The sequence below is a fragment of the Variovorax sp. PDC80 genome (genome assembly GCF_900115375.1).
In the GTDB taxonomy this organism is placed as follows: Bacteria; Pseudomonadota; Gammaproteobacteria; order Burkholderiales; family Burkholderiaceae_C; genus Variovorax.
In genome coordinates this window covers 335,190-391,921 of the sequence record NZ_FOWG01000008.1, presented here as the reverse complement: position 1 = coordinate 391,921, position 56,732 = coordinate 335,190, and the positions used below count along the sequence as shown (strand labels likewise).

Sequence of the window (56,732 nt, the reverse complement as noted above, 5' to 3'; positions counted from 1 at the left end):
CTGGACGACTACTTCGACACGCTGCGCACGCTGCCCTGCTTCGCCAAGCTCGACGGGCACGAGGTGACGGTGTGGAACGACCATGTGGACGAGCCCGACGCGCTGGTGCAGCGGCTGTCGCAGGCCGAAGCCGTGGTGCTGATCCGCGAGCGCACCGCGCTGCGCGCACCGGTGCTCGAGCGGCTGCCGCGGCTGCGGCTGATCAGCCAGCGCAGCGTCTATCCGCACATCGACGTCGAGGCCTGCACGCGGCTGGGCATCGTGCTGTCGTCGGACCAGCATGCGGGCACGCCTTCCTACGCCGCGGCCGAACTCACATGGGCGCTGCTGCTGTGCGCGGCGCGGCGGATTCCGCAGCAGATGGCGTCGCTGCAGCGCGGCGGCTGGCAGACCGGCGTGGGCAGCACGCTGCGCGGCAAGACGCTCGGGATCTATGGCTATGGCCGCATCGGGCAGGCGGTGGCGGGCTACGCCGAGGCCTTCGGCATGAAGGTGCGCGTGTGGGCGCGGCCCGAGTCGATGGCCCGGGCGCGCGCGGACGGCCGCGAATGCGCGCCGGACCGAGAGCGCTTCTTCGGCGACTGCGATGCGATCTCGCTCCACATGCGGCTGGTGCCGGCCACGCGCGGCATCGTGCGGCGCGAGGACCTCGCGCGCATGAAACCCGACGCGATCCTCGTGAACACCAGCCGCGCCGGCCTGATCGAGCCCGGTGCGCTGGTGGCCGCGCTGCAGGTCGGCCGGCCCGGCATGGGCGCGGTCGACGTCTACGAGACCGAGCCGATGGTCGATCCCGCCGATCCGCTGCTGCGGTTGCCGAACCTGGTCTGCACGCCGCACATCGGCTACGTGACGCGCGAGGAGTACGAGCTGCAGTTCTCCGATGTGTTCGACCAGATCGTGGCCTTCGCGCGCGGGCAGCCGAGCAACGTCGTCAATCCCGAGGTGCTCGGCCGCCTGCGCGCCGCGCCCACCCCAACATGAACGAGGCGCTGCAGCGCCTCGCCGCCGCGGCCCGGCTCGAGGACGCGGCGCAGGAGCCGCTGCGGTTGCGCTTCGGCTTCGCCTGCGTGCAGCGCGTGCGGCATCTGCTGGAAGCGCCCGAGGCGCTGCAGTGCCTCGACGGGCTCGGTGCGTACCTCGAAGGCCGCGGCAGCCGCGCCGAACTCGCGCAGGCGGCGCAGCGCATGGCGCGCATCGCCGCCAGCCATCCGGGCTCGGCCTCGATCGATGCGTCGGCCCATGCGGCGGTGTCCGCGACTTATGCGGTGTTCCAGGCCGTGGCCGGGCGCGCCTTGCAGGCCGCCGAGTACGCGGCCTACGCCACGGTCTATGCCTATGGCGCCTACGCGATCGCGGACCCCGAGGCCTTCGCCGAGGAGTTCGCGTGGCAGGCCCGGACCTTCGCCGCGTTGAGCCGGGGCCACGCGGCGGCCGCCTGAAGCCCGGCGCGGGTTAATCCCGAGCGCCAGGCATTCCGCGCCGCGCCGACGGCCGCCACAATTCCGGCATGCAGCCGACGCCGCCGCAATCCACCTGGCAGGTCTCCGATGCCGCCCTCGGCCGGCCGTCGTCGGCCGTGCTCGACCTGCGCGCGGTCTCGCTGCTGCTCGATGCACCGCGCGACGCGGCGCCGGCGCGCGCGATGCTGCATTTCCTCAATGCGCTGCTGCCGGTGGAGTTCATCTCGCTGGTGTCGCACGGCGACGAGGCGCCGGCGCAGATCGAGGGGCATGCGTTCCACGCGGCCACGCCCAACGTCACGCGCGACTGCTTCGCGCAGTACCGGCGCCACTTCTACCGCTTCGACGACGCCACGCGCATCGCGCGGCAGATGCGCGTGCAGACCCGCGAGTCGGCCGCGATGACGGTGCTGCACATGCGCTCGCCCGACATCCCCGATGCCGGCTGGCGCCAGCAGATCTACGAGCGCGAGCATCTCTCGGAGCGGCTGGCGCTGCTCTACATGCCGGCGCCGCGCACCGCGTTCTCGATCAACCTCTACCGCAGCGAGGCCATGGGCCGCTTCGCGCCGCAGGAGATCGAGCGCGTGCTCGCGGTGTCGCCGCTACTGCGGCAGGTGCACCGCAACCTGGTGGGCGCGGGCGGGGTCGGGCCCGACATGGACACCCGCATCGCGCTGGCCCGCGCGCGTATCGCGGCGCTGGCAATCGCGCTGAGCGCGCGCGAGCTCGACGTGGCGGCGCGCATCGCCTGCGGGCTCACGGCCGACGGCATCGCGGCCGACCTCGACATCGCGCCCTCGAGCGTGGTCACGCTGCGCAAGCGCGCCTACCTCAAGCTCGGCATCCACGACCGCGCCGCGCTGGTGCGGCTCGCGGCCTGACCCTCCCTCGCTGATCGAAGTCCTTGCCGTCCCCTTCGCGGGGGACGCGCCGCCCGGCCGTTCGCCCCACGATCGCGGCAGCGGCGGGCACACGATCCCGCCGCACACGATGGAGACGAGAACGCGCATGTTCATCCGCAACTGCTGGTACGTGGTCGCCTGGGACCACGAGATTCCCGCCGAGGGCCTGTTCCACCGCACCGTCATCGGCGAGCCGCTGCTGCTGTACCGCACCGCGCAGGGCGAGGTGGTGGCGCTCGAGGACCGCTGCTGCCATCGCCACGCGCCGCTGTCCAAGGGCCGGCGCGAGGGCGACTGCGTGCGCTGCGGCTACCACGGGCTCAAGTTCGATGCGCGCGGCCTCTGCGTCGAGGTGCCGGGCATGGCGACGGTGCCGCCGCGCGCACGGGTGCGCAGCTATCCGGTGGCGGTGCGCAACCGCTGGGTGTTCGTGTGGATGGGCGAGGCCGAGCGCGCCGACACGGCGCTGCTGCCCGACAACTTCTCGTGCGACCACCCCGAGTGGCGCCACATCCCGGGCTACCTGCACTACGACACGCCCTATCTGCTGATCTGCGACAACCTGCTGGACTTTTCGCACCTGAGCTACGTGCACGAGAAGACGCTCGGCGGTTCGACCGCGATTGCGCAGGCGCGGCCCGAGATCGAGAAGATCGAGCGCGGCCTGCGCGTGACGCGCCGGGTGGAGAACGTGCCGCCGCCCGCGCACTGGGCCGGCGCGCGGCCCTTCGCGCCCGAGGCGCGCTTCGACCGCTGGTTCGTCTACGACTTCGTGCTGCCGGGCACGCTGCTGATGCAGTCGGGCGGGCGCCCCGTGGAGGACGCCGAAGGCGACATGCGCCATGCCGTCGAGTTGCACAGCTGCCAGACCCTGACGCCCGAGACCGAGACCAGCACCCACTACTTCTTCCAGCAGGCGCACCGGCCCTCGCTCGGCGGCGAGCAGCTCACGCGCACGCTCTACGACAGCCTGATCGTGGCCTTCAACGAGGACCGCGACATGATCACCGCGCAGGCCCGCAACATCGAGCACGCGCCCTTGCTGCCGATGCTGCCGCTGGCCATGGATTCGGCGCTGGTGCAGTTCCGCCGGCTGGTGGCGCAGGCGCTCGAGGACGAGCGGCACAACGAGGTGCCCTCGCAGCCCGAGCGCGCCGCGAGCTGCTGACGCGCGGCGCCAGACAACACGAGAACCCACGAGGAGACAAGACCCATGCTCAAGCTGCTTTCGATCGCCTGCGCCGCGCTGGCCTTCGCCGTTCCCGCCGCCGCCCAGGAGGCCTATCCGTCGCGGCCGATCCGCATCGTCGTGCCCTATCCGGCCGGCGGTGCGACCGACTACGTGGCGCGTACCGTCGGCGAACGCCTGTCGAAGGCGCTGGGCCAGCCGGTGGTGATCGACAACAAGGCGGGCGCGGCCGGTGCCATCGGCGCCGCCGAGGTGGCGCGCGCCAAGGCCGACGGCTACACGCTGCTGATGACGATCACCGACTCGCAGATCAACAACACCGCGCTCTACCGCACGCTGGCCTACGACCCGCGCAAGGACTTCGCGCCGATCACGCAGATCGTGCGCAGCCCGGCGCTGATCTCGACCCATCCGGGCTCTGGCCTGCGCAGCCTCGCCGACCTCAAGGCCAAGGCCGGCTCCGGCGGCGCCAAGCTCAGCTATGCCTCCTGGGGCATCGGCGGCCTCGGCCACCTGGCCGGCGAGAGCCTCAACCGCAGCCTGGGCGGCGGCATGGTGCACGTGCCGCAGCGCGGCGAGGGCCTGGTGGTCACCGACCTGCTGTCGGGCACGGTCGACATCGGCCTGTCGTCGGTGGCGAGCGCGATGCAGCACGTGCCGGGCGGCAAGATCGTGCCGCTGGCCGTGCTCGGGCGCCAGCGCTCGAGCACCTTGCCGCAGGTGCCGACGATGCACGAGCTGGGCTTCGACGACCCGCTGTACGACAGCAACGTCTGGATCGGCCTGCTGGCGCCCGCGGCCACGCCGAAGCCCGTCGTGGAACGGCTCGCGAAGGAGGTGCGCGAGGTGGTGGGCGCGCCCGAGGTCGGCCAGCAGTTCGTGGCCCGCGGCTTCGAGATCATGAACAGCACGCCCGAGCAGTTCGCCAGCGCCTACCGCGCCGAGTTCGACGTCATCACGCGGCGCATGCGCGAACTGAGCATCGAGGCGCAGTGAGCGCCGCGGTTCAGCGCTTGCCGGAGCGGCGCGCGGCCTGCGCCTTGTGGCGCCGCTCGGCCAGCGCGATCGGGATCAGTGCCCAGGCCTTGGCGCCGTCGAGCGGCGCCACCGGCACCAGGTTGAGCAGCGCGAACACGAGGTTGAAGTAGCCGAGGAAGGCGACCACCGGCCCGAGCCCGCGCACGCTCGCCAGCGGCGTGGTGGCGGCCAGCGCGATCAGCGGCAGCGCCACCATCATCTGGGCCGCGACGCCGCCCCAGGCCACGATGGCCTCGTCCTTGTGGCTGTAGGGCTCCTCGTAGTCGCACACGCCGTGGATCACGCCGAGGTAGATCGCGAACGGCCGGTAGCCCATGCGGCGGGCGAAGCCCGCGTGGCCGGCCTCGTGCAGGAAGATGATGCCGAAGTAGGAGACGATGGTGATGACCGCGAGCAGCGGCGTGCGGATGCACAAAAGGAACAGGCCGGCCCCGACCAGGAGGGCGGACCAGTGGATGTAGACCCGGGCGCCGAAGACCCGGAGCTTGCGAATCCGCGCGTAACCGTTCATGGAGGGAGGTCTCGGGTGCGTGACGTCCCGGGCGCTGGCGTGGCGGCCTGCTGCCGGAAGTCCCTGGGTGCGAGTCCCGTCCATTGTAGAAAGGCGCGCGAGAAGCTCTTCTCGTTGCGAAAGCCCGCCGCCAGCGCGACCTGCTTGATCGGCCGGTGGGTGCGCCGCAGCAGGTCGACCGCGAGCTCGTGCCGCACCTCGTTCTTGAGCGCCTGCAGCGAGCTGCCTTCCTCCTGCAGCTGGCGGTGCAGGGTACGGCTCGACACGTTGAGCAGCGTGGCCAGCGCCTCGGCGGTGGTGGTCTCGGCGGCGCGCGAGCGCAGCAGCTCGCGCACGCGCTGGCCCAGCAGCCGGTCGCGCCGGTACTGCAGGATCGTGAGCGGCAGCGCGCGCTTGAGCATGGTGCGCAGCGCGCGCTCGTCGCGCTGCAGCGGCAGCGCGAGGTAGCGCTCGTCGAAGGCGATGCTCGCGCGCGCCGCGTCGAAGCGCACCTCGGGCGTGAACATCGCCGCGTAGGCGTCGCGGTGCGCCGGCGCGGGAAAGGGAAAGCCGGCCTGCCGCAGCGAGATGCGCGAATCGATGGCCCAGCACATGTAGCCGTGCATGAAGCGCAGGCTGGTCACGAGGCAGAACTCGCGGAAGGCCGGATCGAGCGGCCGGTTCTCGCCGATGCGCAGCGTGGCCACGCCGCCCGCCACCTCGAGCGCGAGGCCGATGTCCTCGGTCAGCAGCCGGTGGTGGCGGCACCAGCGCTTGATCGCCACGCCGAGGTCGGGCGAGGTCAGCGAGGCGCGGCACAGCATGCCGTAGCTGCCCCAGGGCAGGCGGCGCGAGAACCAGCCCAGCGCCTCGTCGTCGAGCTCCTGCATCGCGTGGCCCGACAGCGCCTCGAACTGCGCCGCCGTCACGCGCGCGCCGGGCCGCGCGAGCTCGCGCGGCGTGATCTGTGCCGCCTTCAGCGCCTCGGACGGGTCCTGGTCGTAGCGCTCGTAGCCCTTGACGATGGCTCGCACGAAGGCCATCGGCGTGACCGCGCGGGCGGGGCGGAGGAAGGAGGGGGAGGACATGGCGAGGCGGAGCCGGCGTGGCGCAAATTGCAACCATTGTGGCGCCAATTGCGGCGCGACGAGGCGTAAGCTGGCGCCTTTCCAGCGCGTCGTGGCGCGGGCAGCCCCACGCGCCGGCCCCCTTCAGAGGAGACAACACCCATGCACGATCCCGGCCTGAACTTCGACCTGGGCGAGACCATCGACTCGCTGCGCAGCGCGATCCAGGACTTCGCCGCGAATGAAATCGCGCCCCGCGCCGCCGACATCGACCGCGAGAACCTGTTCCCGCACGACCTCTGGAAGAAGCTCGGCGACCTCGGCCTGCACGGCATGACCGTGAAGGAGGAGTACGGCGGCACCGAGCTCGGCTACCTGGCCCACATCGTGGCGATGGAAGAGGTGTCGCGCGCCTCGGCCTCGGTCGGCCTGTCGTACGGCGCGCACTCGAACCTGTGCGTGAACCAGATCCACCGCAACGGCAGCGAGGCGCAGAAGAAGAAGTACCTGCCCAAGCTGGTGAGCGGCGAGCACGTGGGCGCGCTGGCCATGAGCGAGCCCAATGCCGGCTCCGACGTGGTCAGCATGAAGCTCAAGGCCGAGAAGAAGGACGGCTACTACGTGCTCAACGGCGGCAAGATGTGGATCACCAACGGCGGCGACGCCGACACGCTGGTGATCTACGGCAAGACCGAGCCCGAGATGGGCGCGCGCGGCATGACCGCCTTCATCGTCGAGAAGGGCTTCAAGGGCTTCTCGGCCGGCACCAAGCTCGACAAGCTCGGCATGCGCGGCTCCAACACCTTCCCGCTGTTCTTCGACAACTGCGAGGTGCCCGAGGAGAACGTGCTCGGCGGCGAGGGCCAGGGCGCGAAGGTGCTGATGAGCGGCCTCGACTACGAGCGCGCCGTGCTCTCGGGCGGCCCGCTGGGCATCATGGCCGCCTGCATGGATGCGGTGCTGCCCTTCATCCACGAGCGCAAGCAGTTCGGCCAGAGCATCGGCGAGTTCCAGCTCATGCAGGGCAAGATCGCCGACATGTACTCGACCTGGCAGGCCACGCGCGCCTACGTCTACGCCGTGGGCAAGGCCTGCGACCGCAACGACCATGCGCGCACCTTCCGCAAGGACGCGGCCGGCGCGATCCTCTACTCGGCCGAGAAGGCGACCTGGATGGCCGGCGAGGCGATCCAGGCGCTCGGCGGCGTGGGCTACACCAAGGAATTCCCGGTCGAGCGGCTGTGGCGCGACGCCAAGCTCTACGAGATCGGCGCGGGCACCAGCGAGATCCGGCGCATGCTGATCGGGCGCGAGCTGTTCGCCGAGACCGCATAAGCCGTCGTTCCCCCTCCCCGCGGGAGGGCGCAGACCAGGAGACAAGGACATCAACATGACTGCAGCACTGACCGAGAGCTACGGCAAGGGCGCCACCGACGTCCCCCTCATCGAACAGACCATCGGCGACTTCTTCGACGACATGGTCGAGCGGCAACCCGATCGCGAGGCACTCGTGAGCCGCCACGAAGGCCTGCGCTTCAGCTACCGCGAACTGCAGGCCGAGTCGGACCGGCTCGCCAGCGCGCTGCTGAAGCTGGGGCTCGCGCCGGGCGACCGCGTGGGCATCTGGTCGCACAACAACGCGCCATGGGTGCTGATGCAGATCGCCACCGCCAAGGTCGGCCTGATCCTCGTCAACATCAATCCCGCCTACCGCACCGCCGAGCTCGAGTACGCGCTCAACAAGGTCGGCTGCAAGGCGCTGGTGACGATGGCGCAGTTCAAGACCAGCGACTACCTCGGCATGCTGCAGGAGCTCGGCCCGAAGCGGCTGCCGCAACTGGCCCACACCTTCTGGATCGACAAGGCCGGCGAGGGCGCCGAGGTGCCCGGCATGCGGCGCTTCTCGGCGCTGCTGGCCAGCGGCGACGCGGCCGACCCGAAGGTGGCCGCGGTGCAGAAGACGCTGAAGGCCACCGACCCGATCAACATCCAGTTCACCAGCGGCACCACGGGCTTTCCCAAGGGCGCGACGCTGACGCACCGCAACATCCTCAACAACGGCTTCTTCATCGGCGAGTGCATGAAGCTCGGGCCGGACGACCGGCTGTGCATCCCGGTGCCGCTCTACCACTGCTTCGGCATGGTGCTCGGCAACCTGGCCTGCCTCACGCACGGCTCGGCCATCGTCTATCCGAACGACGGTTTCGATCCGCTGACCGTGCTCGAGACGGTGCAGGCCGAGAAGTGCACCGGCCTGCATGGCGTGCCCACGATGTTCATCGCCGAGCTCGACCATCCGCGCTTCAAGGAGTTCGACCTCTCGACCCTGCGCACCGGCATCATGGCCGGCTCGCCATGCCCGATCGAGGTGATGAAGCGCGTGGTCAGCGAGATGCACCTCGAGCAGATCACCATCGCCTACGGCATGACCGAGACCAGCCCCGTGAGCTGCCAGAGCAGCACCGACACGCCGCTCGACCGCCGCGTGTCGACCGTGGGCACGGTGCAGCCGCACCTCGAGGTGAAGATCGTCGACCCCGAGACCGGCAGGACCATGCCGCCGGGCCAGTCGGGCGAGCTCTGCACGCGCGGCTATTCGGTGATGCACGGCTACTGGGACGACGAGCCCAAGACGCGCGAGGCCATCGATGCCGAGCACTGGATGCACACCGGCGACCTCGCGACCATGGACGCCGAGGGCTACGTCAACATCGTGGGCCGCATCAAGGACATGGTGATCCGCGGCGGCGAGAACATCTACCCGCGCGAGATCGAGGAGTTCCTCTACCGTCACCCCAAGGTGCAGGACGTGCAGGTGGTGGGCCTGCCCGACCGCAAGTACGGCGAGGAGCTCTGCGCCTGGATCATCGCCAAGCCCGGCCAGAGCGTCACCGAGGAAGAGGTGCGCGAGTTCTGCAAGGGCCAGATCGCGCACTACAAGGTGCCGAAGTACATCCGCTTCGTGCCGGCCTTCCCGATGACCGTGACCGGCAAGATCCAGAAGTTCAAGATCCGCGACGAGATGAAGGCCGAGCTCGGCCTCGACGAAGCGCGCACCGCCTGAACACGGGGGCCGCGCGCCCCGTTCCCGACATTGACTGCACCATGACCCAACTCGAAACCAAACTCAACGCCCGCTCGGCCGACTTCCAGGCCAATGCCGCCGCCATGCGCGCGCTGGTCGACGACCTGCAGTCGCAGTTCGCCGCGGTTGCGCAAGGCGGCGGCGAGGCCGCGCGCGCCAAGCACACGGCGCGCGGCAAGCTGCTGCCGCGCGAGCGCGTGGCCGAGCTGCTCGATCCGGGCACGCCCTTCCTCGAGCTGTCGCCGCTGGCCGCGCACGGCATGTACAAGGGCGACGCGCCCGGCGCCGGCATCATCGCGGGCATCGGCCGGGTCAACGGCGTCGACTGCATGGTGGTGTGCAACGACGCCACCGTGAAGGGCGGCACCTACTACCCGATGACGGTGAAGAAGCACCTGCGCGCGCAGGAGATCGCCGAGCAGAACCGGCTGCCGTGCATCTACCTGGTCGACTCGGGCGGCGCCAACCTGCCGAACCAGGACGAGGTGTTCCCCGACCGCGAGCACTTCGGCCGCATCTTCTACAACCAGGCCAACATGAGCGCCCAGGGCATCGGCCAGATCGCCGTGGTCATGGGCTCGTGCACCGCGGGCGGCGCCTACGTGCCGGCGATGAGCGACGAATCGATCATCGTGAAGAACCAGGGCACCATCTTCCTGGGCGGCCCGCCGCTGGTGAAGGCGGCCACCGGCGAGGTGGTGACGGCCGAGGACCTGGGCGGTGGCGACGTGCACACGCGGCTGTCGGGCGTGGCCGACCACCTGGCGCAGAACGACCTGCATGCGCTGGCGCTCGCGCGCTCGGCGGTGGCCAACCTCAACGCGAAGGCGGCCGAGGGCCCGGCCAAGGCCGCGGTGCGCGAGCCCGCGTTCCCGCGCGAGGAGCTCTACGGCGTGATCCCCACCGACACGCGCAAGCCCTTCGACGTGCGCGAGATCATCGCGCGCGTGGTCGACGGCAGCGAGTTCCACGAGTTCAAGGCCCGCTTCGGCGCCACCCTGGTCTGCGGCTTCGCCGAGATCGAGGGCATGCCGGTGGGCATCGTCGCCAACAACGGCATCCTGTTCTCCGAATCGGCGCAGAAGGGCGCGCACTTCATCGAGCTGTGCTGCCAGCGCAAGACGCCGCTGGTGTTCCTGCAGAACATCACCGGCTTCATGGTGGGCCGCAAGTACGAGAACGAAGGCATCGCGCGCCACGGCGCCAAGATGGTGACGGCCGTGGCCACCGCCAACGTGCCGAAGTTCACCATCATCATCGGCGGCAGCTTCGGCGCCGGCAACTACGGCATGTGCGGCCGGGCCTACAGCCCGCGCTTCCTCTGGATGTGGCCCAACGCGCGCATCAGCGTGATGGGCGGCGAGCAGGCCGCGAGCGTGCTCGCGACCGTGCGGCGCGACGGCATCGAGGCCAAGGGCGGCCAGTGGAGCGCCGACGAGGAGGAGGCGTTCAAGGCGCCGATCCGCCAGCAGTACGAGGACCAGGGCCATCCCTACTACGCCACCGCGCGGCTGTGGGACGACGGCATCATCGATCCGGCCGACACGCGCCGCGTGCTCGCGCTGGGCCTGGCGGCCGCGCGCAACGCGCCGATCCCCGAGCCGAAGTTCGGCATCTTCCGCATGTGAGGAGGAACGCGGCATGAGCGACTTCACCAAGCTGCAACTCACGATCGACGGTGCCGTCGCGCGCATCTGGCTCGACCAGCCCGAGGCACGCAACGCCTTCGACGACGTGGTCATCGCCGAGCTGACGCGGGCCTTCACCGAGGCCGGCGCGGCACCGCAGGTCAAGGCCATCGTGCTGGGCGCCAACGGCCCGGCCTTCTGCGCCGGCGCCAACCTCAACTGGATGCGCCGCATGGCCGACTACAACCGCGACGAGAACATCGCCGACGCCGGCAAGCTCGCCGCCATGCTGCGCACCATCGCCGAGTGCCCGAAGCCGACCATCGCGCGCGTGCAGGGCGACGTCTACGCGGGCGGCATGGGGCTGGTCGCGGCCTGCGACATGGCCGTGAGCGTGGACAGCGCCTGGTACTGCCTCAGCGAGGTCAGGATCGGCCTGGTGCCCGCCACCATCAGCCCCTACGTGCTGCGCGCCATGGGCACGCGCGCCTCGCAGCGCTACTTCCTCACGGCCGAGCGCTTCGGCGCCGCCGAGGCGCACCGCATCGGCTTCGTGCACGAGGTGGTGGCGGCCGATGCGCTCGATGCCAAGGTCGACGAACTGCTCAAGGCGCTGACCGGCGCGAGCCCGGCCGCCGTGCGCGCCTGCAAGCAGCTGGTGGCCGACGTGGCGGGCCGCGAGATCGACGACGCGCTGATCGCGAAGACGGTCGAGGGCATCGCTGACATCCGCGCCAGCGAGGAGGGCCGCGAGGGCGTGCAGGCCTTCCTGCAGAAGCGCAAGCCGTCCTGGCTCGCGGGCGCGTCGTCCTGACCGGCTCCTTCATCCCATGACCGCGCTCGACATGCCCCAGCTGCTCGCCCTGGCCGCCGCCATCGGCTGGGCCAGCGGCGTGCGGCTGTACCTGGTGGTGCTGCTCACGGGCCTGGTCGGCTACCTCGGCTGGGTGCCGCTGCCGGGCGGGCTGCAACTGCTCGCGCATCCGGTGGTGATCGCGGCCAGCGGCTTCATGGTGTTCGTCGAGTTCTTCGCCGACAAGATCCCGGGGCTCGATTCGCTCTGGGACGTGGTCCACACAGCGATCCGCATTCCGGCCGGCGCGGCGCTTGCGGCCAGCGTGTTCGGCGTCGACCATGGCGCGATGGCGCTGGTGGCGGCGCTGCTCGGCGGCGGCTTCGCGGCCACCGCGCATGCGGCCAAGGCCACCACGCGCGCGGCCATCAACACCTCGCCCGAGCCGTTCTCGAACGTGGGCGCCTCGCTGGTGGAAGACACCATGGTGCCCGCGGGCCTGTGGCTGGCCGTGGCGCATCCCTTCGTCTTCCTCGTGCTGTTCGTGCTCGTGCTGGTCGCGAGCGTGTGGCTGATCCGCAAGAGCTGGCGCTTCCTCAGGGCGCTGTTCGCCCGCGTCGCCCGCATCTTCAGCGGCCGGCCCGATCCGGGCGTCGTGCCCGCGTTTCAACTGAAAAAGAATCCTCCGGGAGACTCGTCCAATGTTTAAGAAGATCCTGATCGCCAATCGCGGTGAAATCGCCTGCCGCGTGGCTGCCACCGCGCGCCGCATGGCGATCCGCACGGTCGCCGTGTACTCCGATGCCGACGCGCATGCCAACCACGTGCGCGCCTGCGACGAGTCGGTGCACCTGGGCGGCAGCGCGCCGAAGGACAGCTACCTGCGCTGGGAGAAGATCCTCGAGGCTGCCAAGGCCACGGGCGCCGAGGCGGTGCACCCGGGCTACGGCTTCCTCAGCGAGAACGAGGAGTTCGCGCAGGCCTGCGCCGACGCCGGCCTGGTCTTCATCGGCCCGCCGCCCTCGGCGATCAAGGCCATGGGCCTGAAGGCCGAGTCGAAGCAGCTGATGGAGAAGGCCGGCGTGCCGCTGGTGCCCGGCTACCACGGCCATGACCAGGACCCGGCGCTGCTGCAGCGCGAGGCCGACCGCATCGGCTACCCGGTGCTGATCAAGGCCAGCGCGGGCGGCGGCGGCAAGGGCATGCGCGCGGTCGACAAGGCGGCCGACTTCGAGGCCGCGCTGGCCTCGTGCAAGCGCGAGGCCATCAACAGCTTCGGCGACGACGCGGTGCTGATCGAGAAGTACGTGCAGCGCCCGCGCCACATCGAGATCCAGGTCTTCGGCGACAGCCACGGCAACTACGTCTACCTGTTCGAGCGCGACTGCTCGGTGCAGCGGCGCCACCAGAAGGTGCTCGAGGAAGCGCCCGCGCCCGGCATGACCGAGGCGATGCGCCAGCAGATGGGCGAGGCCGCGGTGGCCGCGGCGCGTGCCGTGGACTACGTGGGCGCGGGCACGGTGGAGTTCATCGTGGAGCAGCGCGACGGCGGGGAGATGAACTTCTTCTTCATGGAGATGAACACCCGCCTGCAGGTGGAGCATCCCGTGACGGAAGCCATCACCGGCCTCGACCTCGTCGAATGGCAACTGCGCGTCGCGGCGGGCGGCACGCTGCCCGTGCAGCAGTCCGAACTGCGGATCCACGGCCATGCGATCGAGGCGCGCATCTGCGCCGAGAACCCCGACAACAACTTCCTGCCCGCCACCGGCACCCTGCGCATCTACCGCAAGCCGCAGGCCACGGCCTTCCAGCGCAGCCGCGTGCGCATCGACGACGGCGTGCGCGAGGGCGGCGAGATCTCGCCCTTCTACGACTCGATGATCGCCAAGCTGATCGTGCATGGCGCCACGCGCGACGAGGCGCTCGCGCGGCTCGACGCGGCACTGGCGCAGACCCATATCGTGGGCGTGGCGACCAACGTGCAGTTCCTGCGCGGCGTGCTGGCGACCGAGTCGTTCTCGAAGGCCAACCTCGACACCGCGCTGATCGAGCGCGAGCGCGCCGTGCTGTTCGACCGCGAGACCCTGGGCCTGCCGCTGGCGGCGGCCGCGGCCGTGGCGCGCACCGCGCTCGCCGCGGCGCCCACCGGCAGCATCGATCCCTTCGCGCGCCGCGACGGCTGGCGCGCGCTCGGCGAGTACACGCGGCGCTTCGACTTCGAATTCCGCGGCGCAGAACAGAGCGCGCTGCTGACCTACAAGCGCGACGGCAGCCTGTGGCTCGAGGCCGGCGGCGTGGCCGGTCCGCTGGTCGTCGGCCGCCTGCCCGCGGGCGAGATCGAGCTCGAGTTCGCGGGCCAGCGCCAGACGCTCGACGTCTACCTCGACGACGCCACCGCGCACGTGTTCGCCGCGGGCGGCGCGACCCGCATCACCGCCATCGACCGCCTCGCCCATGCGGGCGAGACGCAGGCCGAGGGCGGTCGCCTCACGGCACCGATGCCGGGCAAGGTCGTGTCCTTCGCGGTCAAGGCCGGCGACAAGGTCAGCCGCGGCCAGCCGCTGGCGGTGATGGAGGCGATGAAGATGGAGCACACCATCGCTGCGCCGGCCGACGGCACGGTCGAGGAGCTGCTGTTTGCGCCCGGCGAGCAGGTGGCCGAGGGCGACGAGCTGCTACGCATGGCCGCAGCGGCCTGAATCCGCGGCCCCGGTCACGGGGCTTGCAAGCTGTTACCAGATGGCGGCGCCGTTTTAACCCCGGCGCCGCCAACAGGCCGTATCACCGCGATGCCCACTTCCCTTGAAGGATTCTTCATGACGCATCGCCAGCCGCAGCCTTCCTCGTTCTCTCCCTTCCAGCGCCTCGGCGCCCGTCCGCGCATGCTGCTGCTCGCGCTGGCCGCGGCCCTGACGCTCAGCGCCTGCGAGCGGCGCGACGCGGCCGCGGAAGTCGATGCCGCCGCGGCCCGGCCCTCGGGCAACTACGCGGCCGGCGGCGCGATGGAGTCCAGGCGCATGCGCCTGGCCGAGCCCGCGCCGCCCGCGCCCGCCGCGATGTCGCTCGACCAGCAGGCCGAGAAGCAGGCGGGCGAGGGTGCGCCGCTGCAGCGCTACCTCGCGATCCGCCAGGACCTCAACGTCGAGGTCGCGCCCGACCAGCTCGCCGAATCCTGGGGCAAGGTGCGCGACCTCTGCGGCACCCTGCGCTGCGAGCTGCTGTCGTCCTCGCTGCTGCGCGAGACGCCGCAGCAGGCCGGCAATGCCACGCTCGAGATGCGCGTGGAGCCGGCCGACGTCGAGAAGCTGCTGGCCGGCCTCGCGGGCGTGGCGAAGGTGGTGGCGCACAACACCACCAGCGAGGACAAGACCGCCGAGGTGATCGACGTCGAGGCGCGCATCAAGAACCGCACCGAGTTCCGCGACAGCCTGCGCGTCATGCTGCGCGACACCACCACCAAGCGCACCATGGCCGACCTGCTGCAGATCCAGCGCACGCTGGCCGACACCCAGGCCGAGCTCGATGCCTCGGCGACGCAGCGCAAGGTGCTGCAGCAGCAGACCAGCAAGCAGCACATCCAGATCCAGTTCACCACCGTGCGCGCGCTGGTCGGCGGCGGCGAGAGCTACAACCCGATGACGCAGGCCCTGCGCAACGCGGGCCGCGTGCTGGCCGAGAGCGTGGGCAGCCTGATCACCTTCGTGGCGGCGGTGCTGCCGTGGCTGCTGTTGCTGGTGCCCGTGCTGTGGGGCGTGCGCCGGCTGTGGCTGCGCCGGCGCCAGGCCAGGGCCGCCTGAGGCGGCGGCACCGGCGCGAGGGAAGCGAGCGTGGGCGGGCGGCCGCTCAGCCGACCACCACTTCGCTGATCTGCATCACCGGCGCGATGTCGGTGTAGTTCCTCACATCGCCGAGGATCTCCTTGGCATGCGGGCCGAAGGCGCCCTGGAAGGCCTCGACGGAATCGCAGAACACGTGGCACATGCCGATGTAGGTGGGCTTGGCGCCCGGCGCGCCGCCGGCCAGGCCCTTGTCGATGGTGTAGGACTTGCAGGCATCGCCCATGCGCGCCTTCAGCAGGGGCATGTGCTTGTCGCGGTAGTAGTCGTGGTCGAAGCGGGCGCCTTCGGTGTAGGGATACATCACACTGACTTTGATCATGGGTAGGGTCTCCGGATTGAACGATCGAGCATAGGAGATGGCGCAAGAGCACACAAGGCGTGCGCTGTCGCCCCCGGCGCTCGTGCGGCGATCTCTTAGACGAACGGAGCGACAGACCGATGACACCCGAACTGCAGGCCCTGAAGGACAAGACCCTCGCGAGCATGGTCGACTACATGCGCAACGACGAGGAAGACGCGGACCACGATCCCGAATTCGACCCCGGCTACACGCAGGCCGAGGTCGACCGCTGCGCCGAGATCGTCGACGAGTACCTCGCGACGCTGGCGGCGATCGACGAGGCCTCGGAGGCGAAGCGCGATGCCGCGATCCTCGCGGCCGTCGAGCGCGTGGTGCTGCAGCTCAACCGCCTCAACGAGGACAGCGAGGGCAGCCTGATCGAGACCGACCAGCGCGAGGACCTGTGCGAGCTGATCATCGCGGCCGCGAGCCATGCGGGCCTGGAAACCGAGGGCGAGGACATCACCGAGGAATGGCGCGAGTGGTGACGCGGGCCGCCTCGGCGACGGCGACGTTCGCCGTGCGCGCCTAAGATTCGCTCCATGCGAATCACCGTCTACCTCACCGACAACCGTCCCGACCCCTGGATCGAAGGCCTGAAGGCCGAACTGCCCGACGCAGAGATCGAAGCCTGGCAACCCGGCGCGCCGCAGGCCGACCATGCGGTCGTGTGGGCGCCGCCGCAGCAGTTCATCGACGAGCAGCCCGCGCTGCGCGGCATCTTCAACATCGGCGCCGGCGTCGACGCGCTGCTCAAGCTCCGGATTCCGGCCGGCACGCGCATCGTGCGGCTCGACGATGCGGGCATGTCGGTGCAGATGGCCGAGTACGTGTGCCACACGCTGATCCGCCACTTCCGCGAGTTCGATGCCTACGAGGCCGATGCGCGCGAAGGCAAGTGGAGCTATCGCCGCCCGAAGGCGCGCAGCGACTTCCCGGTCGGCATCATGGGCCTGGGCGTGCTCGGCGAGCGGGTCGCGAAGGCGGTCGCGCAGTTCGAGTTCCCGGTGCTGGGCTGGAGCCGCTCGCCCAAGCAGATCGAGGGCGTGCGCGTGTTCAGCGGCGAGGCGCAGTTCGACGAGTTCCTGTCGTCCACGCGCGTGCTGGTCAACCTGCTGCCGCTGACCGAGGCAACGCGCGGCATCCTCAACCGCGAGACGCTCGGCAAGCTGCGGCCCGAGGGCTACCTGATCAGCATCGCGCGCGGCGCGCACCTGGTCGAGGACGACCTCATCCCGTTGATCGACGGCGGCCGGCTCGCGGGCGCCACGCTCGACGTGTTCCAGGTCGAGCCGTTGCCGGCCGAGCATGCCTTCTGGCGCCATCCAAGAATCGTCGTGACGCCGCACGGCTCGGCGCGCACGCTGCGCGAGGAGTCGATCGCGCAGATCGCCGGGAAGATCCGCGCGATGGAGCAGGGGCTGCCGATCGCGGGCGTGGTCGATCCGGTGCGCGGCTACTGAGCCAGCGCCCCCTTCCGTCGCCCGCCGGAAAGCGCCGCGGGCAGGGGAAACCCTGAGGCATTAGTTTTTCACAAGCATGAAAATCTTTTTATGACTGTGAAAACTGCCTTCCGGGTGATCGAGATCGTCGAGCTCTTCGCCCGCGAGAAGCAGCCGCTCGCGCTCTCGGAGATGGCGCGCCTGCTCGACATGCCGGTGTCGAGCTGCCTGGGCCTGATCCGCACGCTCGAGGAGCAGGGCTACATGTACGAGACCGGCCGGCGCCAGGGCTACTACCCGACCGGCCGGCTGCTCGCGATGGCGCAGGTCATCGCGGCGCACGACCCGGTGCTCGACCGCGTGAAGGCCACGCTCGAGGAGCTGCGCGACGCGGCGCGCGAGACGGTGGTGTTCGGCAAGTTCCGCGACGCGGGCCAGGTGGTCTACCTCGAGGTGCTGAGCGCGCCGCAGAGCATCCGCTACACGGCCGAGTCGGGCGAGACGCGCCCGGCCTACGCCAACTCCATCGGCCGCGCGCTGCTGTCCACGCTGGCGCCCGACGCGCGCCGCCTGCTGCTCGAGGGCATGGCGCTGGCGCCGCTGACCGAGGCCACGCTGACCACGGTCGAGGCGATCGAGGCCGAGCTGCAGCGCTCGGCCACGCGCGGCTGGTACGGCAACCTCGGCGAAAGCATTCCCGACCTGATCGGCCTGGCCTGGCCGCTGCGCATCGGCGGCGAGGCCTATGCGATCTCGGTCGCCGGCCCGCGCTACCGCATGGAGGCACGCATCGAGGAGATCGCCGCGATGCTGCGCTCGGCCTGCCTCGCGATCGAACCCAAGACGGAGAACCCCCGATGACGACCCCCACCGCCCCCCGCTATTTCGTGCGCGAAGCCGAGATCGAGGGCTACCACCCCGCCAACCACACGGGCACGCTCAACAAGCGGCTGATCGGCCCCGAGACCGTGGGCGCGAAGCAGCTCGAGGTGCTGGTGGGCCACATCCAGAAAGGCAAGGGCGCGCTGCCGCATGCGCACCCGGGCATCGAGCAGGTCTGCTACCTGCTCGAGGGCCGCGCGGTGGCCGAGGTTGGCGGTCAGCGGCAGGAGCTGCACCCGGGCGACAGCTGTTTCTTTCCGGCCGACGCGATGCACACCTTCACGGTGGTGAGCGACGAGCCGGTGCGCGTGCTGGTGATCTACAGCCCGCCCTACGAGGAATCGCCGGAGCGCGTGATCCGGCCCTGACCACAACCACCCGGAGACAACCACCATGCAGACGAAGAACGCGACAGAAACAGTCGCGGTGGCGCAGCGCCGCCGTTTCATTGCCATCGGCGCCGCCGCCGGCCTCGTGGGCGCCGCGCCCTGGGCCTTCGCGCAGGACGGCTATCCGAAGCAGCCGATCAGGCTGATCGTGCCCTTCGCGGCCGGCAGCGGCACCGATGCGGTGGCGCGCATCACGGCGCAGATGCTCGGCGAGGCGCTCAAGGGCTCGGTGATCGTCGACAACCGCGCGGGCGCCAACGGCGTGATCGCGGCCGAACTCGTGGCCAAGGCGCCGCCCGACGGCTACACGCTGTTCATGACCACCAACACCACGCACTCGGCCAACCCGAGCCTGATGAAGTCGCTGCCCTACGACCCGGTGAAGGACTTCGCGCCCGTGAGTCGCATGGGCAACCTGCCGTTCATGCTGGTGGTCAACAACGAGCTGCCCGTGAAGAACGTGGCCGAGCTGCTGGCCTGGGGCCGCGCGCATCCGGGCAAGCTCAGCTACGCGAGCGGCAACAGCACCGGCATCGTGAGCGGCGCCACGCTCTCGCGCATGAGCGGCGTGCCGATGCTGCACGTGCCCTACAAGAGCACGCCGCCGGCCATCGCCGACCTGATCGGCGGGCAGGTGTCGATGATGGTGGTCGACCTCGCGGCCGGCCTGGCGACGGTGAAGGCCGGCAAGATGCGCGCGATCGCGGTCACCACGCAGGAGCGCACCCAGCTCTTTCCCGAGCTGCCGCCGCTGGCCGACACGCCCGAGCTCAAGGGCTTCGACATCACCTCCTGGAACGGTGTGTTCGCGCCGGCCGGCACGCCGCGCGACGTGGTGCTGAAGCTCAACAAGGTGCTCGCGGCGATGGCCAACGGCGCGGCCTTCCGCGAGCGCGTGAGCAAGCTGGGCTTCGATGCCTTCGGCAGCACGCCCGAGGAACTGGGCGCGTTCACGGTGGCGGAACTCGCGAAGTGGAAGAAGCTGATCCAGGCCGCGGGGATCCAGCCCGAATGAGCGAGTCGCCCGCCGCCACCGGCCCACTGCAGGGCATCCGCATCCTCGACCTCACGGCGGTGGTGATGGGGCCCTATGCCACGCAGACCCTCGGCGACCTCGGCGCCGATGTGATCAAGGTCGAGCCGCCCGGCGGCGACAACCTGCGCGCCGTCGGCCCGATGCGCCATGCGGGCATGGGCGCGATGGCGCTGCACCTCAACCGCAACAAGCGCTCGATCGTGCTCGATCTCAAGCAGCCCGAGGGCCGCGAAGCCTGCCTGCGGCTCGCGGCCGGCTGCGATGCGCTGATCTACAACACGCGGCCGCAGGCGATGGCGCGGCTCGGCCTGGGCTACGAGGCGGTGGCCGCGGCCAACCCGAAGATCGTCTACCTCGGTGCCTTCGGCTATGGAGAAGACGGCCCCTATGCCGGCAAGCCCGCCTACGACGACCTGATCCAGGGCGCGGCCGGCGTGGCCTCGCTGTTCGCGCAGCAAAGCGGCGGCGAGCCGCGCTACGCGCCCGTGACCCTGGCCGACCGCGCGGTGGGCCTGCAGGCCGCGATCGCGCTGCTCGCGGCGGTGCTGCATGCGCAGCGCACGGGGCGTGGCCAGGCGGTCGAGGTGCCGATGTTCGAGGCGCTGTCGCAGTTCGTGATGGGCGACCACCTCGGCGGCCACAGCTTCGAGCCGCCGCTGGGTCCCACCGGCTACGCGCGCCTGCTGGCCGCGCACCGCAAGCCCTACGCCACGGCCGACGGCCACCTCGGTGTGCTGATCTACAACGACAAGCACTGGCAGGCCTTCTTCGCGCTGATCGGCCGGCCCGAGCTGCGCGACTCGCCGATGTTCGGCTCCCACACCGCGCGCGCCGCGAACATCGGCGCGGTCTATGCGTTCGTGGCCGAGGTGATGGCCACGCGCGGCAGCGAGGAATGGATCGCGCTGCTCGAGGCGGCCGACATCCCGGTCGCGCGGCTGCACAGCACCGAGAGCCTGCTCGACGATCCGCACCTGCGCGCCGTCGGCTTCTTCCCCGAGCTCGACCATCCGAGCGAGGGCCGCATCCGCACGCTCGCGCCGGTCGGTCGCTACGGCGCCACGCCGGCCTCGATCCGTCGCCCGGCGCCGCGCATCGGCGAGCAGAGCGTGGAGCTGCTGCGCGAGGCCGGCTATGCCGAGGACGCGATCGCCGGGCTGCTCGCGCGCGGCGTCACCCTGCAACCGGATCCTGCGAAGGACAGCGAATGAATTTCTCCCTCAATGAAGACCAGCGCTCGCTGGTCGCGGCCATCGAACGGCTGTGCGAAGACTTCCCCGCCGAGTACTGGCGCGAGCACGACGACCGCGCCGAGTTCCCGCACGAATTCCACCGCGCCGTGGCCGACAGCGGTTGGCTCGGCATCGCCATGCCCGAGGCGCAGGGCGGCGCGGGCCTGGGCATCACCGAGGCGGCGCTGATGATGCGCGCCATCAGCGCCTCGGGCGCGGGCATGTCGGGCGCGTCGTCGGTGCACATGAACATCTTCGGCCTCAACCCGGTGGTGGTGTTCGGCAGCGAGGCGCAGCGCCAGCGCTTCCTGCCGCCGCTGATCGCGGGCCGCGAGAAGGCCTGCTTCGCCGTGACCGAGCCCGACGCGGGGCTCGACACCACGCGGCTGAAGACGCAGGCGCTGCGCCAGGCCGACGGCGGCTATCGGCTGCACGGCCGCAAGATCTGGATATCGACCGCGCAGGTGGCCGACCGCATGCTGATCCTCGCGCGCACCACGCCGCTCGAGCAGGTGAAGAAGCCCACGCAGGGCCTCACGCTGTTCTATACCGCGCTCGACCGCAGCAAGGTCGAGGTGCGCGAGATCCACAAGCTGGGCCGCGCGGCGGTCGACTCGAACATGCTGTTCATCGACGGGCTCGAGGTGCCGGAGGAGGACCGCATCGGCGAGGAGGGCCGCGGCTTCGAGTACATCCTGCACGGGCTCAACCCCGAGCGCATCCTGATCGCGGCGGAAGCCATCGGCATCGGCCGCGCGGCATTGCGCATCGCCTCGCAGTACGCGCAGGAGCGCGTGGTGTTCGGCCGGCCGATCGGCCAGAACCAGGGCGTGGCGCATCCGCTCGCGCGCGCCTGGGCCAACCTCGAGGCGGCCGACCTGATGATGCTCAAGGCCGCCACGCTCTACGACGCGGGCGAGCCCTGCGGCATCGAGGCCAATGCCGCCAAGTACCTCGCGGCCGAGGCCGCGCACGACGCCTGCCAGAACGCGGTGCTCACGCTCGGCGGCATGGGCTACGCGAAGGAATACCACGTCGAGCGGCTGCTGCGCGAGAGCTACATCCCGCGCATCGCGCCCGTGAGCCCGCAGATGATCCTGAACTTCATCGCCGAGAAGGCGCTCGGGCTGCCGAAGTCCTACTGAGCTCAGTCGACGCGGATGTTCTTCGCCTTCACGATGCGGCTGTAGATCTCCGCGTCGCGCCGCAGCGCCGCGGCCATCTCGGCCTGCGTGAGGCCCAGCGGCTCGCTGTTGAGTTCGCGGATGCGCTTCGCGAGATCGGGGTCCTTGCTGGCCTCGATCATCACGGCGTTGAAGCGCTGCTGGATCGCCGCCGGCGTCGCGGCCGGCGCCCACAGGCCGTGCCACGAGGTCATCGTGAGGCCCGGCACCACCTCGGCGAGCGTGGGCACCTCGGGCATGGCCGGATGCCGGCTCGGGCCCGAATAGGCCAGCGCCTGCACGCGGCCGCTGCTGATCAGCGGATAGCCGGTGGCGATCGGCTCCATCACCGTGTCGACCTGGCCGCCGATCACGTCGGCCACCGGGCTCGCGCGGTAGGGCACGTGCAGCATGTCGGTGCCGGTCTCGTCCTTGAGCCATTCCACGATCAGGTGCGAGGGGCTGCCCGCGCCGTAGGAGGCATGCGAGATCGAGCCGGGCTTCGCCTTCGCGGCGGCCAGCAGTTCCTTGATCGACTTCGCGGGCAGCTTCGGGCTCGCGATCAGCACCAGTCCCTGCCGCATCGTGGTGGCGACCGGCACCAGGTCCTTCTGCGGATCGAAGGGCAGCTTGGCGTAGATGTAGGGGTTGATCGTGAACGCGGTCGAGAGGTTGTAGAGGAAGGTGTAGCCGTCGGGCGGCGCCTTGGCCACGGTGTCGGAGGCGAGGTTGCCGGCCGTGCCCGGCTTGTTGTCGATCACCACCGGCACGCCGAGCTGCTTGCCCATGTAGTCGCCGTAGAGCCGCGCGAAGATGTCCGGCGGCGTGCCGGGCGCGAAGCCCACCACGATGCGGATCGGCTTGTTGGGCCAGGCCGTGCCCTGGGCCAGGGCGAGACTGCAGGCCAGGGCAAGGAAAAGGCCGGCCAGCCATTGGAATCGGGTACGCATGTCTGTCTCCTGTCGCGGGAGGTCCCGCTTTTTTTATCGAACCGATCAATCGACCTGCGCGCCCGAGCGCTGCACCGCCTCGCCCCACTTGGCGATCTCGGTGCGCGCGAAGGCGTCGAGCTGGTCGGCATTCATCTCGGCCTGCTCGATGCCCTGCTGCGCGAGCTTCTCGCGCACCTCGGGCTGGGCCAGCACCTGGCGCGTGGCCTCGCGCAGCCGGTCGCGCTGCGCGGCGGGCATGCCGGCGGGCGCGTACAACATGAACCAGGCGACGAGGTCGAAGTCCTTCACGCCCTGTTCCATCAGCGTGGGCACCTCGGGCGCGGCGGCGCTGCGCTTCGCGCCCGAGGCGCCGATCGCGCGCAGCTTGCCCGCGCGCACCTGCGGCAGCACCGCGGCCGGGTGATAGAACATGAACTGCACGTTGCCGGCCATCAGCTCGGTCATGGCCTGCGCGCCGTCGCGGTAGGGCACGTGCATGAAGCTCTTGCCGAGCCGCACGTTGAGCAGCTCGCCGGCCAGATGGCCCGAGGTGCCGTTGCCGGCCGAGGCGAAGTTCACGTTGCCGCTCGCGTTGCCCAGGTCGGCCACGCGCTTCCACGGCGAGCCGGCGGGTACCACCAGCAGCGTGGGCGTGGCGCCGATGAAGCCCAGCGGCACGAAGTCGCGCAGCGGCTGGTAGCTCAGCCGCTTGTAGAGCGAGGGGTTGATGGCGTGCGTGCCGACCGTGCCCAGCAGCAGCGTCTGGCCGTCGGTGCCGGCGCGCGCGACCTGCTCGCTGCCGATGGCGCCGCCCGCGCCGGGCTTGTTCTCGACGATCGCGCCGGTGCCGAGCTGGCGGCCCAGCGCATCGGCCAGGATGCGGCCGACGATGTCGGTCGAGGTGCCGGCGCCGAAGGGCACGACGATCTTCAGTGGCCGCGCGGCGCCCGGCGCCTGCGCGAACGCCGCGCCCGTGGCCAGCAGCGCGCCGGCCAGCAGCAGGCGGCGCTTCATGCCGCGCTCCCGAAGCCGGCGGGCAGCTCGCCCTCGTACTGCAGCTCGCGCGTGGCCTGGTAGGACAGCGCGAAGCCGCTCGGCGTCTCGGCCTCCTCGGCCAGGTGCGCGATCAGCCCCGCGGTGCGCGCGAGGATCGGCACGCCGCGCAGCGAGGCCACCGGGAAGCCCACGCCCAGCAGCACGGCCGGGATCGCGGCCGAGACGTTCATGCGCAGCTCGCGGCCCACGATGGCGGGGATGGCGCGTTCGAGCGCCTGCGCGATGTGCACGTAGCGCAGGTCGGCGCCGGCCTCGGTCGCGACCTCGATCAGCCGGTCCACGCGCGGATCGTTGGCCTTGTGCAGCGGATGGCCGTAGCCGGGGATGGCCTGGCGGCCTTCCTTCAGCGCGCGGATGGTGTCGGCCGCCACATCGTCGAGCGACTCGCCCGCGTCGACGCGCGCCGCCACGCCGGCGAACAGCCGGCCCGCGGTTTCGGAGGCGCCGAGGATCACCGAGCCGCAGCCCAGGATGCCCGCGGCCACCGCGCCCTGCAGCGCATCGGGCGCGGCCGCGAAGGTCATGCGGCTGGCCTGCACGCTGGGCACCAGGCCGTGCTCGGCGATCGCCACCAGCGTGGCGTCGAGCACCGCGCTGCAGGCGGCGTCGGGACGGCGGCCGGTGAGCAGCAGGAAGAAGTAGTCCGAGAACGAGACGCGGCCGATCAGGTCGCGACAGAGGTCCTGGCCGCGCACGACGATGGTGTGTTCGTCCGAGGTGCAGATGGCGGTGCGCGGGACGGTGGATTTGCCGATTTTCATGAGAGGGCGTTCGAGGTGGCGGGTTGCAGATGGAAGTCGTAGTGCGCGGACCAGTACGGCTGCTCGAGCGCGCGGCCGTCGGGCGCGCGGCCCGGCGCATGGGCCTCGAAGTCGACGAGCAGGCTGGGCCGCACGCCGAACACCGCGTCGGAGTCGATGTAGGGGCTGCCCGCGACGAACAGGTGCGTGGTCACCGGCACGTGGCCCTCGGCCGCCACCTTCATGTGGATGTGGCCGGGCCGGTTCGGATGGCGGCCCATGCCGTCGAGCATGCGGCCCACCGGGCCGTCGACCGGCACCGGGTAGTACGAGGGCTTGATCGACCAGAACCAGTAGCGGCCCTCGGCGTCGGTGCGGATGCGCGCGCGCGCCGCCATGCCCGCGCCCTCGACCTGCATGTCGTAGACGCCCTCGCCGTCGCCCGACCAGACGTCGAGCAGCGCGTTCGCGAGCGGCTCGCCGCGCGTGTCGCTGACGCGGCCGCTGTAGAAGGCCGGTTCGCCGCGCACGCCCGGCGCGATGTCGGCGCCCAGCGGCAGCTCGGGCGCGCCGTCCCAGTAGTAGGGGCCCTGCACGGTGGCCTCGGTGGTCTCGGTCGCGGGCAGCGCCTCGCCGTTCTTGCCGGCGCGCGCGGCGGCGCGCAGCTGGTCGAGCATCACCACCATCATCGAGGCGCCCAGCGTGTCCGACAGCAGGATGAACTCCTGGCGCTTGTCGTCGCAGGCCTGGCCGACGGCGGTGAGGAACTCGATGCCGGCCATCCATTCGTCGGGCTGCAGGTCGACCTCGCGGATGAAGGCATGCAGGTGCTCGATCAGCGACTGCATGATGCGCGCGAAGCGCGGGTCGGCCGCGCCGTCCAGGCGCTGCAGCGCGGCCCGGGTCAGTTCGTCGGCGTTCGATGGGGTCATGGGGCTGGTCTCCGTTCTTTTCTTCTGGGGGTGGGAATGCGTCAGCGCTGCTGCAGGCGTCGGCGTATGGGTTCGACGATCGCCGCGTTGTCGGCGCCCAGCACCGGCGGCGCCGTGACCTCGAGCGCGCGCTCGCCGTCGAAGCTCACGGGCGAGCGGATGGTGCGCCAGTCGCCGCCCTCGGGATGGGGCGCGCTGACCTCGAGCTGCAGGTGGCGCGCCTGCGGATCCTCCATGGCCTCGCGCGTGTCGTACATGGGCGCATGCGGCACGTCCTCGGCCTCGAGCCGCGCGCACCAGTCGGCGCGCGTGCGTGCGCGGAACAGGCCGTCGAGCAGCGCGATCAGGTCGTTCTGGTGCGCGATGCGGCCCTCGCGCGTGGCGAAGCGCGCGTCCTGGAACAGGTCGGGCCGCTCGATCGCGTTGGCCAGGCCCTGCCAGAACTTCTCGGGCGAGGACATGTGCAGCGCGATCCACAGGCCGTCGGCGCACTCGAGCACGTACGACTGCGAGACGCTGGGCCGGCTGAACGGACCCATGATCTCGTTCTCGGAGAAGTAGTGCGTGAAGGCGTCGAGGTTGAAGTGGCACATGGCCTCGAGCATCGAGACCTCGACCTTGCGGCCCTGGCCGGTGCGCCCGCGCTCGACCAGCGCGCCGAGCACGCCGTAGGCCGCGTAGAAGCCGGTCATCGCGTCGGCCACGGCCGGGCCCACCACGCGCGGATTGGCCGGGTTCACCAGCAGCTTGAGGAAGGCGCTGGCCGCCTGCGCCACCGTGTCGTAGGCCGGGCGCGCCGCGGCCGGGCCGGTCTGGCCGAAGCCGCTGATGGCGCAGTAGATCAGCCGTGGATTGAGTTCGCGCAGCCGCGTCTCGCCCGCGCCCAGCCGCTCGGCCGCGCCGGGGCGGAAGTTCTGGATGTAGACGTCCGAATCCTTCACCAGCTCGTCGAACACCGCCGCGTCCTCGGCCAGCTTGGGGTTGAGCGTGACGCTGCGCTTGTTGCGGTTGTAGGTCTGGAAGTGCGGGCTGTAGAGCCCGCCGCGGAACGAACGGAACGGATCGCCGCTGCCGGGCTGCTCCACCTTGACCACCTCGGCGCCGAGGTCGGCCAGGAACATGCCGGCCGCCGGTCCGGTGATGAACGTGCCTTGCTCCAGCACCTTGATGCCGCTGAGGACCTTGTGCACTCGTGTGTCTCCTGCTGTCGTGTCGTGTCATGCCCTCGCGGGATGGGAGCGAACTCTATGCAGGCGGCCCGATTTTTAACAATGATGGTTTTGCATGGATACCATCGACGCCATCGATCGTTCGACGCAACGGAAGGCCTCCATGGAACTGCGGCACCTGCGCTACTTCAGCGCCCTGGCCGGCTCGCTCAACTTCACGCGCGCGGCCGAGCGGCTGCACGTCACGCAGTCGACGCTGTCGCACCAGATCAAGCAGCTCGAGGAGGAGCTGGGCCGGCCGCTGTTCGACCGCATCGGCAAGCGCGTGGCGCTGACCGAGGCCGGCGAGGCCTTCCTGCACCACGCCACGCGCGCGCTGCAGGAGATCGACCGCGGCCTCGGCGCGCTGCGCGAGGACCCGCAGGAGGCGGCCGGCGAGCTGCGCATCGGCTCCACCCACACCTTCAACCTCGGCTTCATTCCCGACTGCATCGCGGGCTTCCAGCAGCGCTATCCGCGGGTGCGCGTGAGGGTCGACGAGCTCGCGGCCGACCTGATCGGCCAGCGGCTGCAGCAGGGCACGCTCGACCTCGGCATCGCCTACCGTCCGGCCCAGCCCGGGCCGCTGCAGTTCGAGCCGCTCTACAACGAGGAGATGGTGCTGGTGGTGGCGCACGACCATCCGCTGGCGCGGCGCAAGCGGCTGCGCATGGTCGAGCTGCATCGCCTGCCGATGGCGCTGCTGCCCGCGAGCTTCGCCACCCGCCAGATGCTCGACGAGTGCTTCCGCTCCTGCGGCGCCGAGCCGCAGGTGGTGGCAGAGATCAACACGCTGGCGCCGATCATGGGACTGGTGGCGAAGACGCGGCTCGCGGCCATCGTCTCGGCCAACGCGGTGCTGCCGAACTCGGGGCTCGCGACCGTGCGGCTCGAGAGCCCGACGCCGGTGCGCACGCCCGGCATGCTGTGGGCACCGAAGGCGCGCGAGGCGGCGCCCACGCGCGCCTTCGCGGCCATCGTGCGCAAGATGGCGTTCCGCACCAGCATGCTCGAGCGCAGCGACGGCTAGCCAACGACTGGCACCATTTGCAACCGCTGTGGCGCGCATTGCTACCTTCCGCGCCTTGTGTACCAGGCAGGCCGGGCCCATCTGCCGGACAATGGATTTTGCTTTTCCATCCTCCCGCGACACCAGAGACAAGCCATGAAACTCCCCACCCGCGTCCAGATCGTCGACGTCGGCCCGCGCGACGGGCTGCAGAACGAGAAGCAGCCGGTTTCGGCCGAAACCAAGATCGGCCTGGTGCACCGGCTGCAGGACGCCGGCCTCGAGGAGATCGAGGTCACCAGCTTCGTGAGCCCGAAGTGGGTGCCGCAGATGGCCGACAACGCCGAGGTGATGCACGGCATCAAGCGCAAGCCCGGCGTGCGCTACTCGGTGCTCACGCCCAACCTCAAGGGCTTCGAGGCCGCCATCGCCGCGCCGCGCGCGGAATGGCCCGACGAGATCGTGGTGTTCGGCGCCGCCAGCGAGGCCTTCAGCCAGAAGAACATCAACTGCTCGATCGCCGAGAGCATCGAGCGCTTCGCGCCCGTGGTGGCCGCGGCGCTCGACAAGGGCATCCGCGTGCGTGGCGCGATGTCGTGCACGGTCGGCTGCCCCTACGAAGGCGAGATCGCCCCGGCCAAGGTCGGCTACCTCGCGCAGCTGATGAAGGGCATCGGCGTGCAGCGCGTCGACGTGGCCGACACCATCGGCGTGGGCACGCCGCGCAAGGTGCAGGCGGCGATGGAGGCCACGCTGGCCCACTTCGGCGTCGACGCCATCTCCGGCCACTTCCACGATACCTACGGGCAGGCGCTGGTCAACACGCTGGCGGCGCTCGAGCTGGGCGTGTGGAACTTCCAGTCGTCCTCGGCCGGCCTCGGCGGCTGCCCCTATGCCAAGGGCGCGACCGGCAACGTGGCGACCGAGGACGTGGTCTACATGCTGCACGGCATGGGCATCGAGACCGGCATCGATCTCGACAAGCTGATCGACGCCGGCGTCTACATCAGCGAAGCGCTGGGCCGCGAGCCGAACTCGCGCGCCTCGAAGGCGATCCGGACCAAGCGCGCGGGCTGAGCGTCTTCAGCGCCCGAAGGCGCGCAGGCCCAGCAGCACCACCACCGCCACGGCCAGCAGCACTGTGGTGCATTGCCAGAACAGCACCGGCCGGCGCTCGATCAGCGCCGGCGCTCGCGCGCGCAGGAACTCGGCACCCGGTGACTGCAGGTCGTGCGCGAACTCCGACACCGCCTGCTGCCGCTTCGCGGGCTGCGGATGCAGCGCCTTGTGCAGCACCGCGTCGACCCAGGCCGGCAGTTCGGGCCGGAACTGGCGCAGCGGCACATAACGCAGGCGATGGGCATCGGCCGCGCTGCGGATGCGCGACGCCTGCAGCCCGTAGGGCAGTTGGCCGCTCAGCATGCGGTAGGCGATCACGGCCAGCGAGAACAGGTCGGAGCGCGCCGTGCCGCCCTGGCCCGTGAAGTACTCGGGCGCGGTGTACTGCGGCGTGCCCTCGATCGCGAGCGCGCGCGGCTCGTCGCCGCCGTCGTCGAGCCCGGCCACGTGGGTGGCGCCCAGGTCGATCAGCTTGACCGTGCCCGCGCGGTCGATCATCGCGTTCTCGGGCCGCAGGTCCTGGTGCAGCATCTCCTTGCCGTGCATGGCCTGCAGGCCGCGCGCGAGCTGCGCGACGATGGCGCGCACGCTGTCGAGCGAGGGCCGCGGGTGGTCGACCATCCACTGGGCGAGCGTCTGGCCCTCCACGTATTCCATCGCCACGAACAGGTGGCCGCGCGCGCGCTCCAGCGGCCAGGCCTTGAGCACGTGCGGGCTGTCGATGCGTCGCGCCACCCATTCCTCGAGCACGAAGCGGTCGAGGTAGGCGGCGTCCTCGCGCAGGTCCACCGAGGGCAGCTTCAGCACTGCGGGGCGGCCGCTGGCGTCGTCGGTGGCGAGGTAGACGTGGCTGCGCGAACTCAGGTGGATATCGCGCACCAGCGTGAAGCCCTCGAAGCGGTCGCGCGGCGCCAGCGGCGGCGGCAGCGCGAGCCCTTCGCGATCGAGCGGCAGCGCCGACGCGTCGGGCGCGGGCAGTTCGTCGATGCGCAGCAGCTGCACGGTGGCATCGTCCTCGCCGCCGCGCGCGCGGGCGATCTGCACCAGGCGCAGCGCGGCCGCGTCGAGGTCGCCGGCGCAGCGCACCAGCGCGTCGTTCACGGCGGCGGCATCGAGGTGCGCATGCGCGCCGTCGGTGGCCAGCAGGTAGACCTCGCCGGCCTCGGCCTCCCAGCAGCGGTAGTCGATCTCGACGTTCGGGCCCGCGCCCAGCGCGCGGCCCAGGTACGACTCCACCGACGAGACATGCACGCGGTGGTCGTCGGTGAGTTGCTCGAGCGCGCTCGCATGCACGCGGTAGATGCGCGCATCGCCCACGTGCAGCAGGTGCAGCTCGCGGCCCTTGAGGATCAGCGCGCTGAAGGTGCAGACATAGCCGCTGTCCTTGTCGAAGCGCGCGTCGCTGCGCATGGTCTGTGCATGCAGCCAGGAGTTGGTGGCGCCCAGCACGCGCTGCGCCGCGCGGCGCACCGACCAGGCATCGGAGGTGGCGTAGTAGTCCTCGAGGAAGCCGCGCACGGCGGCCGCGCTCGCGACCTGGCTCACGCGGCTCGAGCCGATGCCGTCGGCCAGCGCCAGCGCGATGCCCTTGGCGGCGCGCTGCGCGCCTTCGGGCAGCATCGCGCCATGGAAGTCCTGGTTGACCGCCGACCCGACGCCGGCCAGCGAGTGCTGGCCCAGCGTGACGCGCGGCGCCTGGCGCCTGGCGGCCATGGGAGCGCGATCAGCCCGCGACGCGCTTGGGCGCCGTCTTGTAGTGCGTGGCGTAGAGCGTGAGGCCGACGAAGCTCAGGCCGCCGACCAGGTTGCCGATCACCGTGGGCAGCTCGTTCCAGATCAGGTAGTCCATCAGCGTGAACTTGCCGCCGAGCATCAGGCCGGTGGGGAACAGGAACATGTTGACGATCGAATGTTCGAAGCCCATGTAGAAGAAGATCATCACGGGCATCCACATGCCGATCGCCTTGCCCGAGACGGTGGTCGACATCATGGCCGCGACCACGCCGGTCGACACCATCCAGTTGCACATCACGCCGCGGATGAACAGCGTCAGCATGCCGGCCGCGCCGTGCGCGGAGTAGCCGACCGTGCGGCCCTCGCCGATGTGGCCGAGCCGCTCGCCGATGGCGTTGGGCGCCTCGCTGAAGCCGAAGGTGAAGATGATCGCCATGAACACCGCGACCGTGAGCGCGCCCGCGAAGTTGCCGACGAACACCAGGCCCCAGTTGCGCATCACGCCGCCCCAGGTGGCGCCGGGGCGCTTGTCGAGCACCGCGAGCGGCGCCAGGGTGAAGACGCCGGTCAGCAGGTCGAAGCCCAGCAGGTACAGCATGATGAAACCGACCGGGAACAGCATCGCGCCGACCAGCGCATTGCCGGTGTTGACCGTGATGCTGACCGCGAAGGCCGCCGCCAGCGCGAGGATGGCGCCCGCCATGTACGAGCGGATCAGCGTGTCGCGCGTGGACATCAGCAGCTTGGATTCGCCGGCATCGACCATCTTGGTGACGAACTCGGCGGGGGCTAGATAGGCCATGGGGATCCTTGGGAAGAAATGGAATGCAGGGGGAAGGGGCGCGCGCCTCAGGCCAGCGCGACGAGCACGCGGCCCTCGTGCTCGCGCACCGCATGCGCGCGCACCGAATGCTCGGGCGCCTCGAGGCATTCGCCGCTGCGCAGGTCGAAGTGGTTCTTGTAGAGCGGCGAGGCGACCACGACGCGGTCGCCGAGGCTGCCGACCAGCCCGCGCGAGAGCACGCTGGCGCCGGCCTTCGGGTCGACGTTGTCGATGGCGTAGAGCGTGGCCTCGCGGCCGACGCGGAAGATCGCCACGTGCACGCCCTCGACCAGCGCGCACACGCCGGTATCGGGCAGGATGTCGGTGGCCGCGCACACGGCGGTCCAGTGCAGGTCTTGCGGGGTCATGGGGCTTCCTCTTTCGTTGTCGTTCTTCAGGCCATCGAGACGTCGGCGGCCTCGGTGCGCTCCTCGGCGCGCGCCGGCCGCTTCTGGCCGCGCTCGCTCACGAACACGATGTGCTCGTCGGGCTTGTCGCTGTTGACGAAGGAGCGGAAGCGCTGGCGCGTGGCCGGGTCGTTGACGGCGGTCTTCCACTCGCACTGGTAGGTGTCGACCACGGCCTGCATCTGGGTCTCGAGCTCGGCGTGGAGGCCCAGCGTGTCCCGCAGCAGCACGCCCTTGAGGTAGTCGAGGCCGCCCTCGAGACTCTCGCGCCAGGTGCTGGTGCGCTGCAGCCGGTCGGCGGTTCGCACGTAGAACATCAGGAAGCGGTCGATCAGCCGGATCAGCTCGGCCTTCGACAGGTCGCTCGCGAGCAGCTCGGCATGGCGCGGCTTCATGCCGCCGTTGCCGCAGACGTAGAGGTTCCAGCCCTTGTCGGTGGCGATCACGCCCACGTCCTTGCCCTGCGCCTCGGCGCATTCGCGCGTGCAGCCCGAGACGCCGAACTTGATCTTGTGCGGCGCGCGCAGGCCCTTGTAGCGGTTCTCGAGCTCGACCGCGAGGCCCACGCTGTCGTCCACGCCGTAGCGGCACCAGGTCGAGCCGACGCAGCTCTTCACCGTGCGCAGCGACTTGCCGTAGGCATGGCCCGACTCGAAGCCGGCCGCGATCAGTTCCTCCCAGATCGCGGGCAGCTGCTCGACGCGCGCGCCGAACATGTCCACGCGCGCGCCGCCGGTGATCTTGGTGTAGAGGCCGTACTTCTTCGCCACCTGGCCGACCGCGATGAGACCGTCGGGCGTGACCTCGCCGCCCGGCATGCGCGGCACCACCGAATAGGTGCCGTCCTTCTGGATGTTGCCGAGGAAGTAGTCGTTGCTGTCCTGCAGCGCGGCCAGGTCCTTCTTGAGCACGAACTCGTTCCAGCACGAGGCGAAGATGCTCGCGGCCACGGGCTTGCAGATGTCGCAGCCCAGGCCCTTGCCGTGCCTGGCGAGCAGGTCGGCGAAGCTGCGGATCTCGCCCACGCGGATCAGGTGGTAGAGCTCCTGGCGCGAATAGGGGAAGTGCTCGCAGAGGTGGTTGTCGACGGCCATGCCGCGCCTGGCCATCTCCATCTTCATGACCTGCGTGACCAGCGGCACGCAGCCGCCGCAGGTGGCGCCGGCCTTGGTGCAGGCCTTCATCGCGGCCGGGGTGCAGGCGCCCTGGCCCACGGCCTCGCAGATCTGTCCCTTGCTGACGTCGTTGCACGAGCAGATCTGCGCGCTGTCGGGCAGGGCCTCGACGCCCAGGCCCGGCTTCGCCTTGCCGTCGCTCGAGGGCAGGATCAGGAACTCGGGATCCTCGGGCAGCGCGATGCCGTTGAGCGCCATCTGCAGCAGGGTGCCGTATTCGGCGGCGTCGCCCACGAGCACCGCGCCGAGCAGCAGCTTGCCGTCCTCGCTGACGACGATCTTCTTGTAGACCTTCTTGCGCTCGTCGATGAACTGGTAGGCGCGCGACTTCGGCGTCCTGCCGTGCGCGTCGCCGATGCTCGCCACGTCCACGCCCATCAGCTTGAGCTTGGTGCTCATGTCGGCGCCGGTGAAGGCGGCCTCGTGCTCGCCCGCGATGTGGCGCGCCGCCACGCGCGCCATGTCGTAGCCGGGCGCGACCAGGCCGAAGGTCTGCTCGTTCCACGAGGCGCATTCGCCGATGGCGTAGACGTTGCGGTCGCTGGTGCGGCAGTGGTCGTCGACCGCCACGCCGCCGCGCGGGCCCACGGCCAGCAGGCACTGGCGCGCGAGTTCGTCGCGCGGGCGGATGCCGGCCGAGAACACGATCATGTCGGTCTCGAGGTAGCTGCCGTCGGCGAACACCATGCGATGTCGCGCGGCGGCGCCGTCGACGATCTCCACCGTGTTGCGGCCGGTGTGCACGTGCAGGCCCAGCGCCTCGATGCTCTCGCGCAGCGCGCGGCCGCCGCCCTCGTCGACCTGCACCGCCATCAGCCGCGGCGCGAACTCCACCACGTGGGTCTCGAGGCCCATGTCGCGCAGTGCCTTCGCGCATTCGAGGCCGAGCAGGCCGCCGCCCACCACCACGCCGCTGCGCGAGCGCGCGCCGCATTCCTTCATCGCCTCGAGGTCCTCGATGGTGCGGTAGACGAAGCAGTGGGGCCGGTCGCGCCCGGGCACCGCGGGCACGAAGGGGAAGGAGCCGGTGGCCAGCACGAGCTTGTCGTAGGCCACGACTTCGCCGTCGGCCGTGGTGACGGTGTTGTTGCGCCGCTCGACGGCCACCGCGCGCGCCGCGAGGCGCAGCGTGAAGCCGCTGCGCTCGAAGAAGCCGGGCTCGACCAGCGAGAGGTCTTCGGCCGTCTTGCCCGCGAAGAATTCGGACAGGTGCACCCGGTCGTAGGCCGGCCGGGGCTCCTCGCACAGGACGGTGACTTCCGCGCCGGGAATGCCGAGCGCGTGGAGCTGCTCGAGGAACTTGTGGCCGACCATGCCGTGGCCGATGACTGCGATTTTCATGCTGAGGTCCTGCGGGGGCAGCCGGTCCTCGGATGCAGGCCACCGGGGCTGTCGGGGCGACAGCGGCAGGAGGCCTCCGCGACGGAACGGATGCGAATAATCGGATGGACAAACGAATCCGGCGGCTCATCGCCATCGGCTCGCTCGAACCCCGCCGTCGTTAGCGGAGGCACTGCGAACCCACCCAGGCCGGGAGGTCCGCGATGGGGTCGAGCAATATCCATGCCGCCGAAAAAGACCGGTGGCGGCTCGTGCGCGCACCGCAATCGCACCCAAAGTGGCGCGGCCGCGGTGCGGCGCTGTCCGCATTGGTGCGGTGCTCGAAAGGGTGGCCGCGCGGCGGCGGCGCCGGGGCCCGGGGCTTTTTCGTATGCTCGGGTGCCTGCAACGCGGGGCGCACGCCCCCACGAACCTCCGAAGACCCAAGCCATGTGCGGCTCCGAACTCCATTCCCTTCCCGACGGTGTCCAGCGCGTCGCGCGCGTGCTCCAGGACGCCGGCCATCCGCATGCGCCGCGCATGCTCGACGACGCCTGCCGCACCGCGCAGCAGGCGGCCGACGCGCTCGGCATCGCGGTCGGCCAGATCGCCAAGAGCATCATCTTCCGGCGCAAGAGCGACGAGGTCGCGGTGCTGGTCATCACCTCGGGCGACAAGCGCGTCGACGAGAAGAAGGTCGACGCGATCGTCGGCAAGACCGGCCGCGCCGACGCCGACTTCGTGAAGGCGCGCACCGGCTTCACCATCGGCGGCGTGTCGCCCGTGGGCCATGTCACGAAGCCGGTGGTGCTGATCGACCGCGAGCTGTTCCGCTTCGAGGAGATCTGGGCCGCCGCGGGCCATCCGCATGCGGTGTTCCAGCTGCGTCCGCACGACCTCGAGACGCTCACGGGCGCGCCGGTGGCCGACGTGGTGGTGGCCGCGGCGTGAACGTCGCCGAAGCGCAGGCCCTGGCCGACCGCGCCGCCGAACTGCGGGGGCTGGCCGAGCCGGTGCCCTCGCCCTGCAGCTCGGTGTGCCGCATGGACCGGCTCAGCGGCTTCTGCGAGGGCTGCCTGCGCACCATCCCCGAGATCGCGGGCTGGAGCCGCATGGAGGACGACGAGCGGCGGCAGGTCTGGCGCGCGATAGAGTGGCGGGCCCGGGCCGGCATCTGGCGGGCGCCGGCCATCGGAGACATCGACGCATGAAGCACATCGACTTCTACCTGGACTTCATCTCGCCCTATGCCTACCTCGCGTTCGAGCAGCTGCCGCAAACGCTCGAGGGCCTGAGCTACAGCGTGGACTACCGCCCGGTGCTGCTGGGCGCGGTGCTCAAGGCGCACGGCCAGCTCGGGCCGGCCGAGATTCCCGCCAAGCGCGGCTGGACCTACCGCCACGTGCTGTGGCTGGGCCACCAGCACGGCATCGAGATCGCGATGCCGGCCTCGCACCCCTACAACCCGCTCGCGCACCTGCGGCTCGCGCTCTCCACCTGCGACGACGGCCGCGTGAGCCGGCTGGTGGCCGAGACCGTCTTTCGCCACGTCTGGCGCGGCGGCCTCGAGGCGGCCGATCCCGCGCGGCTGGCCGCGCTCACCGCGCAATTGCAACCGCGTCGCGATGCCGGCAGCGACGAGAGCAAGGCCCTGCTCCAGCGCAACACCGCGGACGCGATCGCGCTCGGCGTGTTCGGCACGCCGGCCTATGCGGTCGACGGCCGGCTGTTCTGGGGCTTCGACGGCCTCGCGATGCTGCGCGCCTACCTCGCGGGCGATGCCTGGTTCGACGGGCCGCAATGGGCCGAGGCCGACCAGCGTCCGGCCCTGCTGCGCAGCAGCAAAAACTGAGCATCCGCAGCACCGACGCTGCATTTCTTACAGGCTGAAACGTGCGTCGAGGGTTTCACCTTAATCCGTAAGCGCCCGTTCAGTTTCGCGAAAGGCTCGGGTCAGTCGCGCCTCCAAGAATGCCCCACGGTCCCGAATTCGGGCGCCGCATGAACGCATACACAGGAGACGATCAATGGCAGCCACACTAGATTCACGGGGAGTGCCGCATCCGGCCCCCCGGCCCATGTCGGCGGAGGAGAAGAAGGTCATCTTCGCTTCTTCGCTGGGAACCGTGTTCGAGTGGTACGACTTCTACCTCTACGGTTCGCTCGCGGCGATCATCGCGAAGCAGTTCTTCAGCGGCCTCGATGCGGGCGCGGCCTTCATCTTCGCGCTGCTGGCCTTCGCGGCCGGTTTCCTGGTGCGTCCGTTCGGCGCCATCGTGTTCGGCCGGCTCGGCGACATGATCGGGCGCAAGTACACCTTCCTGGTCACGATCCTGATCATGGGCCTGTCGACCTTCATCGTCGGCCTGCTGCCCAGCTACGCGACCATCGGCGTCGCGGCGCCGGTGATCCTGATCGCGCTGCGCATGCTGCAGGGCCTCGCGCTCGGCGGCGAGTACGGCGGTGCCGCCACCTACGTGGCCGAGCACGCGCCGCACGGCAAGCGCGGTGCCTACACCTCGTGGATCCAGACCACGGCCACGCTCGGCCTGTTTCTGAGCCTGATCGTGATCCTGGGCGTGCGCGAAGGCCTGGGCGAAGCGGTGTTCAACGACTGGGGCTGGCGCATTCCGTTCCTGGTCTCGATCCTGCTGCTGGGCATCTCGGTGTGGATCCGCCTGTCGCTGTCGGAATCGCCCGCGTTCCAGCGCATGAAGGCCGAGGGCAAGACCTCGAAGGCGCCGCTGGCCGAATCCTTCGGCGAGTGGAAGAACCTGAAGATCGTGATCCTGGCGCTGGTGGGCCTGACCGCCGGCCAGGCCGTGGTCTGGTATTCGGGCCAGTTCTACGCGCTCTTCTTCCTGACCGCGCAGCTCAAGGTCGATGCGACCACCGCCAACCTGATGATCGCCGCCGCGCTGCTGCTCGGCACCCCGTTCTTCGTGATCTTCGGCACCCTGTCGGACAAGATCGGCCGCAAGCCGATCATCATGGCCGGCTGCCTGCTGGCCGTGGTGACCTACTTCCCGGTCTTCAAGATGCTGACCGAGGCCGCCAACCCCGACCTCGCCAAGGCCCAGGCCACCGCCGGCGTGACCGTGACCGCCGACCCCGCGACCTGCTCGTTCCAGGGCAACCCCGTGGCCCGCGAGATCGACTTCCGCAGCTCCTGCGACATCGCCAAGCGCTATCTGGTGCAGAACTCGGTGAGCTATGAGAACGTGGCCGGCGCGCCGGGTTCGAAGGCCGTCGTGAAGATCGGCGACAAGACGGTGGAAGCACCGATCGGCAACGTCGTGAACCTCAAGTTCGACGAGACCTCCGCCAAGGAGATCGCCGCCTTCAAGAAGGGCGTGGCCGAGGACCTGAAGATCGCGGGCTACCCGGCCAAGGCCGACCCCGCGAAGATGAACAAGCTGCTGACGGTGCTGCTGCTGTTCTGGCTGGTGCTGCTGGTGACCATGGTCTACGGGCCGATCGCCGCGATGCTGGTCGAGCTGTTCCCCACGCGCATCCGCTACACCTCGATGAGCCTGCCGTACCACATCGGCAACGGCTGGTTCGGCGGCCTGCTGCCGACCACCGCCTTCGCGATCGTGGCCTCCACCGGCAACATGTACAACGGCCTCTGGTACCCGATCATCATCGCGGGCATCACGCTGGTGATCGGCACGCTGTTCATCCGCGAAACGAAGGACGTGGACATCTACGCCCACGACTGAGCGCCACGGCGCCGATGAAAGGAGGGCGCCGCGCGTCCTCCGTTCAACAAAGAGGCTTCATGCCGACCCTCGGCATGAGGCCTTTTTCTTGAACCCAGCAATCACCCCTCTCAGGAGACAGAACCCATGTGGAAAATCGCAGTCGGCTTCGCCATCTTCGCGGCCATCGCGCTGTACGTGATCTCGAAGGCCGGCGACAAGGTCGACATGTCGGGCGAGAAGCACGGCGTGGAAGTGCACGAGCCGGCGCCTGCTGCGCCGGCTGCCGCTGCGAGCGCGCCGAAGTAAATCTCCGAAGCGCTGCCTAGCGCTTGAAGCGGCCGTCGCTCACGATCGACAGGTCGACGTATTCGATGCCCGTGTGATCGGTCGGCGAAAACGAGATATCGAGCCCGCCACCCGGGTCGTACTGGAAGGCATTGAGCGTGGCCAGCAGCCGCGCGCGCGTGGGCTTCGGCCCGGTGCGGCGCAGTGCCTCCACCAGCACCTTGGTCGCCACGAAGCCTTCGAGCAGCGCGGGCGACAGGTCTTCCTGGCCCTTGGCCTTGGCGAGCGCCAGGGCCTCCTTGATCAGCGGATTGCCGAACGAGCGCTCGTAGGGGAACACCTGCGTGATGATCACGCCGCGGCTCGCGCTGCCGAGGTCCTTGATGAAGCCCGAGGCCGCGTTGTTCGACAGCGTGACCACCTGCGCGGCCGAGCCCGCGGCGCGCAGCGCCTTCACGCCGTCGGACACCGAGGTGCCCGAGCCGATCCACAGCACGGCCTGCGCATTCGCCTCGACGAGCTTCGGCACGATGGCCGCGAAGTCGGGCTTGTTGCGGTCGGCCAGCGCGATCACCACCGGCTTGAGATTGGCCTTCTCGAAGCCGCGGTTCGCGCCCTCGAGGCCGTCCTTGCCGAAGGAGTCGTCGGCCTGCACCACCGCGATGCGCTGGATGCCCGTGGTCTGCAGGTGCACCACCGCCTTCTCGGCCTCGCGCTGGTAGGTGGAGCGCACGTTGAAGATGTTCTTCTGCACCGGCTTGTGCAGCGCCATCGCGCCGGTCGACGGGCCGACCAGCGGCACGCCATGCTTGTCGAGCAGCGGGATCACCGCGAGCGTGTTGGGCGTGCCGCGGTTGAGCAGCAGCGCGACCACCTTCTTGTCCTCGATCAGGATGCGCGAGTTCTCGAGCGAGCGCTTGGCATCGAGGCCGTCGTCCATGCGGATGACCTCGATCTGCTCGCCGTTGATGCCGCCCTGGGCGTTGACCTGGTCGATGACCAGCTGCGAGCCCATGATCGTCTCCTTCACGCTGGCCGCCACCGGTCCCGACAGATCGGCCGACTGGCCGATCACGATCTGGGCCGAGGCGCCGGTCGCCGCGAGTGCGAGCACCAATGCGGCGGCGCGCAGGCGCGGGATCCTTTTCTTCTTCTTCATCGACAAAACCTTTCCCGTCAGGATTCGTGTCCATGTCAGCAAATGCAATTATGTGTAGCTAGACGTGACATACGATTCCTCGTGCAAACCCTGTCAAACCGTTGTTTGCAAAAGCAAAAAGCCGGGCACTGGGCCCGGCTTGGTCGAGAGGGAAAGGCGCCGCTTCAGCGCTTGAAGCGGCCCTCGCTGATGATCGAGAGATCGGCGAAATCGATGCCGCTGTGGTCCTGCGGCGTGTAGCTGATCTCGAGGCCGCCGAGGTCGTAGTCGCGCAGGCCATCGAGCGCGGCCACCACGCGGGCGCGCGTGGGTTTGGGGCCGGCGCGGCGCAGCGCCTCCACCAGCACCTTGGCCGAGGCGAAGCCCTCGAGCGCCGCGGGCGAGAGCTCGTTCTGGCCCTTGGCCTTCGCGAGCGCGATCGCCTCCTTCACCATCGGGTAGCTGATCGAGCGCTCGCTCGGGAACACCTGCGTGACCACCACGCCGCGGCTGGCCTCGCCGAGCTGCTTGATGAAGCCCGAGGAGGCGTTGTTCGACAGCGTGACCACCTGCGCCGCCGAGCCGGCCGCGCGCAGCGCCTTGATGCCCTCGACCACCGCGCTGCCCGAGCCGATCCACAGCACCGCCTGCGCCTTGGCCTGGACGATGGCGGGCACGATGGCCGCGTAGTCGGGCTTGTCGCGGTCGGCCGGCACGGTGGCCGCGGGCTGGGCCTTGGCCTTGCCGAAGCCGGTCATCGCGCCCTCGAGCGCATCGGCGCCGAAGGAGTCGGTCACGTGCACGACCGCGATGCGCACCATGCCGATGGTCAGCAGGTGCTGCACCGCCTTCTCGGCCTCGCGCTGGTAGGTGGCGCGCACGTTGAACACGTTCTTCTGCACCGGCTTGTGCAGCACCATCGCGCCGGTGGAGGGCCCGATCAGCGCCACGCCGTGCTTGTCGAGCCAGGGAATGATGGCCTGCGAATGCGGCGTGCCACGGCTCATGAAGAGCGCGAGCACCTTCCTGTCCTCGATCAGCGCGCGGCCGTTCTCGCCCGCGCGCTTGACGTCGAAGCCGTCGTCGAGCCGGATCACCTCGATCTTCTCTCCATGTACGCCGCCCTGCGCATTGGCGGCATCGATCACCAGCTGCGCGCCGCCGATGGTCTCGTTGACGCTGGCGGCCACCGGGCCCGTCATGCCGGCGGTCTGGCCGATCAGGATCTGCGCCTGCGCGGGCAGCCAGACCAGCGCGCCGAGCGCGATCAGGGCCGCGCGCAGGCGGCCGTGCTTCTTCGTCATGTGTGGTCGTCCCTTCTTTTGCGATGGCGCTGCCACCGTTGCAAACCAACGCCTTATTTGTTTCTAAAAGTATTAAGTCCACCATTCGGACAAACCCCTGCGCGGCCACCGTCCTTACAGCGGGGTGCACCGGCGCGTCATGGACCACTCCCTAGAATGTTTGCCCCACCCCCAAGGCACTCATGACACAGGGCTCCATCCGCATCCGTGGCGCACGCCAGCACAACCTCCAGAATCTCGACCTCGACATCCGCACCGGCGAGATGACCGTGGTCACCGGGCCCAGCGGCTCGGGCAAGTCGAGCCTCGTGTTCGACACCCTGTACGCCGAGGGCCAGCGGCGCTACGTCGAAACCTTCTCCGCCTACGCCCGCCAGTTCCTCGATCGCATGGACAAGCCGGCGGTCGACAAGGTCGAGGGCGTGCCGCCCGCGATCGCCATCGACCAGACCAACCCGGTGCGCTCCTCGCGCTCCACGGTCGGCACGATGACCGAGCTCAACGACCACCTGAAGCTGCTCTATGCGCGCGCGGCCGACCTGTTCGACCGCGAGACGGCGCTGCCGGTGCGCCACGACTCGCCCGACAGCATCTATGCGCAGATCGTCGAGCGCGCAGCGGCCGCGGGCGATCCGCGGCTGGTCGTGACCTTCCCGGTCGAGCTGCCCGCGAGCACCACGGCCGACGAGGTCACGCAGTGGCTGTCAGCCAGCGGCTTCACGCGCGTGCAGGCCGAGCGCGAGGTGGCCACGCCCACCGGTCCGCGCAAGGTGCTCGACGTGGTGGCCGACCGCTTCCGCGCCTCGAGCGCCGAGCGCTCGCGCGTGGTGGAGGCGATCGAGGTCGCGCTCAAGCGCGGCAGCGGGCGCGTGACGGTGCATGCGACGGGCGCCGAGGAGAACGCCGTGGCCGACGTGTGGAAGTTCTCGACCGGCCTGCACTGCCCCGAGAGCGACATCCGCTACGGCGATCCGATCCCCTCGATGTTCTCGTTCAACTCGGCCGTCGGCGCCTGCGACACCTGCCGCGGCTTCGGCCGCGTGATCGGCGTCGACCTCGGCCTCGTGATCCCGAACGACAAGCTCACCCTGCGCGCGGGCGCGATCAAGACCATCCAGACCCCGGCCTGGAAAGAGGCGCAGGACGACCTCATGCGCCACGCCGAGGCCGCCGGCATTCCGCGCGACACGCCATGGAACAAGCTGACCGCCGAGCAGAAGCACTGGGTGATCGAGGGCACGCCCAACTACAAGGAGGGCAACTGGAACAAGCAGTGGTACGGCATCCGCCGCTTCTTCGGCTACCTCGAGAGCAAGGCCTACAAGATGCACATCCGCGTGCTCTTGTCGAAGTACCGCAGCTACACGCCGTGCCCCACCTGCGCGGGCGCGCGGCTCAAGCTCGAAAGCCTGCTGTGGCGCATCGGCAGCAAGGAAGACGCCGACGCGGTGCTGCCGCCCGAGAAGCGCTTCATGCCCATCGGCGTGAAGTGGACGCGCGCGCAGCTCGAGGCGCTGCCGGGCCTGTGCCTGCATGACCTGATGCTGCTGCCGATCGAGCGGCTGCGCCAGCTGTTCGACCGCATGACGGCCGGCGGCACCGCCACGGCCGGCGAGGCGCAGCGTTCGAGCGCGGCCGGCGAGGCCCAGGCGCTGAAGCTGCTGTTCGAGGAGATCACGACCCGGCTGCGCTACCTGCACGACGTCGGCATCGGCTACCTCACGCTCGACCGCCAGAGCCGCACGCTCAGCGGCGGCGAGGTGCAGCGCATCAACCTCACGACCGCGCTCGGCACCTCGCTGGTCAACACGCTGTTCGTGCTCGACGAGCCCAGCATCGGGCTGCATCCGCGCGACATGAACCGCATCACCGAGGCCATGCTGCGGCTGCGCGACGCGGGCAACACGCTGGTGGTGGTCGAGCACGACCCCGCCGTGATGCTCGCGGCCGACCGCGTGATCGACATGGGCCCGGGCCCCGGCGCGCGCGGCGGCCAGATCGTGTTCGACGGCAGCACCGACGCGCTGCGCGACGCCGACACGCTGACCGGCCAGTACCTGGGCGGGCGCAAGAAGATCGGCATGGGCTTCAAGCGGCTGGTCAGCGAGAACACGCACCGGCTCATCCTCGAGGGCGTGCGCGAGCACAACCTCAAGGACATCAGCGTGGAGTTCCCGCTCGCGCGCCTGGTCTGCGTGACCGGCGTCAGCGGCTCGGGCAAGTCGACGCTGGTGCAGGACGTGCTCGCGCCCGCGCTGATGCGCCACTTCGGCAAGGCCACCGAGACGCCCGGCGCGCACGACCGCCTGCTCGGCGCCGACCACCTCGGCGACGTGGTGTTCGTCGACCAGTCGCCGATCGGCAAGACCGCGCGCTCCAACCCCGCGAGCTACGTCGGCGCCTGGGACGCGATCCGCGAGATCTTCGCCACCGCGCCGATCTCGCGCCAGCGCGGCTACACCGCGAGCAAGTTCAGCTTCAACTCGGGCGACGGCCGCTGCCCCACCTGCGGCGGCTCGGGCTTCGAGCACGTCGAGATGCAGTTCCTCTCGGACGTCTACCTGCGCTGCCCCGACTGCGACGGCAAGCGCTACCGGCCCGAGATCCTCGAGGTGCGCATCGAGCGCCACGGCAAGAGCTACAACGTGGCCGACATCCTCGAGCTGACCGTGGCCGAGGCCGCGGCGCTGTTCGATGCCGACCGCGACGTGCTGCGCGTCCTGCAGCCGATCTCCGACGTGGGCCTCGACTACGTGAAGCTGGGCCAGCCCGTGCCCACGCTGTCGGGCGGCGAGGCGCAGCGCCTCAAGCTCGCGGGCTTCCTGGCCGAGGCCGCCAAGGGCGCGACCTCGAGCAAGCAGGCGGTGGCGCGCAAGGGCACGCTGTTCCTGTTCGACGAGCCCACCACCGGCCTGCACTTCGACGACATCGCGCGGCTCATGCGCGCGCTGCGCAAGCTGCTCGACGCCGGCCATTCGCTGATCGTGATCGAGCACAACCTCGACGTGATCCGCGCCAGCGACTGGTGCATCGACCTCGGCCCCGAAGGCGGCGAGGGCGGTGGGCAGGTGGTGGCCGAGGGCACGCCCGAGCAGCTGCGCGAGAACCGCGCCTCGCTCACGGGCGCCGCGCTGGCCGACTACGAGCTCGCGATCGGCCCCGGCGCCTACAAGGTGGCCGAGCGCGCGGCGCGCCGCTACATCGCGCAGGCCAAGAAGGCGCCGGGCGCCGACGCGGTCGAGATCGTCAACGCGCGCGAGCACAACCTCAAGAACCTCAGCGTCAACATCCCGCGCGGCAAGTTCAGCGTGGTCACGGGCGTGAGCGGCTCGGGCAAGTCCACGCTGGCCTTCGACATCCTGTTCAACGAAGGCCAGCGCCGCTATCTCGAATCGCTCAACGCCTATGCGCGCAGCATCGTGCAGCCCGCGGGCCGGCCCGAGGTCGATGCCGTCTACGGCATTCCGCCCACGGTGGCGATCGAGCAGCGCCTGTCGCGCGGCGGCCGCAAGAGCACGGTGGGTACTACCACCGAGGTCTGGCACTTCCTGCGCCTCTTGTTCGTGAAGCTCGGCGTGCAGCACTGCGTGAAGGACGGCGCGGCCGTGCAGCCGCAGACGCCCGACAGCATCGCGGCGCAGCTGATGCGCAACTTCAAGGGCCAGCACATCGGCCTGCTCGCGCCGCTGGTGAGCAACCGCAAGGGCGTCTACACCGAGCTGGCCGACTGGGCGCGGCCGCGCGGCTTCACGCACCTGCGCGTCGATGGCGACTTCCTGCCGACCGCGGGCTTCCCGCGCATCGACCGCTTCAAGGAGCACAGCATCGAGCTGCCGGTGGCCAGCCTCGACGTCTTGCCCACGAACGAGAACCAGCTGCGCGAGGCGCTCACGAAGGCGCTCGAGCACGGCAAGGGCGTGGTGCACGTGCTCAGCGAGATGGACGGCCTGCGCGCCGCCATGATGGCCGGCGTGACGGCCGCGGGCATCGGCCGCGTCAGCGTGTTCTCGACCCTGCGTGCCTGCCCGGTCTGCAGCACCAGCTATGCCGAGCTCGACCCGCGCCTGTTCAGCTACAACAGCAAGCACGGCTGGTGCCCCGACTGCGTGGGCACCGGCGTCAAGCTCAGCAAGGAACAGCGCAAGATCTTCGACGACTCGGTGATGGCCGACGACCAGAAGGGACGCGAGCAGACCTTCGCCGAACCCGACGCCGAGGACGTGGGCGACGTGGCCTGCCCGACCTGCAAGGGCACGCGGCTCAATGCGACCGCGCGCGCGGTGCTGTTCGGCGGCGGCGCGGTCCATGCGCATGCCGGCACGCCGGGCTGGGGCGAGGGCGGCATCGGCATCACCGAGCTCGCGCGCATGAGCGTGACCGACATCCGCACCTGGTTCGAGAACCTCTCGCTCTCGGGCCGCGAGGCCGAGATCGCGCGCGACCTGGTGCCCGAGATCAAGAGCCGGCTCGAGTTCCTCGAGGAAGTGGGCCTGGGCTACCTCACGCTCGACCGCGGCGCGCCCACGCTGTCCGGCGGCGAGGCGCAGCGCATCCGGCTCGCGGCGCAGCTCGGCAGCAACCTGCAGGGCGTGTGCTACGTGCTCGACGAGCCGACCATCGGCCTGCATGCACGCGACAACCGCATCCTGCTCGACGCGCTGCACAAGCTCGGCGACAAGGGCAACACGCTGGTGGTGGTGGAGCACGACGAGGACACGATCCGCCGCGCCGACCACATCATCGACATCGGCCCGAGCGCCGGCAAGCGCGGCGGCCGCCTGGTGGCGCAGGGCGCGGTGGCCGACATCGAGCAGGCGGCCGAGTCGCAGACCGGCCGCTACCTGCGCGACGCCATCAAGCATCCGCTGCAGGCGCGCCGGCTCATTCCCTCGCCCGACCCGAAGGCGCCCGACAACGGCCAGTGGCTCACGGTGCGCGGCGCCGACATGCACAACCTGCAGGACGTGACGGTCACCGTGCCGCTGCAGCGGCTGGTGGTGGTCACCGGCGTGAGCGGCTCGGGCAAGTCCACGCTCGCGCGCGACGTGCTGCTGGCCAACGTGCAGGCGGTGGTGCAGCAGCGCAGCACCAAGGCCGGCCGCGACGCCGATGCCGCGGGCAAGCGCCCGGCCTGGGCCGGCTGCAAGGGCGTCGAGGGCTACCAGAGCGTGGACCGCGTGCTCGAGGTCGACCAGACCCCGATCGGCAAGACGCCGCGCAGCTGCCCCGCGACCTACATCGGCTTCTGGGACACCATCCGCAAGCTGTTCGCCGACACGCTCGAGGCCAAGGCGCGCGGCTACGGCCCGGCGCGCTTCAGCTTCAACACCGGCGAAGGCCGCTGCCCGGCCTGCGACGGCGCGGGCGTGCGCACCATCGAGATGAGCTTCCTGCCCGACGTGAAGGTGCCCTGCGAGGTCTGCCACGGCGCGCGCTTCAACCCCGAGACGCTGGCCGTGAGCTGGCGCGGCAAGAGCATCGGCGACGTGCTGCAGATGGAGGTGGACGAGGCGGTCGAGTTCTTCGCGAGCATGCCGAACATCAGCCATCCGCTGCAGCTGCTCAAGGACGTGGGACTCGGCTACCTGACGCTGGGCCAGCCTTCGCCCACGCTGTCGGGCGGCGAGGCGCAGCGCATCAAGCTGGTGACCGAGCTCAGCAAGGTGCGCGACGACATCACGCGCCGCGGCCAGAAGGCGCCGCACACGCTCTACGTGCTCGACGAGCCGACCGTGGGCCTGCACATGGCCGACGTCGAGAAGCTGATCCACGTGCTGCACCGGCTGGTGAACGGCGGCCACAGCGTGGTGGTGATCGAGCACGACCTCGACCTGATCGCCGAGGCCGACTGGATCGTCGACCTCGGGCCCGAGGGCGGCAACGGCGGCGGCCGCGTGGTGGCGGCGGCGGCGCCCGAGGAAGTGGTGCGGCTGGGCACGCACACGGGCGTGGCGCTGGCACCGGTGCTGGCGCGCTGAGGCTTTCTTCGGCCGGCACCAACGCCGGACGGTAGCCCCGAACCGTCGGGCGCGGGGGCTTGCCCCTGCGCTCGACGCGGTCGGGGCCTGGGGCCTCGCCGCGGCCGCGCGCGCGGCGCAGAATGGATTCGAACCCTTGGCGCAGGCGCTCATCCTGGATCCGCCATGGTGGAACGGATCGGGTGCGGCGCCGGCCGGGGCTCGCAAGGAGTCCTGCCATGACCCGCTTCATCGATGTCCACAGCCTTGTGCGCCTGGTCGACGACACCGGCGTGCCGCAGTTCCTGGGTGCCCTGGCCGATGCGCTGCGCGACGACTTCCTGCGCTGGCGCGAGTTCGACAAGAAGGCCCGCGTGGCCAGCCATTCGCACCTCGGCGTGATCGAGCTGATGCCGGTGGCCGACGACGGCGCCTATGCCTTCAAGTACGTCAACGGCCATCCGCACAACACCGCGGTGGGGCTGCCCACCGTCATGGCCTTCGGCGTGCTCGCCGAGGTCGACACCGGCTACCCGGTGCTGCTGTCCGAACTCACCCTCACCACCGCGCTGCGCACCGCCGCCACCTCCGCCATGGCGGCGCGCGCGCTCGCGCGGCCCGGCTCGCGCAGCCTCGCGCTGATCGGCAACGGCTCGCAGAGCGAGTTCCAGGCACTGGCCTTCCATGCGCTGCTGGGCATCGAGGAGGTGCGCGTGTTCGACATCGACCCGCATGCCACCGACAAGCTGGTGCGCCATCTCTCGGCCTGTTCGCCGATGGAGATCGTGCGCGCGCATTCGGTGGCCGAGGCGGTGCGCGGCGCCGACATCGTGACCACCGTCACCGCCTACCAGGGCCATGCGACGGTGCTCGAGCCCGGGATGATCGAGCCCGGCATGCACATCAACGCGGTGGGCGGCGATTCGCCCGGCAAGACCGAGCTCGACCCCGGCGTGCTGCGCGGCGCGCGCGTGTTCGTGGAGTACGAGCCGCAGACCCGCGTCGAGGGCGAAATCCAGCAGCTGGCGGCCGACTTCCCGGTGCACGAGCTCTGGAAGGTGCTGCTCGGCGAGGTGCCGGGCCGCGAGCGGCCGGACCAGGTCACGGTGTTCGATTCGGTCGGCTTCGCGCTCGAGGACTACACCGCGCTGCGCTACATCCATCAGCTCGCCATCGAGCGCGGCGTGGGCCGGCAGATCGCGCTGGTGCCCGAGCTCGACGATCCGAAGGACCTGTTCGGGCTCACGGCCGCGGGCCGGCGCCGGGCCGTGCTGCGGCGTGCGGCATGATGGGCGGCTGTCCAGCCACGGCGCCCGCCGCCGACCCCGTTCCATGCTCACCATCTACAACGACCGGCACGCACTCCACCAAGGCAAAGTCGAGATGTTCCGCGGCGAGCTCGTGCCGTGCTTCGAGGTGCCGGCACGGGCCGACCACGTGAAGGCCGAGATCGAGCGCCGCGCGCTCGGCCCGCTGCTCGCACCCGACTCGTTACCGGACGCGCTGCTCGCCAAGGTGCATGCGCCGCGCTACCTCGACTTCATCGCCGGCGCCTGGGACGAATGGGTGGCGCTCGATCCCGCCAATGCCGAACGCGACGCGCTGCCCTCGTACTGGCCCACGCGCGGCATGCGCACCGATGTGCTGCCCGCGAGCTTCCCCGCGCGCCTGGGCCTGTTCGGCTTCGATGCCGGCACGCCGCTGACGGCCGGCAGCTGGACCGCCGCGCGGCATGGCGCGGCCAGCGCCTTCACCGCCGCGCAGCGCGTCGTCGGCGGCGAGCGCGCCGCCTTCGCGCTGACCCGGCCGCCGGGCCACCATGCGGGCGCCGACTTCTTCGGCGGCTACTGCTTCCTCAACAACGCCGCCGTGGCCGCGCAGGCGCTGCGCGACGCGGGCATCGAACGCGTGGCCGTGCTCGACGTCGACTACCACCACGGCAACGGCACCCAGGCCATCTTCTACGCGCGCGACGACGTGCATTTCGTGAGCCTGCATGCCGATCCCGTCACCGACTATCCCTACTACCTCGGCCATGCCGACGAGCGCGGTGCCGGCGCGGGACTGGGCTTCAACCACAACCTGCCGCTGCCGCGCGGCACCGACTTCGCGGGCTGGCGTGCGGCACTGAAAGGCGCGCTCGACCGCATCGCCGAGGTGAAGGCCGGCGCGCTCGTGGTCTCGCTCGGCGTCGACACCTTCGAGGGCGATCCGATCTCGGGCTTCAGGCTGCGCAGCGACGACTACCTGCGCATGGGCGAGGACCTCGCGCGCGCGGGCCTGCCGACGGTGTTCGTGTTCGAGGGCGGCTATGCGGTGGCCGAGGTGGGCGTCAACGCGGTGAACGTGCTCGAGGGCTTCGAGCAGGCCTGAATGTCCTTGCGGCCTTGAGGAAATCAGGGCTGCCCCGGTTGTCTAGTGCCGATCGGCGGGGCCCAATCGCGCTCTTTCAAATCCAGCCGGGACCCCAGCCGCCATGCTCCGCCGCCACACCTTCCTCCGCACCGCCGCGCTCGCCGCCTGCGGTTTCGCCGCGCCCCTGGCCGCCTTCGCGCAGCAGGCCTTTCCGGCCAAGCCGGTCAAGCTGGTGATCGCCTTCCCCGCGGGCGGCCCCACCGACATCACCATGCGCCAGCTCGCCGACAACGCGAGCCGCATCCTCGGCCAGCCCGTGATCGTCGACAACAAGCCCGGCGCCGGCGGCACCCTGCCCGCGCAGGCGCTGCAGACCTCGCAGGCCGACGGCTACACCATCGCCCAGATCCCGCTCGGCGTGTTCCGCCTCGGCTACACCACCAAGATCAACTGGGATCCGCTCAAGGACATCAACTACGTCATCAACGTGACCGGCTATGCCTTCGGCATCGTCGTGCCCGCAAACAGCCCGTTCAAGACCTGGGCCGACTTCGTCGCCTATGCCAAGGCCAATCCCGGCAAGCTGACCTACGGCTCCACCGGCACCCTGACCAGCCCGCACCTGACCACCGAGCTGGTCGCGCAGAAGGCCGGCATCGAGCTGCAGCACGTGCCCTACAAGGGCAGCGCCGACCTGATGCTCGCCGTGGTCAGCGGCCAGCTCATGGCCGCGGCCGACAGCACCGGCTTCGCGCCGCAGGTCGAGGCCGGCAAGCTGCGCGTGCTCAACACCTGGGGCGAGAAGCGCCTGGCCAAGTTCCCCGACGCGCCCACGCTCAAGGAGCTGGGCTACGACATCGTGCAGAACTCGCCCTTCGGCATCGGCGCCCCCAAGGGCACGCCGCCCGAGGTGGTGAAGAAGCTGCACGACGCCTTCAAGCAGGCGATGGAGGAGCCGAGCTACGTCGCCGCGCTCGGGCGCTACGACATGCTGCCCGACTACATGAGCTCGGCGCAGTACACGAAGTTTGCGCAGGACACGGTGGCGCGGGAGAAGGTGTTGATCGAGAAGCTGGGGTTGGCGAAGGAGAAGTGAGGCGGGGCAGGGGGGGCCCGGTCCTCTTGCGCTACGCTTCTGCCTTCCCGGAAGGGCGCGGGGCGCCCCCGGAGAGCCTGGCAGCCAGATGATCGAATCCTTCAAGAAAACCCTTTGGGCCACAGCCGACAAGCTGCGCGCCAACATGGACGCCGCTGAATACAAGCATCTTGTGCTCGGCCTTATCTTCGTCAAATACATCTCCGACACGTTCGCGGCGCGCAACGCTGAGCTGATCAAGCGCTTTGCCGACCCGGCCGATGAATATCACCTGCCTGACGCCTCACCCGACGACGTGGCCGCCGAGTTGGAAGACCGCGACTACTACCGCGCCGCCAACGTCTTCTGGGTGCCCGAAGCGGCCCGTTGGGAAACCATTCGCGCGGCAGCCAAGCAGGCGAACATCGGCAAGCGCATCGATGACGCGCTTACGCTCATCGAGGCGGAGAACCCCAGCCTCAAGAACATTCTCGACAAGCGCTATGCCCGTGCTCAGCTGCCGGACGGCAAGCTGGGCGAGTTGATCGACCTGGTTTCGACCATCGGTTTCGGGCAAGACGCTGCGGTGGCCCGCGATGTGCTGGGGCAGGTGTACGAATATTTCCTCGGCATGTTTGCCAATGCAGAAGGCAAGCGGGGCGGGCAGTTCTATACGCCGCGCAGCATCGTCAAGACGCTGGTGGCTGTGCTCGCGCCGCATCACGGCAAGGTGTATGACCCGTGCTGCGGGTCAGGCGGCATGTTCGTGCAGAGCGAGGAATTCATCGAGGCACATGGCGGCAAGCGTGGCGACGTGTCCATCTATGGGCAGGAGGCCAATCCGACCACATGGCGTCTGGCGGCGATGAACCTCGCCATTCGTGGGCTCGACTTCGATCTGGGCAAGGAGCCCGCCGACAGCTTTGTGCGCGATCAGCACAAAGACCTGCGTGCCGATTTCGTGCTGGCCAATCCGCCGTTCAACATCAGCGATTGGTGGCATGGCAGCCTGGAAGGGGATGCGCGCTGGTTGTATGGCGATCCGCCACAGGGCAATGCCAACTATGCTTGGCTGCAGCACATGCTGCATCACATGAAGCCAGACAGCGGTCGCGCCGGCATCGTGCTCGCCAATGGGAGCATGAGTAGCAGCCAGAACAATGAAGGGCAGATTCGCGCTGCGATGGTCGAGGCGGATGTGGTTGAAGTGATGGTCGCGTTGCCTGGGCAACTCTTCTTCAACACGCAGATTCCGGCATGCCTTTGGTTTCTGACAAAGAAGAAGGCGCGGGCGCGCAAGGGTGAAGTGCTGTTCATCGACGCGCGCAAGCTCGCCACCATGATCGGTCGTGTGCAGTGCGAACTGACCGATGAGGTGATCGATCGCATCGCGAACACCGTCGCTGCGTGGCGCGGTGATCCTTCTCTGCCTTCCTATGAAGACGTTGCGGGCTTCTGCCGTAGTGTCGGGCTCGAAGAAATTGCGGAACACGGCCACGTTCTTGCTCCGGGTCGCTATGTCGGCGCCGAAGAGATTGAAAGCGACGATGAAGCCTTTGCCGACAAGCTACGGAAGCTCACGGAGACGTTGAGCGAGCAAATGGAGAAGGGGGCTGAACTAGATGGGCTGATCCGTACGAGGCTAAGGGGGCTGGGGTATGAGTTCTGAATGGGAACTCGTGCAGCTCTCGGATTTGGTCACGATAAAACATGGTTGGCCCTTCAAGAGCGAATTTTTCGTATCGGATGACGGCAGTTTTGATCGTCCAATCGTGGTGGCTGTCGGTAACTTTGACTACAGCGGTGGTTTTCGGTTTGGATCGACACAGATCAAGACGTACGCCAATGACTTTCCGCAAGAGTACCGTCTGGAACCCGGGGACATTTTGTTGGTCATGACGTGCCAAACCGCAGGTGGCGAAATTCTGGGTATCCCAGGGCGAATTCCGAGTGACGGGCGCATCTATCTGCACAACCAGCGCCTTGGCAAGGTGGTTCTACAGCACTCTGGCGTTTCGCGAGATTTCTTGTATTGGTTGTTCTTGTACAAGGACTTCAACCGGCACTTGGTGAGTTCGGCGACGGGCACAAAAATCCTCCATACGGCACCTAGGCGTATCGAGTCATTCAGGTTCCCTCTCCCGCCGCTGCGAGAACAAAAGGCTATTGCGGCGTTGCTCGGCATCCTTGACGACCGCATCGCCCTCCTGCGTGAAACCAGCGCGACGCTCGAAGCCATTGCCCAAGCGCTATTCAAGTCGTGGTTTATCGATTTTGACCCTGTGCGCGCCAAGATGAAGGGGTGTGCTCCCGAGGGTATGGATGAGGCTATGGCAGCGCTGTTTCCGGATGAAATGGACGAATCCGGATTGGTGCCTCGCGGTTGGTCGCGCTGCCGACTCGAGTCGATGATGGAGTTGCTTTACGGCAAGGCCCTCAAAGCCAATGATCGTCTGCCCGGCGATGTGCCTGTGTACGGGTCGGGTGGAATTACAGGCTTTCACCATGAGCGACTTGTCGATGGCCCATCGATCATTGTTGGGCGCAAGGGAACCGTTGGCAGTCTCTACTGGGAGGACAGGCCGTTTTTCCCTATTGACACAGTTTTTTATGTTCGGTCGGCAACGCCATTGACTTACTGCTTCTATCTCTTACAGACATTGGGATTGCAAGGCATGAATACAGACGGCGCTGTGCCTGGATTGAATCGAGGCAATGTGTATCGACTGCTTGTACCAAAAGCAGCGCCTGAAGTGGTGGCAGCGTTTGACAGCGTGGTAACGACATTGCGACAAGCGATCTATCAGAAGGCGGAGCAAGCCCGAACGCTCACCGCTCTACGTGAGGTCCTGCTTCCACGTTTGATCTCCGGTCGACTGCGTTTGCCAGAATTTCGGTGTCATGTCGATGAAGCAATCGCTGCCTGAGCTCAGAAAAAGTCGATCTCTCGTCAAGCTTCATATTCCTTGCCCATGAGCCAGCAGCGCCCTCGCACTATCCAGATATTTCTGCCTGCAGGTGATCCGCGAGGCATCCGCGTCGCAGCTCTGACGACGAGCATCGTGCAAATGATCGAAGTGCCCCGACCACTCCTGTCTGAATTCCTCCTCATGCCCGAATCACGGCAGGTCGGCGTTTACTACCTGATCGGCGATGACGAAGAGAAAGATCAACTGTCCGTGTACGCAGGACAGACCGGCACGGTGGGCAAGCGCCTCAACGAACACGACCTGGACCCAAAGCGCGAGTTCTGGAATCGTGCGCTGGTCGCGGTATCGCTGACGCACAGCTTCACACAGACGCATGCAATGTACTTGGAGTGGCGCAGCATCCTGCAAGCCAATGTGGCCCAGCGCTATTCAGTCGAGAACGGAAACGCCGGGTCCAAGCCGCACACGCCACCCTGGCTGGAAGCGGACTGCCAGGAAATCTTCGACACCATCCGCACGTTGTCTGCGACCTTGGGGCAATCGATTTTTGAACCGCTTGCCGTCCGTCGCGAAGCGCCGCAAGAGGCTGTGGCTCCTTTGCCTGAACGGTCGAAGCCTGAAGCGCATGTCCTTTTCCGCTGCAAAGGTGCAGGTGCCGATGCGACGGGGCAGTACACCGAAGAGGGGATGGTTGTTTTGAAGGGGTCACGAGGCCGCGCTGAGTCTGTGCCGAGCATGACTCCCATGTCTGCGGGAAAGAATCGTCAGCGTCTGATCGCTGCAGGAGACCTGACGCTTGAAAACGGCGCCTACCTGTTTCAGCGCGACGTGCTGTTCCGTTCTCCCAGCGGCGCTTCGGACGTCGTGCTTGGCCGCAGCTCCAATGGCTGGCTCGAATGGAAAGACCCCACCGGAAAGACGCTGGACGAACTGAAGCGCCAGAAAGCTGTGGCGTCGGGCGCGTTGGGGTAGGGCCCTCTGTCCTGGCATTCGTCATCTTTGGCCCGCCGGGCGCTTTAATAGCTGACCGATTCATCAAAGATTGCTTTAATTCCCCGGCCGGCCATTCAAGAACGCTTTCATCCAATGCGCAGTTCGGGCTCCTCCGTCACCTCCAGCACTTCGGGCGAAGCCGTTCAGGCCTTTGTGTCGTACCCGCTGCCGCCTCGTGACCCGGTGCTGGCGCCAGAGTCGTTCGCCGAACTCAACCGCGTCGCCGAGCTGGCACTGGCCCGGCTGTCGGGCGTGTCGGGGCTGGTGCCCTCGGTGGACTGGCTCCTCTACAGCGCCATTCGCAAGGAGGCGCTCCTCACCTCCCAGATCGGGGGCACACAGGCCACGCTGACGGACTTGTTCGATGAGGAGGCCGGCTTTGCGGTCCGCAATACGGACGACGTGGAGGAGGTCGCTAACTACCTCCGCGCCTTCTGGCTGGTGCAAGACAACCTGCGCGATCCCGCTGGCCTGCCCATCAGCATTCGCCTGCTGTGCGATGCCCATGCACTACTGCTAGATGGTGCGCGCGGTGCGGGCAAGCAGCCGGGCGCCCTGCGCCGCTCGCAGAACTGGATCGGTGGCACGCGCCCAGGCAATGCTGTGTTCGTGCCGCCGCCGACGGACCACGTGGACGAATTGCTGGCCGACATGGAGCGCTTTATTCACAGCGAGGCATCGTCCACGCTGCCACCGCTGGTGAAGATCGCGCTGGTGCATGCACAGTTCGAAACTGTCCACCCATTTCTGGATGGAAACGGTCGCATCGGGCGCCTGCTGATTGCTGCGCTGATCGAGCATTGGGCTTTGCTGCCCGAGCCGCTGATGTATCTCAGCGGCTACCTGAAGCAGCACCAGGCGGAGTACTACCGCCGCCTGTCGAGCGTGCGCACGGATGGCGACTGGGAGGGCTGGGTGAGCTTCTTCCTGGAAGGCGTGGCCTCGGCGGCTACCGATGCCGAACGCGGGATCATTGCCATCGCAACCCTGGTGGCGGCGGACCGCCGCCGATTGCTCGAAGCCCCCAAGGCCGGGCCGGCGAGCTACCGTCTGTTCGAACTCTTGCCCCTGATGCCGCGCTTCACCATCGAGCGGGTGCGCCAGAAGCTCGACACGACTTTCCCGACGGCCACCGCGGCCGTGAAGACGCTCGAAGATCTGGGCATCGTGACGGAGTTGACCGGCCAGAAGACGAACCGCAGCTTCAGCTATCAGCCGTACATCGCGCTCCTGACGGGTTGAAAGAATGACTGAAGATCAGCTGGAACAGGAAACGCTCGACTGGCTGGTCGATGTGGGCTACACGCATCGCTACGGCCCTGACATCGCGCCCGACAGCACCGCACCGGAACGAGCCAACTATCGACAGGTGGTACTTGCAGGTCGGTTGCGCGAAGCCATCGATCGGCTCAACGCCGGCGTGCCGCCAACTGCGCGAGACGATGCGCTCAAGCAGGTGCTGGAGCTGGGCACGCCAGTTTTGCTGTCGGCCAATCGCCAGTTCCACAAGCTGCTGGTGGCAGGCGTGCCAGTGGAGTACCAGAAAGACGGGGAAACGCGCGGCGACTTCGTGCAACTGATCGACTGGGGAAACATCGGGCGCAATGAATGGCTGGTGGTCAACCAGTTTTCGATTCGTGGACCGCGTCACACGCGCCGTCCCGACATTGTGCTGTTCGTCAACGGCCTGCCGCTGGTGCTGCTTGAAATCAAGAACCCGGCCGACCAGAACGCCGATGTATGGAAGGCCTACGACCAGGTCCAGACATACAAGGAGCAGATTCCGGATGTCTTCCAGTACAACGAGTTGCTGGTCATTTCCGACGGCACCGAGGCGCTGGTGGGCTCACTTTCGAGCAATGGCGAGCGCTTCATGGCGTGGCGCACCATCGACGGCATCACGCTCGATCCGCTGGGTGAATTCAACGAGCTGCAGACCCTGGTGCGCGGCGTGCTGGCGCCGGCTTATCTGCTGGACTACCTGCGCTACTTCGTGCTGTTCGAAGACGACGGCGATCTGATCAAGAAGATCGCGGGCTATCACCAGTTTCATGCGGTGCGCGCGGCCATCGGCCAGGTGGTAGCGGCTTCGCGGCCCGGTGCCGCAAAAGGCATTCAGGGCAAGGGTGGCGTGGTGTGGCACACGCAAGGCAGCGGCAAGAGCATCACCATGACCTGCTTCGCCGCGCGCGTGATGCAGGAGCCAGCGATGGAGAACCCGACCATCGTCGTCATTACCGATCGAAACGACCTGGACGGGCAGCTCTTCGGTGTGTTCAGCTTGGCGCAGGATCTCTTGCGCGAGCAGCCGGTGCAGGCCGCCACTCGGCAGCAACTGCGCGCATTGCTGGCGAATCGCCCTTCGGGCGGCATCGTGTTCGCGACCATCCAGAAGTTCATGCCGGGAGAGGACGAGGACAGCTTTCCAGTGCTTTCGGACCGCCACAACATCGTGGTGATTGCCGATGAGGCGCATCGCACGCAGTACGGGTTCGAGGCCAAGCTCAAGGTGCGAAAGGCGATGGCCGCGCAGCCCGAAATCAAGGCCATTG

At 69.1% G+C, this 56,732-nt stretch carries 49 protein-coding genes (2 of these 49 cut by a window edge); 35 read left to right on the top strand and 14 right to left on the bottom strand.

All coding sequences use genetic code 11. The features are described from left to right. The 5 genes from BM109_RS24135 to BM109_RS24115 form a co-directional block, all read left to right on the top strand. On the top strand, nt 1-984 hold the 3' portion of the coding sequence (locus tag BM109_RS24135; protein WP_093348229.1) for a D-2-hydroxyacid dehydrogenase family protein. The gene continues 15 nt to the left of window position 1, outside the view; 984 of the gene's 999 nt are visible here — the last part of the coding sequence; its start codon lies off the left edge, out of view; its stop codon occupies nt 982-984. After that, on the top strand, nt 981-1,442 hold the full coding sequence (locus BM109_RS24130; RefSeq protein ID WP_093348227.1) for a hypothetical protein: 462 nt from the start codon (nt 981-983) through the stop codon (nt 1,440-1,442). The genes BM109_RS24135 and BM109_RS24130 overlap by 4 nt, the downstream gene beginning before the upstream one ends. A 68-nt stretch (nt 1,443-1,510) precedes the next feature. Further along, nucleotides 1,511-2,347, top strand: coding sequence for a helix-turn-helix transcriptional regulator (locus BM109_RS24125; protein WP_093348224.1), 837 nt, complete (start codon nt 1,511-1,513; stop codon nt 2,345-2,347). A gap of 127 nt (nt 2,348-2,474) precedes the next feature. Beyond that, a complete protein-coding gene (locus tag BM109_RS24120; RefSeq protein ID WP_093348221.1) occupies nt 2,475-3,536 on the top strand; it encodes an aromatic ring-hydroxylating dioxygenase subunit alpha in 1,062 nt (353 codons plus the stop codon). A gap of 45 nt (nt 3,537-3,581) precedes the next feature. Further along, the gene (locus BM109_RS24115) at nt 3,582-4,553 is read left to right on the top strand and encodes a Bug family tripartite tricarboxylate transporter substrate binding protein (RefSeq protein ID WP_093348218.1); all 972 of its coding nucleotides are present in this window, start codon (nt 3,582-3,584) and stop codon (nt 4,551-4,553) included. A gap of 10 nt (nt 4,554-4,563) precedes the next feature. Here BM109_RS24115 and BM109_RS24110 read toward each other — a convergent pair whose 3' ends face one another. Both BM109_RS24110 and BM109_RS24105 read right to left on the bottom strand, forming a co-directional pair. Continuing rightward, the gene (locus BM109_RS24110; protein WP_093348215.1) at nt 4,564-5,106 is read right to left on the bottom strand and encodes a zinc metalloprotease; all 543 of its coding nucleotides are present in this window, start codon (nt 5,104-5,106) and stop codon (nt 4,564-4,566) included. After that, nucleotides 5,103-6,173, bottom strand: a complete 1,071-nt coding sequence (locus BM109_RS24105; protein WP_093348213.1) for an AraC family transcriptional regulator — start codon at nt 6,171-6,173, stop codon at nt 5,103-5,105. The genes BM109_RS24110 and BM109_RS24105 overlap by 4 nt, the downstream gene beginning before the upstream one ends. Nucleotides 6,174-6,314: 141 nt before the next feature. On the opposite strand from BM109_RS24105, the gene BM109_RS24100 reads away from it, so the two are divergent. From BM109_RS24100 to BM109_RS24070, 7 genes are all read left to right on the top strand, one after another. Next, on the top strand, nt 6,315-7,487 hold the full coding sequence (locus tag BM109_RS24100) for an isovaleryl-CoA dehydrogenase (protein WP_057590699.1): 1,173 nt from the start codon (nt 6,315-6,317) through the stop codon (nt 7,485-7,487). A 55-nt stretch (nt 7,488-7,542) separates the two neighbouring features. Next, a complete protein-coding gene (locus tag BM109_RS24095; protein ID WP_093348210.1) occupies nt 7,543-9,216 on the top strand; it encodes an AMP-binding protein in 1,674 nt (557 codons plus the stop codon). Between the two features lie 41 nt (nt 9,217-9,257). After that, nucleotides 9,258-10,865 (top strand): carboxyl transferase domain-containing protein, encoded by a 1,608-nt coding sequence (locus BM109_RS24090; RefSeq protein ID WP_057590701.1) that lies wholly within the window; start codon nt 9,258-9,260, stop codon nt 10,863-10,865. Between the two features lie 13 nt (nt 10,866-10,878). Next, complete coding sequence (locus tag BM109_RS24085; RefSeq protein ID WP_093348207.1) at nt 10,879-11,679, top strand: enoyl-CoA hydratase/isomerase family protein; 801 nt, start codon at nt 10,879-10,881, stop codon at nt 11,677-11,679. Nucleotides 11,680-11,695: 16 nt separating this feature from the next. After that, on the top strand, nt 11,696-12,367 hold the full coding sequence (locus BM109_RS24080) for a DUF4126 domain-containing protein (RefSeq protein ID WP_093348205.1): 672 nt from the start codon (nt 11,696-11,698) through the stop codon (nt 12,365-12,367). Next, nucleotides 12,360-14,360 carry an acetyl/propionyl/methylcrotonyl-CoA carboxylase subunit alpha gene (locus BM109_RS24075; protein ID WP_093348202.1) on the top strand — a complete coding sequence of 667 codons (2,001 nt, stop codon included), beginning with the start codon at nt 12,360-12,362 and terminating at the stop codon, nt 14,358-14,360. Before BM109_RS24080 ends, BM109_RS24075 begins: the two co-directional genes overlap by 8 nt. A gap of 117 nt (nt 14,361-14,477) precedes the next feature. Then, nucleotides 14,478-15,458, top strand: coding sequence for a DUF4349 domain-containing protein (locus BM109_RS24070; RefSeq protein WP_093348200.1), 981 nt, complete (start codon nt 14,478-14,480; stop codon nt 15,456-15,458). 46 nt (nt 15,459-15,504) lie between these two features. Here the strand turns inward: BM109_RS24070 and BM109_RS24065 are convergent, their stop codons facing one another. Next, nucleotides 15,505-15,819, bottom strand: coding sequence for an EthD family reductase (locus BM109_RS24065; RefSeq protein WP_093348197.1), 315 nt, complete (start codon nt 15,817-15,819; stop codon nt 15,505-15,507). A gap of 119 nt (nt 15,820-15,938) precedes the next feature. Here BM109_RS24065 and BM109_RS24060 point away from each other — a divergent pair, with 119 nt between their 5' ends. The 7 genes from BM109_RS24060 to BM109_RS24030 all read left to right on the top strand — a co-directional run bounded on the left by BM109_RS24060 (nt 15,939) and on the right by BM109_RS24030 (nt 21,966). Next, on the top strand, nt 15,939-16,328 hold the full coding sequence (locus tag BM109_RS24060; protein ID WP_093348195.1) for a hypothetical protein: 390 nt from the start codon (nt 15,939-15,941) through the stop codon (nt 16,326-16,328). A 54-nt stretch (nt 16,329-16,382) separates the two neighbouring features. Next, nucleotides 16,383-17,303 carry a 2-hydroxyacid dehydrogenase gene (locus BM109_RS24055; RefSeq protein ID WP_093348192.1) on the top strand — a complete coding sequence of 307 codons (921 nt, stop codon included), beginning with the start codon at nt 16,383-16,385 and terminating at the stop codon, nt 17,301-17,303. Between the two features lie 90 nt (nt 17,304-17,393). Further along, the gene (locus BM109_RS24050) at nt 17,394-18,143 is read left to right on the top strand and encodes an IclR family transcriptional regulator (RefSeq protein ID WP_093348190.1); all 750 of its coding nucleotides are present in this window, start codon (nt 17,394-17,396) and stop codon (nt 18,141-18,143) included. Beyond that, nucleotides 18,140-18,532, top strand: coding sequence for a cupin domain-containing protein (locus tag BM109_RS24045; protein ID WP_093348187.1), 393 nt, complete (start codon nt 18,140-18,142; stop codon nt 18,530-18,532). The genes BM109_RS24050 and BM109_RS24045 overlap by 4 nt, the downstream gene beginning before the upstream one ends. A 25-nt stretch (nt 18,533-18,557) precedes the next feature. Further along, entirely contained in the window at nt 18,558-19,568 is a 1,011-nt protein-coding gene (locus BM109_RS24040) for a Bug family tripartite tricarboxylate transporter substrate binding protein (protein WP_093348185.1), read from the top strand. Continuing rightward, nucleotides 19,565-20,800 carry a CaiB/BaiF CoA transferase family protein gene (locus BM109_RS24035; RefSeq protein ID WP_093348182.1) on the top strand — a complete coding sequence of 412 codons (1,236 nt, stop codon included), beginning with the start codon at nt 19,565-19,567 and terminating at the stop codon, nt 20,798-20,800. Before BM109_RS24040 ends, BM109_RS24035 begins: the two co-directional genes overlap by 4 nt. Beyond that, entirely contained in the window at nt 20,797-21,966 is a 1,170-nt protein-coding gene (locus tag BM109_RS24030; RefSeq protein WP_093348180.1) for an acyl-CoA dehydrogenase family protein, read from the top strand. Before BM109_RS24035 ends, BM109_RS24030 begins: the two co-directional genes overlap by 4 nt. A 2-nt stretch (nt 21,967-21,968) precedes the next feature. On the opposite strand, the gene BM109_RS24025 is transcribed toward BM109_RS24030, so the two are convergent. The 5 genes from BM109_RS24025 to BM109_RS24005 are packed head-to-tail and all read right to left on the bottom strand — an operon-like array spanning nt 21,969 to nt 26,834. After that, entirely contained in the window at nt 21,969-22,934 is a 966-nt protein-coding gene (locus tag BM109_RS24025; protein ID WP_093348177.1) for a Bug family tripartite tricarboxylate transporter substrate binding protein, read from the bottom strand. Nucleotides 22,935-22,979: 45 nt separating this feature from the next. Further along, a complete protein-coding gene (locus BM109_RS24020; RefSeq protein WP_093348175.1) occupies nt 22,980-23,930 on the bottom strand; it encodes a Bug family tripartite tricarboxylate transporter substrate binding protein in 951 nt (316 codons plus the stop codon). Then, a complete protein-coding gene (locus BM109_RS24015; RefSeq protein WP_093348172.1) occupies nt 23,927-24,733 on the bottom strand; it encodes a citryl-CoA lyase in 807 nt (268 codons plus the stop codon). Before BM109_RS24015 ends, BM109_RS24020 begins: the two co-directional genes overlap by 4 nt. After that, nucleotides 24,730-25,644 (bottom strand): dioxygenase family protein, encoded by a 915-nt coding sequence (locus tag BM109_RS24010; protein ID WP_093348170.1) that lies wholly within the window; start codon nt 25,642-25,644, stop codon nt 24,730-24,732. The genes BM109_RS24015 and BM109_RS24010 overlap by 4 nt, the downstream gene beginning before the upstream one ends. Before the next feature lie 41 nt (nt 25,645-25,685). Then, nucleotides 25,686-26,834, bottom strand: coding sequence for a CaiB/BaiF CoA transferase family protein (locus BM109_RS24005; RefSeq protein ID WP_093348167.1), 1,149 nt, complete (start codon nt 26,832-26,834; stop codon nt 25,686-25,688). 142 nt (nt 26,835-26,976) lie between these two features. Between BM109_RS24005 and BM109_RS24000 the strand changes: the two genes are divergently transcribed. Next, nucleotides 26,977-27,882, top strand: a complete 906-nt coding sequence (locus BM109_RS24000) for a LysR substrate-binding domain-containing protein (RefSeq protein ID WP_093348407.1) — start codon at nt 26,977-26,979, stop codon at nt 27,880-27,882. Between the two features lie 135 nt (nt 27,883-28,017). Then, nucleotides 28,018-28,938, top strand: coding sequence for a hydroxymethylglutaryl-CoA lyase (locus BM109_RS23995; protein WP_093348165.1), 921 nt, complete (start codon nt 28,018-28,020; stop codon nt 28,936-28,938). Between the two features lie 6 nt (nt 28,939-28,944). On the opposite strand, the gene BM109_RS23990 is transcribed toward BM109_RS23995, so the two are convergent. Genes BM109_RS23990 through nirB form a run of 4 tightly spaced genes read right to left on the bottom strand, consistent with a single transcriptional unit; the run spans nt 28,945 to nt 34,460 of the window. After that, on the bottom strand, nt 28,945-30,693 hold the full coding sequence (locus BM109_RS23990) for a bifunctional protein-serine/threonine kinase/phosphatase (protein WP_093348162.1): 1,749 nt from the start codon (nt 30,691-30,693) through the stop codon (nt 28,945-28,947). A gap of 10 nt (nt 30,694-30,703) precedes the next feature. Next, nucleotides 30,704-31,516 carry a formate/nitrite transporter family protein gene (locus BM109_RS23985; RefSeq protein ID WP_093348160.1) on the bottom strand — a complete coding sequence of 271 codons (813 nt, stop codon included), beginning with the start codon at nt 31,514-31,516 and terminating at the stop codon, nt 30,704-30,706. Between the two features lie 47 nt (nt 31,517-31,563). After that, nucleotides 31,564-31,905, bottom strand: coding sequence for a nitrite reductase small subunit NirD (gene nirD, locus BM109_RS23980; RefSeq protein WP_093348156.1), 342 nt, complete (start codon nt 31,903-31,905; stop codon nt 31,564-31,566). 26 nt (nt 31,906-31,931) lie between these two features. Continuing rightward, nucleotides 31,932-34,460, bottom strand: coding sequence for a nitrite reductase large subunit NirB (gene nirB, locus BM109_RS23975; RefSeq protein ID WP_093348153.1), 2,529 nt, complete (start codon nt 34,458-34,460; stop codon nt 31,932-31,934). Nucleotides 34,461-34,889: 429 nt separating this feature from the next. Between nirB and BM109_RS23970 the strand changes: the two genes are divergently transcribed. The 5 genes from BM109_RS23970 (at nt 34,890) to BM109_RS41305 (ending at nt 38,449) form a co-directional block, all read left to right on the top strand. Continuing rightward, nucleotides 34,890-35,390, top strand: a complete 501-nt coding sequence (locus BM109_RS23970; protein ID WP_093348151.1) for a YbaK/EbsC family protein — start codon at nt 34,890-34,892, stop codon at nt 35,388-35,390. Beyond that, entirely contained in the window at nt 35,387-35,650 is a 264-nt protein-coding gene (locus BM109_RS23965) for a DUF1289 domain-containing protein (RefSeq protein ID WP_093348148.1), read from the top strand. The genes BM109_RS23970 and BM109_RS23965 overlap by 4 nt, the downstream gene beginning before the upstream one ends. Beyond that, nucleotides 35,647-36,291, top strand: a complete 645-nt coding sequence (locus tag BM109_RS23960; RefSeq protein ID WP_093348146.1) for a 2-hydroxychromene-2-carboxylate isomerase — start codon at nt 35,647-35,649, stop codon at nt 36,289-36,291. The genes BM109_RS23965 and BM109_RS23960 overlap by 4 nt, the downstream gene beginning before the upstream one ends. A 175-nt stretch (nt 36,292-36,466) precedes the next feature. Continuing rightward, nucleotides 36,467-38,161 (top strand): MFS transporter, encoded by a 1,695-nt coding sequence (locus BM109_RS23955; protein WP_093348143.1) that lies wholly within the window; start codon nt 36,467-36,469, stop codon nt 38,159-38,161. Nucleotides 38,162-38,287: 126 nt separating this feature from the next. Beyond that, complete coding sequence (locus tag BM109_RS41305; RefSeq protein ID WP_172705265.1) at nt 38,288-38,449, top strand: hypothetical protein; 162 nt, start codon at nt 38,288-38,290, stop codon at nt 38,447-38,449. A 16-nt stretch (nt 38,450-38,465) separates the two neighbouring features. Here the strand turns inward: BM109_RS41305 and BM109_RS23950 are convergent, their stop codons facing one another. Together BM109_RS23950 and BM109_RS23945 are read right to left on the bottom strand one after the other, a co-directional pair. Beyond that, nucleotides 38,466-39,587 carry an ABC transporter substrate-binding protein gene (locus BM109_RS23950; RefSeq protein WP_093348404.1) on the bottom strand — a complete coding sequence of 374 codons (1,122 nt, stop codon included), beginning with the start codon at nt 39,585-39,587 and terminating at the stop codon, nt 38,466-38,468. Nucleotides 39,588-39,751: 164 nt separating this feature from the next. Beyond that, the gene (locus BM109_RS23945) at nt 39,752-40,870 is read right to left on the bottom strand and encodes an ABC transporter substrate-binding protein (RefSeq protein WP_093348140.1); all 1,119 of its coding nucleotides are present in this window, start codon (nt 40,868-40,870) and stop codon (nt 39,752-39,754) included. 182 nt (nt 40,871-41,052) lie between these two features. On the opposite strand from BM109_RS23945, the gene uvrA reads away from it, so the two are divergent. The 9 genes from uvrA to BM109_RS23900 form a co-directional block, all read left to right on the top strand. Further along, nucleotides 41,053-46,848: an excinuclease ABC subunit UvrA gene (gene uvrA / locus BM109_RS23940; RefSeq protein ID WP_093348138.1), complete on the top strand. Its 5,796-nt coding sequence runs from the start codon at nt 41,053-41,055 to the stop codon at nt 46,846-46,848. A 218-nt stretch (nt 46,849-47,066) separates the two neighbouring features. Next, nucleotides 47,067-48,116: an ornithine cyclodeaminase gene (locus BM109_RS23935; RefSeq protein WP_093348135.1), complete on the top strand. Its 1,050-nt coding sequence runs from the start codon at nt 47,067-47,069 to the stop codon at nt 48,114-48,116. Between the two features lie 43 nt (nt 48,117-48,159). Beyond that, nucleotides 48,160-49,200, top strand: a complete 1,041-nt coding sequence (locus tag BM109_RS23930; protein ID WP_093348133.1) for a histone deacetylase family protein — start codon at nt 48,160-48,162, stop codon at nt 49,198-49,200. Between the two features lie 103 nt (nt 49,201-49,303). Then, a complete protein-coding gene (locus BM109_RS23925) occupies nt 49,304-50,278 on the top strand; it encodes a tripartite tricarboxylate transporter substrate binding protein (protein ID WP_093348130.1) in 975 nt (324 codons plus the stop codon). Nucleotides 50,279-50,366: 88 nt separating this feature from the next. Beyond that, nucleotides 50,367-51,926, top strand: coding sequence for a class I SAM-dependent DNA methyltransferase (locus BM109_RS23920; protein WP_093348128.1), 1,560 nt, complete (start codon nt 50,367-50,369; stop codon nt 51,924-51,926). Next, entirely contained in the window at nt 51,916-53,184 is a 1,269-nt protein-coding gene (locus BM109_RS23915; RefSeq protein WP_093348125.1) for a restriction endonuclease subunit S, read from the top strand. Before BM109_RS23920 ends, BM109_RS23915 begins: the two co-directional genes overlap by 11 nt. Nucleotides 53,185-53,229: 45 nt before the next feature. Next, the gene (locus BM109_RS23910; RefSeq protein ID WP_093348123.1) at nt 53,230-54,159 is read left to right on the top strand and encodes a GIY-YIG nuclease family protein; all 930 of its coding nucleotides are present in this window, start codon (nt 53,230-53,232) and stop codon (nt 54,157-54,159) included. A 114-nt stretch (nt 54,160-54,273) separates the two neighbouring features. Next, nucleotides 54,274-55,422 (top strand): Fic family protein, encoded by a 1,149-nt coding sequence (locus BM109_RS23905; RefSeq protein ID WP_093348121.1) that lies wholly within the window; start codon nt 54,274-54,276, stop codon nt 55,420-55,422. Between the two features lie 4 nt (nt 55,423-55,426). Continuing rightward, a protein-coding gene (locus tag BM109_RS23900; protein ID WP_093348119.1) for a type I restriction endonuclease subunit R crosses the window boundary here: on the top strand, nt 55,427-56,732 show its 5' end (the start). Its footprint extends 1,895 nt past the window's final position; 1,306 of the gene's 3,201 nt are visible here — the first part of the coding sequence; it begins with the start codon at nt 55,427-55,429; the stop codon falls past the right edge of the window.

What these genes read in the sequence shown, in the direction of transcription:
- BM109_RS24045 (WP_093348187.1), top strand. Translation starts at nt 18,140, where the DNA reads ATGACGACCCCCACCGCCCCCCGCTATTTCGTGCGCGAAGCCGAGATC.
- BM109_RS24065 (WP_093348197.1), bottom strand. Translation starts at nt 15,819, where the DNA reads ATGATCAAAGTCAGTGTGATGTATCCCTACACCGAAGGCGCCCGCTTC.
- BM109_RS24040 (WP_093348185.1), top strand. Translation starts at nt 18,558, where the DNA reads ATGCAGACGAAGAACGCGACAGAAACAGTCGCGGTGGCGCAGCGCCGC.
- BM109_RS24105 (WP_093348213.1), bottom strand. Translation starts at nt 6,173, where the DNA reads ATGTCCTCCCCCTCCTTCCTCCGCCCCGCCCGCGCGGTCACGCCGATG.
- BM109_RS24085 (WP_093348207.1), top strand. Translation starts at nt 10,879, where the DNA reads ATGAGCGACTTCACCAAGCTGCAACTCACGATCGACGGTGCCGTCGCG.
- BM109_RS24095 (WP_093348210.1), top strand. Translation starts at nt 7,543, where the DNA reads ATGACTGCAGCACTGACCGAGAGCTACGGCAAGGGCGCCACCGACGTC.
- BM109_RS23920 (WP_093348128.1), top strand. Translation starts at nt 50,367, where the DNA reads ATGATCGAATCCTTCAAGAAAACCCTTTGGGCCACAGCCGACAAGCTG.
- BM109_RS24020 (WP_093348175.1), bottom strand. Translation starts at nt 23,930, where the DNA reads ATGAAGCGCCGCCTGCTGCTGGCCGGCGCGCTGCTGGCCACGGGCGCG.
- BM109_RS23915 (WP_093348125.1), top strand. Translation starts at nt 51,916, where the DNA reads ATGAGTTCTGAATGGGAACTCGTGCAGCTCTCGGATTTGGTCACGATA.
- BM109_RS23985 (WP_093348160.1), bottom strand. Translation starts at nt 31,516, where the DNA reads ATGGCCTATCTAGCCCCCGCCGAGTTCGTCACCAAGATGGTCGATGCC.
- BM109_RS24090 (WP_057590701.1), top strand. Translation starts at nt 9,258, where the DNA reads ATGACCCAACTCGAAACCAAACTCAACGCCCGCTCGGCCGACTTCCAG.
- BM109_RS24075 (WP_093348202.1), top strand. Translation starts at nt 12,360, where the DNA reads ATGTTTAAGAAGATCCTGATCGCCAATCGCGGTGAAATCGCCTGCCGC.
- BM109_RS24130 (WP_093348227.1), top strand. Translation starts at nt 981, where the DNA reads ATGAACGAGGCGCTGCAGCGCCTCGCCGCCGCGGCCCGGCTCGAGGAC.
- BM109_RS24050 (WP_093348190.1), top strand. Translation starts at nt 17,394, where the DNA reads ATGACTGTGAAAACTGCCTTCCGGGTGATCGAGATCGTCGAGCTCTTC.
- BM109_RS24080 (WP_093348205.1), top strand. Translation starts at nt 11,696, where the DNA reads ATGACCGCGCTCGACATGCCCCAGCTGCTCGCCCTGGCCGCCGCCATC.
- BM109_RS24070 (WP_093348200.1), top strand. Translation starts at nt 14,478, where the DNA reads ATGACGCATCGCCAGCCGCAGCCTTCCTCGTTCTCTCCCTTCCAGCGC.
- BM109_RS23950 (WP_093348404.1), bottom strand. Translation starts at nt 39,587, where the DNA reads ATGAAGAAGAAGAAAAGGATCCCGCGCCTGCGCGCCGCCGCATTGGTG.
- BM109_RS24015 (WP_093348172.1), bottom strand. Translation starts at nt 24,733, where the DNA reads ATGAAAATCGGCAAATCCACCGTCCCGCGCACCGCCATCTGCACCTCG.
- BM109_RS24025 (WP_093348177.1), bottom strand. Translation starts at nt 22,934, where the DNA reads ATGCGTACCCGATTCCAATGGCTGGCCGGCCTTTTCCTTGCCCTGGCC.
- BM109_RS24115 (WP_093348218.1), top strand. Translation starts at nt 3,582, where the DNA reads ATGCTCAAGCTGCTTTCGATCGCCTGCGCCGCGCTGGCCTTCGCCGTT.
- BM109_RS23930 (WP_093348133.1), top strand. Translation starts at nt 48,160, where the DNA reads ATGCTCACCATCTACAACGACCGGCACGCACTCCACCAAGGCAAAGTC.
- uvrA (WP_093348138.1), top strand. Translation starts at nt 41,053, where the DNA reads ATGACACAGGGCTCCATCCGCATCCGTGGCGCACGCCAGCACAACCTC.
- BM109_RS23925 (WP_093348130.1), top strand. Translation starts at nt 49,304, where the DNA reads ATGCTCCGCCGCCACACCTTCCTCCGCACCGCCGCGCTCGCCGCCTGC.
- BM109_RS24100 (WP_057590699.1), top strand. Translation starts at nt 6,315, where the DNA reads ATGCACGATCCCGGCCTGAACTTCGACCTGGGCGAGACCATCGACTCG.
- BM109_RS23935 (WP_093348135.1), top strand. Translation starts at nt 47,067, where the DNA reads ATGACCCGCTTCATCGATGTCCACAGCCTTGTGCGCCTGGTCGACGAC.
- BM109_RS23905 (WP_093348121.1), top strand. Translation starts at nt 54,274, where the DNA reads ATGCGCAGTTCGGGCTCCTCCGTCACCTCCAGCACTTCGGGCGAAGCC.
- BM109_RS23910 (WP_093348123.1), top strand. Translation starts at nt 53,230, where the DNA reads ATGAGCCAGCAGCGCCCTCGCACTATCCAGATATTTCTGCCTGCAGGT.
- BM109_RS23990 (WP_093348162.1), bottom strand. Translation starts at nt 30,693, where the DNA reads ATGGCCGCCAGGCGCCAGGCGCCGCGCGTCACGCTGGGCCAGCACTCG.
- BM109_RS24010 (WP_093348170.1), bottom strand. Translation starts at nt 25,644, where the DNA reads ATGACCCCATCGAACGCCGACGAACTGACCCGGGCCGCGCTGCAGCGC.
- BM109_RS24030 (WP_093348180.1), top strand. Translation starts at nt 20,797, where the DNA reads ATGAATTTCTCCCTCAATGAAGACCAGCGCTCGCTGGTCGCGGCCATC.
- nirB (WP_093348153.1), bottom strand. Translation starts at nt 34,460, where the DNA reads ATGAAAATCGCAGTCATCGGCCACGGCATGGTCGGCCACAAGTTCCTC.
- nirD (WP_093348156.1), bottom strand. Translation starts at nt 31,905, where the DNA reads ATGACCCCGCAAGACCTGCACTGGACCGCCGTGTGCGCGGCCACCGAC.
- BM109_RS23955 (WP_093348143.1), top strand. Translation starts at nt 36,467, where the DNA reads ATGGCAGCCACACTAGATTCACGGGGAGTGCCGCATCCGGCCCCCCGG.
- BM109_RS24055 (WP_093348192.1), top strand. Translation starts at nt 16,383, where the DNA reads ATGCGAATCACCGTCTACCTCACCGACAACCGTCCCGACCCCTGGATC.
- BM109_RS24035 (WP_093348182.1), top strand. Translation starts at nt 19,565, where the DNA reads ATGAGCGAGTCGCCCGCCGCCACCGGCCCACTGCAGGGCATCCGCATC.
- BM109_RS23970 (WP_093348151.1), top strand. Translation starts at nt 34,890, where the DNA reads ATGTGCGGCTCCGAACTCCATTCCCTTCCCGACGGTGTCCAGCGCGTC.
- BM109_RS23945 (WP_093348140.1), bottom strand. Translation starts at nt 40,870, where the DNA reads ATGACGAAGAAGCACGGCCGCCTGCGCGCGGCCCTGATCGCGCTCGGC.
- BM109_RS23960 (WP_093348146.1), top strand. Translation starts at nt 35,647, where the DNA reads ATGAAGCACATCGACTTCTACCTGGACTTCATCTCGCCCTATGCCTAC.
- BM109_RS24060 (WP_093348195.1), top strand. Translation starts at nt 15,939, where the DNA reads ATGACACCCGAACTGCAGGCCCTGAAGGACAAGACCCTCGCGAGCATG.
- BM109_RS24125 (WP_093348224.1), top strand. Translation starts at nt 1,511, where the DNA reads ATGCAGCCGACGCCGCCGCAATCCACCTGGCAGGTCTCCGATGCCGCC.
- BM109_RS23995 (WP_093348165.1), top strand. Translation starts at nt 28,018, where the DNA reads ATGAAACTCCCCACCCGCGTCCAGATCGTCGACGTCGGCCCGCGCGAC.
- BM109_RS24000 (WP_093348407.1), top strand. Translation starts at nt 26,977, where the DNA reads ATGGAACTGCGGCACCTGCGCTACTTCAGCGCCCTGGCCGGCTCGCTC.
- BM109_RS41305 (WP_172705265.1), top strand. Translation starts at nt 38,288, where the DNA reads ATGTGGAAAATCGCAGTCGGCTTCGCCATCTTCGCGGCCATCGCGCTG.
- BM109_RS24110 (WP_093348215.1), bottom strand. Translation starts at nt 5,106, where the DNA reads ATGAACGGTTACGCGCGGATTCGCAAGCTCCGGGTCTTCGGCGCCCGG.
- BM109_RS24120 (WP_093348221.1), top strand. Translation starts at nt 2,475, where the DNA reads ATGTTCATCCGCAACTGCTGGTACGTGGTCGCCTGGGACCACGAGATT.